Genomic DNA, 43,890 nt, shown 5'->3' with positions numbered 1-43,890 from the left:
TCCTTCATGGCTCACCATTTACAATTTTATGCGGGTGTAGTTTAGTGGTAAAACAAGAGCCTTCCAAGCTCTGGTCGAGAGTTCGATTCTCTTCACCCGCTTTTCAATTATGGGCCTATAGCTCAGCTGGTTAGAGCGCACGCCTGATAAGCGTGAGGTCGATGGTTCGAGTCCATTTAGGCCCACCATAATTGTTCCGCAGTAGCTCAGTGGTAGAGCTATCGGCTGTTAACCGATCGGTCGTAGGTTCGAGTCCTACCTGCGGAGCCATATTATAGAGAAGTACCCAAGTGGCTCAAGGGGCTCCCCTGCTAAGGGAGTAGATCGCGAACGCGGTGCGAGGGTTCGAATCCCTTCTTCTCTGCCAGAACTGGCCCGTTGGTCAAGTGGTTAAGACACCGCCCTTTCACGGCGGTAACACGGGTTCGAATCCCGTACGGGTCATACTAAAAGAGATAGCATAATCTGCTATCTCTTTTTTGTTGTGTAAAAGTGGACTTTGGATAGTCTGCTTTTTTTTATGGATTTCTTGTGGCTTTAGTGCTTGATTGTAATCATTGCAATAAGTTGTAGGAGATTTATATATATATACACTTATTTCTGCAACCTTTTTATTCTCTCATTCGACTATATTAGTAAAGGGAGGAAGAAATAAAAATGGACATAGCCTATCTAGTAAAACAAGCGACAAGAGGAAATGATCAAGCATTTGAACAACTTATTACTTTTGTTCGCCCAAAACTATATCGAACAGCCTATTCTTATGTAAGAAATGAACAAGATGCACTGGATATATACCAAGAAACAATTTATGAAGCATATCTGTCATTAAGAAAGTTAAAAAAGCCGGAGAAATTTCAAAGTTGGATTACTAAAATTCTTGTTTTTAAATCCATTGATTTTGTAAGAAAATCCTCTAGACAATTTGTTGCGAATGATGAAATGTTTTCTAATTTATGTACAGAAGAGAGCATGAATAAATTAGAGCAATCGTTGGATTTAATCGAGGCATTTAATTTCTTAGATCCTACTTACAAAACTATTATTGTATTAAGGTATTATCACGATTTATCTATTATGGAAATTGCTGAGATTCTTAATTCTCCAGAAGGAACGGTAAAATCTCAATTACATCGAGCAAAGCAAGCCTTACGCCCCATTTTAAAGGAGGGATATAGTTATGAATAAAGAAGAATTTAATCACCATATCAATGATATTCCTATACCAGAAGATAGGTTAATTCAAAGAGAAAAAACAGCCATGCTTCGAGCTAAGAAAAATCAATACCGTAGAAAAAATACAATCAAGTATTCTAGTCTTGTTGCTTGTGGAATATGTGTTTCTCTCTTAGGTTCTGGATTCATTTCTCCTACTATGGCAAAGACATTATCGAGTGTTCCAGTTATAGGCTCCATTTATGCACAATTTAATGATATTGCTTCTGATAAAATTGAAAAGGATGAGCTTGCTACACCAATTGAGAGACAAGATAACCATAGTGGTTTAACGATGAATGTGAAAGAGGCTGTTTACGATGGTGGACGTTTAGTGGTCACGGTGGAATACAAAGGAGAAACCCCTATTTCCAAAAGTAATGAAGAGAAAGCTGGATTTAGTTATGTAACCATTAATGGGAAAGAAGTCAGAGCTGCAATTGGTTCTACTTCACAGAAGTCAAAAGGACAAAACACTATTATTGAGCAGCATGAATTTACTTTAGCTAATTACGGTGAATTTGGTGATAAAATTGATGTTTCCGTCCATGGGAAAGATTTATTTGGACAAACAGGAACATGGAACGTAGCATTTCCTCTTACAAAAGTTGAAAGTGAGATTCGTAAATTCACTCCTAATATAAAAACATTAACGAAAGATAATCTGTATGCATTAACAGTAGATCAAGTAATCTTTTCTTCACTTTCAACGAGGATTGATTTGACCTTTGATTATCCAAAAGAAATGGAAGCTAATGATAGCTGGCCAGCACTTGATTATACTGTCACTGATGATAAAGGAAAAATCTACGAAGGAGTCAGCTTGCAAGTTGGTAGCACGGGATTATACGGACACCATGTTGTTTTAGCTCTTCCACCGATGGATAATCCTCCAAAATCGTTAACGATTGAGCCCGCGTATCTTAGTGGTCTAAATGCTACATTAAAAAATGGAGGTGCTGAAGATTTGAAAACGACTGTGTTGCTACAATAATTGAAGAGACTTGTTAGGTCCCCATGTCTATTGACTGTTAATAAGTGATGGTATGTTAATTTGACGTGTATGGAAAAAATATCGCTATCCATCTAAGAGAAATTTGTATCTATATAATCAAAAGACGCTATTCTTTTTGTAGAAGTATACAGAAATGGTGGCGTTTTTATGTTGCTATCATTGTCGATTTTTGTCGGTAAGTCGATATCTTGCAAAAATCGCCGATATAATTTCACTTATCGAAAAACCTTTTCACAATCTAAAGAAAACGCCGCCATTGAGATTGATTTCATACTTGATTTAATAACTTTACACTCTATGTGAAAAAGTTCACAAATAGGTCATAATTTGTGAAGTAATTCACAATGATACGTGCTACAATATGAATGTAAAGAAGTTAAACAACATTAAATTAGTATTTTAATTAATTACTTAAACAATCATAAAAAATAGATGTGAACAATAGAGAGGGGAAATTAACATGAAAAAAGGTATCAATCGTGTAGTATTAGTAGGAACAGGAGCTGTAGGTTGTAGTTACGCTTACTCAATGATTAACCAAGGTGTAGCTGAAGAATTCGTACTTGTAGATGTTAATGAAGCAAAAGCAGAAGGGGAAGCAATGGACTTAAGCCATGCGGTACCATTTTCTCCAGCAGCAACAAAAGTTTGGAGCGGTAGCTATGCAGATTGTAAAGATGCAGATTTAGTTGTTATCACAGCTGGATTACCACAAAAGCCAGGCGAAACTCGCTTAGACTTAGTTGAGAAAAATACAAAGATCTTTAAACAAATCGTTCGCGGTATTATGGATAGCGGATTCGATGGAATCTTCTTAATCGCAACAAACCCAGTTGACATTCTAACTTACGTAACTTGGAAAGAATCTGGTTTACCAAAAGAGCGCGTAATCGGTTCTGGTACTACTTTAGACTCTGCTCGTTTCCGTTACATGTTAGGTGACTACTTAGATGTAGATCCACGTAACGTTCATGCTTACATCGTTGGTGAGCACGGTGACACTGAACTTCCAGTATGGAGCCACGCTACTGTAGGTGTACAAAAACTAGAAACAATTTTAGCTAACAACGAGCAGTACAAACAAGAAGACTTAGATAAAATCTTCGAAAATGTACGCGATGCAGCTTACCATATCATCGAACGTAAAGGCGCAACTTACTACGGAATCGGTATGTCACTACTTCGTGTAACTAAAGCAATCTTAAGCAACGAGAACAGCGTATTAACTGTATCTGCATACCTTGAAGGTCAGTATGGTGAGAAAGATGCTTACGTAGGTGTTCCAGCTGTTATTAACCGCCAAGGTGTACGTGAAATCGTAGAACTTGAGTTAAACGAAGAAGAAAAAGCGAAATTCGCTCATTCTGTAAAAGTATTAAAAGAAACAATGGCACCAGTACTATAATAATTGCTAAATAATTCAGAGGCGGGAAACTGCTTCCTACCTCTGAGTTTTTATCCCGCTTTAATGGGCAGTAAGACCCCCACCTCAAAATTCAGCGAAAGCAAAGAAGTTAGGTGGGGGATCAACTGCCCATAAAAGTCCGATTGGTGAGGGCTAATAATCAGTGGGGGATGAAGAAACCCCCCACTGATTAAAGTTTCACTTTATATAACTTAATATAAATTCCTTTTCCGGTTTCCCTTGTATATCCCCAATATACCCCTTTTGCTGGATCAGGGTCGTTTATAGAAAAGAGCACTCTATTTTATATAGAGTGCTCTTTATTATTATTTTTTAGGAGTTAATCCTAATTTTTTTAAAATATCTACCAGTGTACCGCTTTTTGATTTTTCAACAGGTGTTTGTGATTTAGATGCATCTGGACCTTTCTTCAAGAAGTTCTTTTCAACGAAGCGAATATCTTTTTCGTCGACAATGCCATCTTTATTAAGGTCGCCGTCTTTTATAGATAGTTCTTTTTTACCATAGTTGCTAGCGATAATTTCTGCATCTTTTATATCAATTACTTTATCTCCATTTACATCACCTGCAAGGCTCTCATCAAAGCGTGCATAGTAATATTGGCCAAGTAGCTTACCATCTTTTTCAGTACCTAATTTCGTAGTGAGTCGGCTTGTTAAATGTCCTGGAACTTCTACGTATAAGTTGTAGTCACGTTTATTAACAGGAAGTCCATTTAGTTTAAAGTAACCGTATTTATCGAGTGAACCTTCAAACTTATGACGATAAGAATCAGTTGCATATACTTTTACGCCAAGCTTTGTATAATCAAATTTTTCATCTAAATATCCACGTTCATTTAAGAATGCACCAGGTTTAATATTGCCTTCTACTAGTGAGTTTAAGGACATAACTGAGAATGTTTGATCTTGAAGTACACGCATTCTGTTTGGTTCTGATTGACCTTGTTTCCAGTAAGCAAACACAGCTAAATCTAATTGAGCATTTGCTTCATAAAATTCATCATTTTCTACTTTGAAAGTTACATCAATGAACGGGAAGTCACCATCTAACCCCGCGAAGTTTTTATCATCGATAGCCCCGCCTACTGTAACAGAACCTTCTTCTAATTTCGGTTCATTTACTTTTGCCGTTACACCTTTTTCAGAAAGGAGCTTTTCAAAAGCAGGATTCAATTTTGCATTTGCAAATTTGAAGTTCTTCTCTAGGAACTTCACGTTAAATTCTCCGGCAACAAATTGTTTTACGTGCTTCGCGTTTAATGTCACAGTGAATTCATCATCTTTATATAATTCTTTTTTATCGTAACTAGCTTTCGCATATTGAGCACCTTGCGGGATAAACCAATAGTTATTTACACCGCTCGGGTAGTCAGGACCTGCAGTTGCATAATCGAAAATATATACGCCTGTATTCATTGGGCCTTCCACCTTAAAGGAATCAGGTGTAATGCCCACTTTAAAGTCACCATTTTCCGTAATAGGTAAAAACTTGTGTAAGTATGGAGAATAGTCATAGTACATAACGCCGTTCGCTTCTTGCGTAATGTTTAATCCTTTTCCTCTTAAGTAGTCAACGTTAGAATCATATACATTTCCTTTAATCCATAGTGCTTTTTTACCGTCTTCTACTGTATAGTTTTCTTCATTTAATTCATAAATACCAGGCTGTAATCCGGTTAATTTCACTTCTGGCGGTGTATTATCAATTACGACATAATCACCTTTCACACGTGCTTTTCCGGCTTTATCATAGCCAACAAATTCAATTGTGTAATCACCTTCTGGTAAGTCGATTTTCTCATCCCCAATTGGTTTTGCAGGATCATTTGTAAAAGGATATACTCTGCCGTTAAAGAATGAATCTAAGTAGTAATACACGTCCGTTTTTAGTCCGCTCGTGTTTAATGTTCCGATGAAGCCGAGAGCCTTATTTGTTTTCGAATCTTTCACGATAAGATCTAACGTCTCCAGTTCGCTGTTTAATTGGAATGCCCCGTGCAAATACGATTCACGGTATGGATTGAATTTAGATGTATCAGTTGAGATTGTTTTTCTTGATAATAGTGCATTTTCAATACCAGGTTCTGATACACGAATAGAGAATGGAATTTGATACGTTTCTTCTTTATTTTTCGTATTTGTAATATGGATGTATCCTTCATATCGGCCTTGCTTTGCACCAGCTGGAATATTAATTTTTGCTTCAATTTCATCTGATTTGCCAGCATCAATTGTAATTGTTTCAGCAGTAGAAACTTTTACACCGTTTGCGGTAGCATCGTTAATAGCAGAAGATGCTGGTGTATAAGAAATTTCTGTTTTAAATTCTTTCTTCTCTTGTTTATTGCGGTTTTCAACTTTAATTTTTCGTTTTTGTTCAAGAGATTCCCCGTCTTTTTGATAGTACTTACCGAATGCAATGGATCCAGTTTCTTCAGGTACTTCAATCACTTCATCATTTACAATTGTTTTTGTCGTATCTAACACTTTAAAACTTGTTTCCGTATGAACAGAGTTATAAGCATCTACTCGTCCAGCTCCCACTTCATATACGGAATATTTTTCTTTTAAATCATCAGCTGTGTTCATAAGAGACGCTTTTACATCGAATGGAGAGTATTCTGGATGCTCTTGCAAAATAAGAGCAGCAACACCAGCAATATGTGGAGAAGCCATGGATGTTCCTTGCATACGTTCATAGGAAACATCGTAGTTTTCACCTTCTTGCGGGTCGTTAATATATTCAGGTACTGTTGAAAGTACCGCAACACCAGGTGCTGTAATATCAGGTTTAATATCATCATTTGATGTAACTGGGCCGCGTGAGCTAAAGTCTGCAAGATGATCGCCTTCTGTTTGAATGTAATTGATTTCATCGAAAGTTAAGGATGTTTTGCCTTGTTCAATTTGAGCTTTTAGTTTTTCGCCATCTTCTTTCGTTAGGCGGAATGCTGGAATGTATTTTGTGCTTTCGCCAATGTAGTAAGGAATTTCTCCATCCACATTGTTATAAATAATAACTGTTTTTGCACCAGCTTGTTTCGCATTTGCGATCTTTTCATCAAACGAGATTGTACCACGTGCAACGAGAGCGATTTTTCCTTTTACATCCTTTTTACTAAACTCGTCAGGAGTACCGATTCCGACAGATTCAATAGGTAGAGATTGTCCTTTGAAATCTTCTATTTTATCAGTGAAGTTTTTGCCGAATAAAATTAGGTTAGGGAATTGTAATTGTCCGGCATGACCTGATAGTTTCGGTAAGGAAATAGAGCTATCACTTGCTCCAACTGTAATAGCAAATGGAGAAGCACCTGGTGATCCGAGTGTCGCTGGATTTGGACCAGAGTTCCCAGCAGCAACGACTGTAACAACACCAGAAAGCATCGCGTTATTAACAGCGATAGACGTTGGATCAAGCGGATTATTGCTATCATCACCTAAAGATAAGTTAATGACGTTCATACCGTCAGAAATAGATTTATCGATTGCAGCGATAATACCAGAACTATCTCCGCTTCCGTAAGGACCGAGTACACGATAGTTATATAGTTCAATGTCAGGTGCAACACCTTTTACTGCGGAATCTGATTTGTTTTTCTTTTGAGCAGAAACGATACCTGCTACGTGAGTACCGTGCGCAGTGTAGAAGGAAGAACCACGATTATCAAATTCAGGAGCACCAGATTGTTGCCACTCGGTATAAGTTGTTTCCATCGGATCTGCATCGTTATTAATAAAGTCCCAACCTTTTACGGAGTTTGGGTCTACCTTACTAGAATCTTCACCCGGTTTTGCGCGATAGCCTTTATACACGTCTTTTAAGTCAGGGTGATTGTAATCAATACCTGTATCTAATACACCAACTTTAATTCCTTTTCCAGTAATGCCCTCGCTATGTAACTTATCTACTCCAATTTGCGGAATGCTATCTGTTAGTTTTTGAGGTGCTTTCTGCTCTGCTTGTTTTGGTAAATTTAATTTCACTTCGTAATCTTTCCAAATACGTTTTACAACGCCAATTCGTAACAATTCTTCCACTGTATTTGCAGGTAATGTCAGCGCAACACCATTTATCGCATGCTTATAAGAACGTTTAATTTGTACAGACTGGAAATTCCCTGACTTTACTGATGGGCTAAATTGATAAAGGCGTTTTAATCCTTTTTGGAATTCCTCATGTTCTTGATCAATACGTGCTTTTATATTTTCAGGAGCAGCTTGTAATCCTTTTTCTTTTTGCTTTAATTCATTAATCTTTACTGGAGCCGTTTGAAATTCGACAATGATATTTACTTGTTCGGAACTACTCGTATTAATATCTGGTGAAATAGTAAAACCAGGATTGGCATCTAACGTTTGTAATGCCTGACGTTGTTCTTTAGAAAGTTTTGATAGTAAAGACTGGGCGTTTGAAGAGTCGATTTGATTAATAGGGTTTTCAGCAAGTACATTGAACGGAAGGGCAGTTGAAAATAGAACGCCAGCCGTTACAATTCCGGTAACAAAACGATTTTTCTTTTTCATATATAGGCCTCCGATAATTTATATTTTTAAAATTATTTCTCCACGCCTGGTGTTTGCTCTGCGTGGAATGTCCAGTTTAGCTGTAAGGAATCACCCTGGAATTTATTTTGATCTTGGTCGTTGTCTTCAAAGGAGAAGAGAACGTGTAAGTAATCTGTTTCACCAGATTTAATACCATCTATTAAGTTATGACGTTCTAGAGAAGTAGCTAAATCCTCAGGTTTCATAGTTTTTAATTCTGATAGTTTTGTTTCCCACAAAATTTCATGATCATCGTTTGGATTAGATGGCTTTCCATCATTCACTAAAAATTTGACGATGATGTGATCGCCTAAATCTTCACCATCATTATTTTGTTTTGCATCTGTAACTTCATAGGATGTTTCAAGTGCTACTTTTGCAATATCCAATGTCCCTGTATTTTCAAGCTTGAAGTTTCTTTCGATCAAATCACCTGGTTTTAAATCTTTCACATTAACAATTACACTTGGGTTAATAGAAAGATCTAGTGTACCAGCTTGAAATGAGTTACTAGATGTTTCAGAATCACTGAAATAGGCGAATACACCGCCGAATGTAAGGGATAAGCCAAGTGAAGCTGTGACAACTCCCATTCCAACCTTTTGTTTTAATGACATAAGAAAGCCCCCTAGTTAAATTTTTATAGCGACCGTTCGTAACAAGGATAAATAAGTAAACATAGTAGTCCGCTATGAATTATAATTACGAAAGGTCAATGTTCTTTATTGAGAACAAGTATATGCTTATGAATTTTCCATTTCAATAAAATTATGACAAAAAATGTTGAGAAACATTTTTTTATGACAGATTATTTTGTTGCGATTTTAAGTGATAAATAGCGAGTAAAATAGGATAGATCTAATGAAATAAAGGTTGAGAAATAAATAATAGGATGAAAGACTAGTAGAAAATGAAGCGCTTGCAATGAATATTCGTCAAAATTCGATATTTTACACAGTAAATTTGAATATTTTAAGCGAAATTAAAGAAAAAAACGAATATTTTTTAAAAAATAACAAGGATATTTAAGTTTTTCGCAGAAATGATAAAGAGTAAAAAATTTCTGTCATCTTAGTGAGGTGAACATATTGGATGTAATAAATTGTGAAGAAGTGAAACGAGATGAGTTTCATACAGAAAAGTACTATGACAGTTATAACATCTTTGGGGCACATATTGTGACGGAAGATGGGATGCGAGGTGTACGATTCACAGTATGGGCTCCTCATGCGAGGGCAATGAGTGTTGTTGGAGATTTTAATGAATGGAATTATGAGCAACATAAGATGCTACAAGTGACAGAAGAGGGGATTTGGTCCTTGTTTGTACCGCATATTGAAGAGAATGAGATATACAAGTATGCGATTGAAACGATGGATGGTAACGTGATTTTAAAAGCAGATCCTTACGCAGTATATGCAGAAGTAAGACCGAATACGGCATCTGTAGTTTTTGATATAGAGGGATATGAATGGAATGATAAAAACTGGAGTCGTAAGAAAAAGAAAAAATCGATTTATAAAGAAGCGATGACAGTTTATGAATTACATTTCGGTTCTTGGAAAAAGAAAGAAGATGGCGCTCTGTATTCTTACAGAGAAATGGCTGAGGAGCTCATTCCATATGTGATGGAACATCAATTTACACATATTGAAATTATGCCGCTTGTTGAGCATCCATATGATCGTTCTTGGGGATATCAAGGAACGGGATATTATGCAGCGACAAGTAGATTCGGCACGCCACATGATTTGATGTATTTTGTCGATGAATGTCATAAATATGGAATCGGTGTCATTTTAGATTGGGTGCCGGGGCATTTTTGTAAAGATGCTCACGGTTTATATTTGTTTGATGGGACACCGACTTATGAATATAAAGATATAGATGTACAAGAAAACCTGGTATGGGGAACTGTTAATTTTGATTTAGGGAAGAGGGAAGTACGTAATTTCTTAATTTCAAATGCGTTATTTTGGATGAAGTATTTCCACATTGATGGTTTCAGGGTAGATGCAGTTGCGAACATGCTGTACTGGAATAAAGAAGGACAGGAGCAAAGTAATGAGCACGCTGTTTCATTTTTACGAGAGTTAAATGAAGCGGTGTTTGCAGAAGATGAAGATTTTCTTATGACGGCAGAAGATTCAACAGCTTGGCCACTTGTAACAGCTCCAACGTATGAAGGTGGGCTTGGGTTCAATTACAAATGGAATATGGGTTGGATGAATGATGTGTTGAAGTATATGGAGTGTGCGCCTGAGTACAGGAAGCATATTCATGAGAAAATAACGTTCTCATTACTATATGCTTACTCTGAAAACTTCATATTACCGCTTTCTCATGATGAAGTCGTTCATGGGAAAAAGTCGTTATTAAATAAAATGCCAGGAGATTACTGGGATAAGTTTGCTCAACTTCGTTTATTATATGGATATTTCTTTACTCACCCAGGCAAGAAATTACTCTTTATGGGTGGAGAATTCGGGCAGTTTGATGAGTGGAAAGATCTTGAAGATTTAGATTGGAATTTACATGACTTTGAAATGCATCGTTATATGCATGATTACTTTAAAGAGCTCATAGCATTGTATAAGCGCTCCAAACCACTTTGGCAGCTTGATCATTCACCGGAAGGATTTCAGTGGATAGATGCTAATAATCATGAGCAAAGTATTTTCTCGTTTATCCGCCAAGGGGATAAACAAGAAGATGCGTTAGTTGTCGTATGTAATTTTACGAAAGCAACATATGAAAACTATAAAGTAGGTTTGCCAGATTTCGAGTATTATAACGAGATTTTAAATAGTGACGCTGAGCAATATGGCGGATCGGGGCAAGTGAATAAGAAACGTCTCAAGACGATTCAGGAACCGTATCATAATCAAGCGGCACATGTAGAAATTACAATTCCACCATTTGGCGTATCCATATTACGACCAGTGAAGACGAGAAAGGGGAGCAAAAAACAAGATGGCTCAAAAACAAAAGTGCGTAGCAATGTTACTAGCAGGGGGAAAAGGTAGTCGATTAAGTGCATTAACAAAAAATTTAGCCAAGCCAGCTGTTCCATTTGGTGGTAAATATCGCATTATTGATTTTACGCTAAGTAACTGTGCGAATTCTGGTATTGAAACGGTTGGGATTTTAACGCAATATCAACCACTTGAACTTCATAATTATATCGGAATCGGCAATGCTTGGGATTTAGACCGAGTAAGCGGTGGAGTCACAGTGTTACCTCCTTATGCGGAGTCTTCAGGGGTGAAATGGTACACAGGTACGGCAAGTGCCATTTATCAAAACTTAAACTATTTAAGTCAGTACGAACCAGAGTATGTTCTGATTTTATCAGGCGACCATATTTATAAAATGGATTACAGTAAAATGCTAGATTACCATGTGGAGAAAGAAGCGGACGTTTCGATTTCTGTTATAGAAGTGCCTTGGGACGAAGCGAGTCGTTTCGGTATTATGAATACGAACGAAGAGATGGAGATTGTAGAATTTGAAGAAAAACCGCAATTTCCAAGAAGTAACCTTGCATCAATGGGAATTTATATTTTTAACTGGGCAATTTTGAAAGAGTATTTAGAGATGGATGCAAGAAATCCTGAATCTAGTAATGATTTCGGAAAAGATGTACTTCCGCTTTTATTAGATGAAGGGAAGAAGTTGATGGCGTATCCGTTTGAAGGATATTGGAAAGATGTTGGAACGGTGAAAAGCTTATGGGAAGCGAATATGGATTTACTTCGCGATGAAACATCACTTAATTTAAACGATCGTAATTGGCGTATTTATTCTGTAAATCCAAATGAGCCACCTCAATATATTGCAGAACAGGCAAAAGTAGAAGAATCACTTATTAACGAAGGATGCGTCATTGAAGGGGACGTGAAGCATTCTGTGTTATTCCAAGGGGTGACGGTGGAAGAAGGTAGTATGGTTATTGATTCTGTCGTTATGCCAGGAGTGAAAATTGGTAAAAATGTTGTAATTGAAAGAGCGATTGTTGGATCGGAAATGGTTATTGAAGATGGAACCATTATTCGTCCAGAAAAAAATGTCGACGATGTAGTACTCATTGCTGAAGGGAAATAGAAAAGGGGGATGAAATGAATGGGAGAAAAAATGTTAGGAATTATTAATGCAACGGGAAGTTTTCCTTCCTTAAAGAAAGTAACAGGGCATCGTTCACTAGCGGCGTTACCGTTTGGGGGCCGTTATCGACTCATTGATTTCATGCTTTCAAATATGGTGAATTCTAATATTCATAGTGTAGCGGTTTTTACAAGTCATAAAAACCGTTCACTAATGGACCATGTTGGTTCAGGAAAACAGTGGGATTTAGATAGAAAAAGAGACGGACTGTTCTTATTCCCGCCAAATTGCCAATGTGATCAAGATGAATTTGGTTCTTTTGCACATTTTAGAAGACATATTGATTATTTTTTAAGAGCTAGAGAAGAATACGTTGTTATTACGAATAGCCATCTCGTAACAGCATTAAATTTCCAAGCGGTGTTAGAGCGACATATACATACGGCAGCTGATATTACTGAAGTTTGCCATGAAGGGGTTTCGCTTCAAACATACGTGTTAAAGAAACAATTATTGTTAGATTTATTTGAGACATATAAAGATGTGGAGCAATACAGTTTATTTGATGTAGTGAGAGAAAAGCGCGGAAAATCACTGCACATTGCTACGTATGAGCATACAGGATATGTAGCTATTATTGATTCGATTGAAAGTTATTATAAACATAGCTTAGAAATTTTGCAGCCGGCTATTTGGAAGCAATTATTTAAGAAAGAAGCACCGATCTTTACGAAAGTAAAAGATGAACCACCAACTCGTTACTTGAAGGGTGCAGCCGTAAAAAATACAATGATTGCAAACGGCAGTATTATCGAAGGTGAAGTAGAAAATAGTGTCATTTCCCGTTCTGTTAAAATTGGGAAAGGTTCAATTGTTCGTAATAGCATTATTATGCAAAAGAGCCAAATTGGAGATAACTGTATAATAGACGGTGTTATTATTGATAAAGATGTGAAAATTGGTGATGGTGTTGTGCTAAAAGGAAACGCCGATGAGCCATACGTTATCGAAAAAGGAAGCGTTCAAAACAGTACGATTAATAGTTATTCTTAAAAGAATCAGTGGGGGGGTTTCCTCCACTGATTAAAGCATTCATTCAAATGAAAACTCGAAGGGAGGAAGCTGCAAGGGAAGTAGTATAAGCTTTTCGTGCAGTGGGACAACAAGTGAATATTTTATTTGCAGTATCAGAATGTGTACCATTTGTTAAATCGGGAGGATTAGCTGATGTAGCAGGTGCGCTCCCAAAAGAGCTGAAGAAATTAGGTGTGGACGTTCGCATTATACTCCCGAATTATAGTCTTATTCCGCAAGAATTAAGGGATGGATGTACGTTACATAAAGTAATTAACGTCCCGCTTGGGTGGAGAAATCAATATTGCGGAATTTTAAAAGGTGAGCAAGACGGGATTACGTATTACTTAATAGACAATGAATATTATTTTAAGAGAGATTCTCTATATGGTCATTATGATGACGGAGAGCGTTTTTCTTATTTTTCGAAAGCAGTTTTAGAGTGTATTCCTCATCTTGATTTCGAAGTGGATGTTCTTCATAGCCACGATTGGCATACAGCTATGGTGAATTTCTTACTACGTGAAAAGTATCAAGATAATCCATTATACGAGCATATTAAAACGGTATATACGATTCATAACTTGCAGTTCCAAGGTGTATTTCCTCCTGAAGTGATGTACGACTTGTTAGAACTTGGTGACGAATATTTTCATAGTGAGCAGCTAGAGTTTTATGGAAATGTGAACTTTATGAAGGGTGGAATTATCGCTTCTGATCAAATTACAGCGGTTAGCCCGACATACAAAGAGGAAATTCAATATGAGTTTTTCGGTGAGAAGTTAGATGGATTGTTACGAAAAAATAATGGTAAGCTTAGCGGCATCGTAAATGGAATTGATACGAGTGTATATAATCCGGAAACGGATTCGTATATTACTGCTCAGTATGATGCAGAGTCATTAGAGGAAAAGAATGAAAATAAACGCGCTTTGCAGCGTTATTTTGGTTTGCCAGAAAAAGAAGATACACCAATTATTTCAATGGTAACGAGATTAACGAAGCAAAAAGGTCTTGATTTAGTGCGTACTGTATTCCGCGAAATAATGGAGGAAGATGTACAATGTATTATTTTAGGATCAGGTGATTCGGAATATGAGCAATTCTTTGAGTGGATGGCATACGAGTATCCTGAAAAGGTAAAAGTGTATATCGGATTTAATGAAGAATTAGCTCATCAAGTATATGCGGGAAGTGATTTATTCTTAATGCCATCACTATTTGAACCGTGTGGACTTGGACAACTTATCGCATTAGCGTACGGTACGATTCCGATTGTAAGAGAAACAGGCGGATTAAATGATACGGTACAATCTTATGATGAAGAAACTGGAGAAGGAAATGGTTTCAGTTTCACGAATTTTAATGCACATGACATGTTGCACACAGTTCGTCGTGCAATTGAATTTTATCATGATAAACCGGTATGGGAGCAGCTTGTAAAACAAGCGATGACTGAAGATTATAGCTGGGAGAAATCAGCTCTTGCTTATAAGAAATTGTATAAAAGTCTCATGGAATAACATGTAGGTGGTGAAGAAATGTTTACTCATGTTGAAAGTTTCAAATCAGCTTTTCTAGAAAAGTTAGAGACGATGTATGGTAAAAGTTTCAAAGACTCTACAACTCGTGATCAATACAATACGCTTGGATACATGGTACGTGAGTATATGAATAGTCAATGGATTGCAACGAACGAAAGCTATCGGTCTGGAGAGCGAAAGCAAATGTATTACTTATCCATCGAGTTTTTACTTGGACGTTTGCTTGGAAGTAACATATTAAATTTAGGCATCAGGGATGTATGTGAGCAAGGACTTTCTGAGCTTGGTATTTCGTTGCAACAATTAGAAGAGGTGGAAGCAGATGCAGGTCTTGGAAATGGTGGACTTGGACGATTAGCAGCCTGTTTCCTTGATTCACTTGCATCGTTAAACTTACCAGGTCATGGTTGTGGCATTCGTTACAAACACGGCTTATTTGATCAAAAAATTGTTGATGGTTATCAAGTTGAATTTCCAGAACAGTGGCTTCTTCATGAAAACGTATGGGAAGTAAGAAGACATGATCAAGCTGTAGAAGTAAGTTATTTCGGTAATGTTGAACCGCTATACATTGATGGACGTTTAGAGTTCAGACATACGAATGCAGAAGTGATCATGGCAGTACCATATGACGTTCCCGTAGTAGGTTATGAAACGAGCACTGTAAACACACTTAGACTTTGGAATGCTGAACCAGTGCCTTTCCCGCAAAATTGCAAAGATATTTTGAAATATAAGCGTGAAACAGAGGCGGTATCGGAGTTTTTATATCCAGATGATACGCATGATGAGGGAAAAATACTTCGTTTGAAACAACAGTATTTCCTCGTATCAGCAAGTTTGCAAAATATCGTTCGTCTGCATAGAGAAAGATATGGTGACCTTCGTCAATTGCATGAAAAAATTGCGATTCATATTAATGATACACATCCAGTTTTGGCGATTCCAGAACTGATGCGTATTTTATTAGATGAAGAAAAACTAGCATGGGAAGAAGCTTGGCACATAACGACGCAAACGATTTCTTATACGAATCATACAACGTTATCAGAAGCACTTGAGAAGTGGCCAATTCACATTTTTAAACCGTTATTACCGAGAATTTATATGATTATTGAAGAGATTAATGAGCGTTTCTGTCATGAACTTTGGGAACGTTATCCATATGAATGGCATCGTATTGAAGAGATGGCAATTATTGCGCATGATCTTGTGAAAATGGCTCATTTAGCAATTGTCGGTAGCCATAGCGTTAATGGTGTAGCGAAAATTCATACGGAAATTTTAAAGCAACGTGAAATGCGATTATTTTATGAGTTTTATCCAGATAAGTTTAATAATAAAACGAATGGAATCGCTCATAGGCGCTGGTTAATGAAGGCGAATCCACAGCTGACGAACCTTATTTCAGAGGCGATTGGAACAGAGTGGAAGAAAGAACCGATTAAGCTTCAAGCGCTGCAATTAGTTCAACATGATGCGAGCTTCCAGGAGAAATTTGCAGAGGTAAAACAAGAGCGTAAAGAGATTTTAGCGGAGCGTATTCATAATAAAATGGGGATTACAATTGATCCTAATTCTATTTTTGATGTGCAAGTAAAAAGACTGCATGCTTACAAACGACAATTATTAAACGTTCTTCATATTTTATATTTGTATAACCGTTTGAAAGAGGATGCTAGTTTTACATTTTATCCGCGTACTTTTATCTTTGGAGCGAAAGCATCACCTGGCTATTATTATGCGAAAAAAATTATTAAATTAATTAATGAACTCGCAAGGAAAGTGAATAATGATCCGTACGTAAGCCAATATATGAAAGTTATCTTTCTAGAAAACTATCGAGTGTCTTTAGCTGAAGATATATTCCCAGCTGCGGATGTTAGTGAGCAAATTTCAACTGCGAGTAAAGAAGCATCAGGAACAGGTAATATGAAATTTATGATGAATGGTGCGATCACACTTGGAACGTTAGACGGTGCTAATGTTGAAATAAAAGACAGAGTCGGTGATGATAACTGTTTCATTTTCGGTTTAACGGCGGAAGAGGTTCTTCATTACTATCAAAATGGTGGGTATCGTGCAAGTGATTATTATCACCACAATATGCATATAAAAAAAGTAGTAGATCAGTTAACGAATGGTTTCTTTGCACATTCGGGAGCTGAATTTGAAGCGATTTACGATTCTCTCGTTATTCAAAATGATGAATACTTCGTTCTGCGAGATTTTGGTCCATATGCGGAAAGGCAAGAAGCTGTTGGTAGAGCTTATGAGAACCGAACGAAGTGGCTAGAAATGTCGATTTTAAATATTGCACAATCTGGTCATTTTGCGAGCGATCGAACGATTTTACAGTATAGTAACGAGATTTGGGGTATTGGTAATGCGGTTACACAGTATTAAATGAAAGTCCCTTTTAAAAGAGGAATATAATCGCTTAAAAACCGAGCTTAATCTCATTAAGCTCGGTTTTCCTTTTTTGCCTAAGAAAGAAATGGAATAGCGGTATAGATTATACCTTCTCCACCATATTCTCCTGTCGCAAAGTATGAAAATGTAAAGAAACCTGTAAACGTAAAAATTACAATGAGAAAAAGTGCAAAGATAAATTTTAGCATGTAAGGTCCCCTCATCCAAAAATAACTTCATATATTATTATAGTATAAGGATATTTAATTTCCAATTGTTTACTGGTTAAAAATGAGAAGTCAGACATGTTTTGTATGTTGTCATGGCATGATTATTTGTAATAGATTTTGTGTTTTTTGTAAATGTCATGTTGTGATGAACGTGTGCATATTCCCAGTCTTGGTCATTAAAATGGACATTGCGCGGAGGGAGAAGGGGAACGACATCAAATAAATTAACGAAGCGAAAGCTACTAGCCACTTGTAGTTTATAATAATTCCGAAATGCAATATCGCCCACTTTGGGAGAGGCAAATGTATAAAGACCGTACTGTGCAAATGCGGTGTTGATACGCGCATCGAGTATATGTAGTGTAGCGAGTGCACCACCTAAGCTATGACCGGTTGCAAGAAGTTTTTTATGGGCTGGTAGTGATACGAGCATATCCATAATAGAATCTCGGCAAGATTCATAAATGGAAAGAAAGCCGTTATGGACATTTCCGCTGTTTAAAGCATATGGATATGGTTTTTGGTTAACGAGTGAATCGATAATCCAGTCTGTATCTGTTTGTGTCCCGCGAAAAGCTACAATAATCGTATCCTCAGACTCTAGTATGAATCCGAACCATTCTGTCGTTTGAATGGTTTTTCCTTGAAAGCCTTGTACATATTGAAAACCATCTGGTATTTCGAAAATCCCATTTTGTTTATATTGTTCATACGTTAACTCACAACAAGAAGCTAACAATATGGCAGTATCTTTATCGAAGGATAAAGGAGTACGCATTAAGGAAGCCCTCCTTAAGAAAAGGTATAGTTCAATATATGCAGTGAGGGACTTGATTCATTCTTTGGAGGGAGTTTGAAAATTAAGCTTGAACCTTTATAAATATGAAGAAGAAGCGCGGCCAAATGAGGCTATGGCATTCAAAGTGGTTTATACAGTCAAAAAAAGATAGTTCCTTATGAAGGAGACTATCTCTTTTTTGTTTTATCCCGCTTTAATGGGCAGTAAGACCCCCACTGATTAAAGTTTCACTTTACTCTTTCCCATCTAAAAGACGACCAAGTCCGCCTAAAACGCTGCCTTCACCGCTGTTTTGAGCTGCTGGGCTTGTAAGACGTGCTGCTAAACGGCTAAGTGTTAAGGACTGAATCCAAACCGTTCCAGGACCTTCTAACGTTGCGAAGAATAAACCTTCGCCGCCAAATAGGGCTGTTTTTACTTTTCCAACGAATTGAATATCGTAGTTAACGTCTTTTGTCATGGCAACGAGACAACCTGTATCGATGCGAAGTCTTTCGCCAGGTTTTAATTCACGCTTGTATACAGTTCCGCCTGCATGCATGAAAGCAAGTCCATCACCTTCAAGTTTCTGCATGATGAAACCTTCCCCACCGAAGAAACCAGTTCCGATTTTTTTCGTAAACTCGATTCCGATAGAAACGCCTTTTGCTGCACAAAGAAACGCATCTTTTTGGCAAACTACTTTTCCTTGATATTCTGTTAAATCTACAGGAACAATCTTACCAGGATAAGGAGCAGCAAAAGATACGTGGCGCTTGCCGTGACCTGTATTTGTAAAGACAGTCATAAACATACTTTCACCTGTAACAAGACGTTTACCAGCGCCCATTAATTTACCGAATAGACCACTAGATGGGCCAGAACCATCACCGAAAATGGTTTCCATTTCGATATGATCTTCCATCATCATCATTGCGCCAGCCTCTGCGATAACGCTTTCTTCTGGATCTAATTCAATTTCAACAAACTGCATATCATCGCCATATAATTTATACTCGATTTCATGTGCTTGCATTTTTTCACCTCATCATATGTAGTAATTATATTGTACCGAAATCAAAGAAATTAGAATACTGTAGATTTGTTAATTTTTGAATAAAAATAGAATGAAAATGTAAGGTTATACTAGGATTATAAAAAAAGATGGGTTGAAAGTGTTCTCATTTGACGTTTTTGATATAGCATGATATAGTGAAAGCACTATTGAGCTACATAATGTGGTACGGAAATAAAGCACGTTGTATTAAAGGCTGTAAGCTTGTTATACATTCATGTCCTTTATATCCACCTTTTCATGTGGATTCATAGTTTCATTTTTATTTAGGAGGTACATGACATGCAAACAGGTAAAGTTAAATGGTTTAACGGCGAAAAAGGTTTTGGCTTCATCGAAGTTGAAGGCGGAGAAGACGTATTCGTACATTTCTCAGCTATCCAAGGCGAAGGCTTCAAAACTTTAGAAGAAGGTCAAGAAGTTTCTTTCGAAATCGTTGAAGGAAACCGCGGACCACAAGCAGCTAACGTTACAAAAAACTAATTAGCTAGCGATAAAAAGCATTCCGATTTTCGGAATGCTTTTTTTTATTCTTTGGAACTCGATTCATTTGAGGATAATTCACCCTTAAACGTACGCTCTTCAAAGTCATCAAGCATTTGTTCATATTCTTCATGCTCTTCTGTAGCGAAAACTTGCGGATTCTTTCCATACATATCTGTACCGATAAAGTTTTCGAAATCCTCTACGTAGCCTACATTTTCCTCGCTATTTACATACATGCCATTATAGTTTTTTGAATCTTGTCTTTCTAAATCAGACGGCGTTTCAGACGTTCCGTAATTGGCAACATCTTGCCATGCATCTTCCGCATCGTATTCAACAGAATGATCTTCATCATGCTTGTGGAAAGAAGGAGACAACACTTCTTCTTCAACTGGTCGTGTATTCATATTTAACTTACTTGTCGTGTGCTGGATGCATGTTGTAGCGGTCGGCATTGCTTCTAATCTTTCAAATGGAATTTCTTCGCCAGACACTTCGCAAATGCCGTACGTACCCGCTTCGATTTTTTGCAATGCGTGTTTCGTATCCTCTAGCTGTTTATGCCAAAGTTCAATAAGTCCGAAGTCTTTTTCACGTTCATATAGCTCTGTTGCCATATCAGCTGGATGGTTATCGTAGCTAGATAATTCTCCAACGGAATCACGTTCAGATGCACGATCTTCATTTTCATGTGTTTGTATCGTTTGCTCTAGTTCTTGTTTTTGTTTTTCTAAAACGGATTTAAATTGATTTATTTGTTGTGGAGTTAACATAGTCGTCCACCTTCCTACAATTCAGTTTCTTTACATAGTATGAACGTTGAGAGTAGGAATTATGAGCTGAAATTGGTATACGAAAAAGGAGCCGCGTCAGCAGCTCCTTTCTATAGAAAATATCCAAGCAATAATCCGATTCCCATGAGGAGACCGAAGATTGTATTTGTTTTCGCTGTTGCAATCATTGCAGGTACCATTTCCATTGGAATGCTTTTGCCGATAAAGCCTTTCGTCGCTTTAAATGCTTTCGGTGCACTTAAAAATACGATAAGCATCCATGGTGATACGATGCCCACGATAATTAAAGCAATTGTCCAAATGTAGGAAACGATGAACATAGAAGCAAGTACACCAACGGCTCTTTCACGTCCAACGAGAATTGCTAACGTTTTACGGCCATTTTCTTTATCGCCATCTAAGTCACGAATGTTATTAGCTAATAATATGGCGCCAATTAAAATGGAGTTTGGAATAGATAATAAAATGACTTCTGATGTTACAGTCCCGGTTTGAATAAAGAATGAAATCCCGATAATAATGACACCCATAAATAGTCCGGCTGTTAACTCTCCAAATGGTGTATATGCAATTGGAAGTGGGCCACCTGTATAAAGGTAAGCAACAGCCATACAAACAAGACCGATTGCCGCAAGCCACCAGCTAGAATTCATACAAATATAAACACCTAATAGTATTGCGATGCCGAAAAATCCAAATGCTAAGTTAAGCACCGTTTTTGGCTGAATGCCATCGCGAACGATAGCGCCGCCGATACCAACTGACCCTTCGTGATCAAGTCCTCTTTTATAATCAAAGTATTCATTAAACATGTTTGTTGCTGCTTGAATGAGAAGGCAAGCAAGAAGCATCATAAGGAAAAGAGGGAGATGTATTTGATTTATGCCTCCGACCTGCATTGCATATGCTGTTCCGATGAAAACAGGAACGAAAGCTGCTGTTAATGTATGGGGACGTAGTAAACTCCACCAAATGCGCCAGCCTGTTTGCTTACTTGGCTTTGGCGCCGTAGGAGAGGAATTCGTTTCGACGTTCATTTCCATGTTGAATCCTCCTTTGGTCACATATTGTACACAACTAAGTGTAGAAAAAGCATCATTTAGTGTCAACGTTTATTTTCTAGGAAGAGAAGGTGAATTTCTCAGAATTGCTAAACGTTGACAGGCCTTTCGTTTGAGGTGTATCTTAAAATCAAGCGTAATTATGACTATTTTTCGCCCATAGGGGGGAGACAATTGTGATTCAAACGAAACAAGTAGGCTTGCAAGAAGTTCTTGCTGCAGCTATTAAGCGTGCAACTGATGAAAAAATATTGGTGAGCTTCGTAAAACAAATAGACTGGATGGATCCGCTTCTGTTTTATGCAGCAGGTAAAAGGATTGCATTCGAAAATAGATGTTATTTTGCAGACCCAGCTCAGCATGTAATATTTGCTGGAATTGGCTCTGTTTTCACTATAGCAACTGCTTCTCAAAAACGCTTTCAAACTACTCGTGACGAGTGGGATAAAGTAAAAGAGAAAGCATTTGTACAAAGAGAAAAATACGAATTTGGAACAGGTCCTCTTTTATTTGGTGGATTTTCATTTGATCAAGAAAAAGAGAAAACGGACTTATGGAAAGAATTTGATGATACGACATTTTCACTACCAGCATTTTTATTAACTGTAAAAAATGAAAAAGCATGGTTAACAATGAATACATTCGTTTCAGCAACAGATTGTGCAGAAACTCTTTATAATGAAATTGTTTCTTTAGAAGAGGAAATTTTACGAGAGAGTAAATGTGCACTAGAAGGATCGAAATTAACAGTTACTTCTAAAGTAGAAGTGGATCCGAAAGGCTGGATGAAGGCTATTGAAAAAGTGCAAGATGAAATGAAGCAGGGGAACGTGCAGAAGGTTGTATTAGCGAGGGAGCTAAAAGTAGAAATGAATCATCATATTGATTCTGCTCTCGTTTTAGAAGCACTTCGCATAGGGCAACCGGATTGTTACGTATTTTCTTTTGATTATAAAGGAGCATGCTTCTTAGGAGCGACGCCAGAGAGATTAATTCGCAAAGAAGATGAGAAGTTTACTTCGATGTGTCTTGCTGGTTCAACTGGTCATGGTCAATCTATAGAAGAAAGTAAACGAAATAGTAATGCGCTTCTTCATGATGAAAAGAATTTAGCTGAACACGGTTATGTTGTGAACATGATCAGGTCGGTATTAAATGAGCACTGTGAATCTGTTAATATTCCGGAAAGTCCGGGCTTATTAACAACGAAAAACTTAATTCATTTATATACACCTGTAGAGGCAGAAGGCGCTGCGAGTCTTTTAACAATGGTAGAAGAATTACATCCAACACCAGCTCTTGGCGGGACACCTCGTTTGGAAGCAATGAAACTGATTCGTGATGTTGAATTGTTAGACAGAGGATTATATGGTGCACCGATTGGCTGGATAGATGATGAAGGAAATGGTGAATTTGCGGTTGCGCTTCGCTGCGGATTATTAAATGGCGAGAAAGCATCCTTATTTGCCGGTTGCGGGATTGTAATTGATTCAGTACCGCAACTTGAATATGAAGAAACAAGTTTGAAGTTTAGACCGATGCTCGGTGCTTTGGAGGAATTAATGAAATGAACAATCATATAGAAGCATTATCATATTATTTAGGCGCGTTCGTGGATGAACTGACGCGTCTAAATGTATGTGATGTTGTCATTAGTCCAGGCTCACGGTCAACGCCGATTGCTTTGCTAATGGAACAACATGAAGGAATGAACACATATTTACATGTAGATGAAAGATCAGCAGGATTTTTTGCGCTCGGTATCGCAAAAGCGAAAAAACGTCCTGTTGCATTATTATGTACGTCAGGAACGGCAGCAGCGAACTACTATCCAGCTGTATGTGAAGCTTTTCATTCGCGAGTGCCGCTCATCGTCTTAACAGCAGATAGACCGCATGAATTAAGAGACGTCGGTGCACCACAAGCGATGAATCAATTCAATTTATACGGCACATTTGTGAAGCAATTTACAGAGATGGCACTTCCAGAAGCGAGTGAAGCGATGTATCATTACGCTCGCATGACGACGCAGCGCACGATAGCAAGCGCACTTCTAGCGCCGCAAGGACCTGTCCATCTTAATTTCCCAGTTCGCGAACCGCTTATCCCGGACTTTTCATTAGAAAGTTTATGGGATAAAGGACGCGGGGAATATACAGGAGTAGTTCAGCAAGGGAACGTGATGATGCCGAGTGAATATGTAGATTCTCTTGTAGGGCGCCTTTCACATATGGAAAAGGGGCTTATTATTTGTGGAGATGATAGCCATCCAGAAATCGCAGCGTTTGCAACGCAACTAGCTGAAAAAACGGGATATCCAATATTAGCAGATCCACTTTCTAACATTCGTAGCGGACACCACGATAAAACGATGGTAATCGACTGTTACGACACATTTTTACGAAATGAATTGTTAAAAGAAACGTGGCAGCCAGAAGTTATGATTCGCTTTGGTGGTATGCCTGTTTCGAAAGCATTAACGCAGTTCATTAAAAAACAGACGAAAGCCGTTCATATCGTTGTTGAGGAATCTGGACAATGGAGAGATCCAGCTCTCGTTGCGACAGAAGTGGTTCAAGCGAGTGATATTGCATTTTGCAAGGCACTAATAGAAAAAATGCCAGTTATGAAAAAGAATGATTGGTCCCTAATGTGGCAACATATAAACGAAAAAACGAAGGAAACGCTTCGTGAAATGGAAACATATGATACTGCATTTGAAGGGAAAGTTATTACGGATATCGTCCGTGTATTACCAGAAGGGGCAACGTTATTTGCGAGTAATAGTATGCCAATTCGTGATACAGATTCATTCTTCTTCACATCGGACAAAAATATTCAAGTGATGGCAAACCGTGGCGTGAACGGGATTGACGGAATCATTTCGACAGCTTTAGGAGCGAGCATTATCTGCGATCCGCTCGTATTAGTGATCGGTGATTTATCATTTTATCACGATTTAAATGGACTGTTAGCCGCAAAATTACATGAATTAAACATAACGATTGTCGTTGTAAATAATGACGGTGGCGGTATTTTCTCATTCTTACCACAATATGAGAAAAAGGAACATTTCGAATCATTATTTGGAACGCCAATTGGGCTTGATTACGAGCATGTTGTCAAAATGTATGGCGGTTCATTTAGCCGTGTAAATGGTTGGGAGCAATTCCGAGAAGAGGTACAAAAAGGAACTACGGCGGCAGGTTTACACGTTGTAGAAATTTGTACGAACCGTGATGAAAACTTAACATTGCACCGCAAATTATGGGCAAAAACGCAGGACGTAATTACTACATCGTTGCAAGGTGAATCAAAATGAACGTAACGCTGCAAGGTGTATCGTATGAATATGAAGTAGTTGGAAGCGGGGAACCACTTCTACTTCTTCATGGTTTTACGGGAAGCATGGAAACGTGGCGTTCTTTCGTTCCTTCTTGGGGCGAGCAATTTCAAGTCATTTTAGTAGACATTGTTGGGCACGGAAAAACGGAAAGTCCTGAAGATGTAATGCATTATGATATTCGAAATGTAGCATTGCAAATGAAAGAACTACTAGATTACCTTCATATTGAAAAAGCGCACATACTTGGCTATTCAATGGGCGGTAGACTGGCGATTACGATGGCATGTCTCTATCCAGAGTATGTACATTCTCTTTTATTAGAAAATTGTACAGCTGGGCTTGAAAGTGAAGAGGCGAGAAAAGAACGCTGCGAAAAAGATGAGCGACTTGCCAATAAAATTGAGCGAGAAGGCATCAATAGTTTTGTAATGATGTGGGAAAGTATTCCGCTGTTTGAAACGCAAAAACGTTTAGCACAAACCGTACAAGAAGCAGTGCGAAAAGAACGACTTGCTAACAATCCAAAAGGACTTGCAAACAGCTTGCGCGGCATGGGAACAGGGGCTCAGCCTTCATGGTGGAACGATCTGCAAAACTTAAAAATGCCTGTTCTTTTAATGAACGGGGAGCATGATGAAAAATTCTTTCGCATATTAAAAAACATCGAAAAAAGCGCCCATGACGCGAAATTTGTCAAAATTGATGGTGCTGGCCATGCAATTCATGTGGAACAACCGGAAAAGTTTGATACAATAGTAAAGGGATTTCTAAAAACTATGCAGTGATGCTTTTTCATCTAAGAAGGAAGCTACACTTATAGAGGAGATCAGAAATATACAAGGAGGTAGTTGTAATGGCTATTGAATGGGTAAAAGAAGGCAATTACGAAGATATTATTTATTCAACATACAATGGTATCGCAAAGATTTCGATTAACCGTCCTGAAGTACATAACGCATTCCGTCCTAAAACGGTAATGGAGTTAATCAACGCTTTTGCACACGCTCGTGATGATGCAAATGTTGGCGTTATCATTTTAACAGGTGAAGGTGGACGTGCATTCTGTTCTGGCGGCGACCAAAAAGTTCGCGGTCATGGTGGATATGTAGGTGACGACCAAATCCCTCGTTTAAACGTATTAGACTTACAACGTCTAATTCGCGCAATTCCTAAACCAGTTATCGCAATGGTAGCAGGTTATGCAATCGGTGGTGGACACGTACTTCATATCGTATGTGACTTAACAATCGCTGCAGACAACGCTGTATTCGGACAAACAGGTCCTAAAGTAGGAAGCTTTGACGGTGGATACGGAGCTGGTTACTTAGCTCGTATGGTAGGCCACAAGAAAGCTCGCGAAATTTGGTACCTATGCCGTCAATACAGTGCACAGGAAGCGCTTGATATGGGCTTAGTAAACACAGTAGTACCATTAGAAGCGCTTGAAGCAGAAACAGTACAATGGGCACAAGAAATCTTAGCAAACAGCCCAATGGCACTTCGTTTCCTAAAAGCTGCATTCAACGCAGACACAGACGGTCTAGCTGGTATTCAACAACTAGCTGGAGATGCAACGTTATTGTACTACACAACTGACGAAGCAAAAGAAGGTCGTGACGCGTTCAAAGAAAAACGCAGTCCGGACTTCGGTCAATTCCCTCGTTTCCCGTGATCAAAAGCGGAAGCAGCTCGTTCAGAATGTGAGGGGGATGGAGCTTCTGACGTAGAGGCGCTTTTTGCCTCATAGGAAGAAGCGAAGCCACCGAACATTCTAGCTGCTGTAGCTAGATGTGATCAAAAGCGGAAGCAGCTCGCCTACAAAGTGAGACGCAACCGGATGATCAAACCGGAAACAAAACAACTAAGAGACTTGATGTCATATCAAGTCTCTTTCTTTCATGAAAGGAGAATGAATGATGGAGACGATGCCAAATTGGTTAAAGCAACGTGCATTTTTAACACCAGACCGCACTGCAATTGAAATAGAGGATGAAAAGGTTACTTTTATGCAGCTGCATGAAAAAGTAGTATCTGTTTGTGAACACCTCACACATGTAGGAGTGAAGCGTGGGCAAAAGGTGGCTGTTCTGATGAAAAATGGTATGGAGATGATTACAGTTATTCACGCCCTATCTTACGTAGGTGCAGTAGCTGTACTTTTAAATACACGTCTTTCAAGAGAAGAGCTACTTTGGCAAATGGATGATGCTGAAGTTGCATGCTTAGTGACAGATCAAAATTTTGAGACTAAAGATGTTCCTGTATATTCATTCGCCGAAGTGATGAATGGACCGAAGGCGGAAGCCTCTATACAAGAAGAATTCTCTTTAGAAGAAGCGATGACAATTATTTATACGTCAGGGACGACAGGAAAACCGAAAGGCGTTATTTTAACGTACGGCAATCACTGGGCAAGCGCGGTTGGCTCTTCGTTTAATTTAGGGCTTCGTGATGATGATTGCTGGTTAGCTTGTATGCCGATGTTCCATGTTGGCGGGTTATCTCTTTTAATGAAAAATATTATGTACGGCATGCGCGTTTTACTCGTTCCGAAATATGATGCTGACTTTATTCATAAAGCACTTCAAACGAGAGGCGTAACGATTATTTCTGTCGTTTCTAAAATGTTAACTGATCTATTAGAAAGACTTGGAGAAGAGACATATCCATCTTCTTTACGATGCATGTTACTTGGCGGAGGACCAGCGCCGAAACCGTTACTCGAAACATGTGTAGAAAAAGGAATTCCTGTGTATCAAACGTACGGTATGACAGAAACGTCGTCGCAAATTTGTACGTTATCAGCAGATTACATGTTAACGAAAGTAGGATCAGCCGGGAAACCACTATTTCAGTGTCAACTTCGTATTGAAAAAGATGGCGTAGTAGTAGCGCCGTTTGCGGAAGGCGAGATCGTAGTAAAAGGACCAAACGTAACAGGCGGTTATTTTAACCGTGAAGATGCGACGCGCGAAACCATTCAAAACGGATGGCTTCATACTGGTGACCTCGGTTATTTAGACGAAGAAGGATTTTTATACGTATTAGATCGCCGTAGTGATTTAATTATTTCTGGTGGGGAAAATATATATCCGGCTCAAATTGAAGAAGTGTTACTTTCTCATCCGATGGTAGCGGAAGCCGGTGTTGTCGGCATGACTGACGATAAATGGGGACAAGTACCCGCTGCTTTTGTTGTAAAAAGCGGAGAGGTAACAGAAGAGGAAATTCTTCATTTTTGCGAGGAGAAATTAGCGAAATATAAAGTCCCGAAAAAAGCATGTTTCTTAGAGGAATTACCACGAAACGCTTCGAAAAAATTGTTAAGACGAGAGTTAAGACAATTAGTGGAGGAGATGTAAGTGGAAATAAAAAAAGCGACACTTCATATAACGGAAATGCCACTCGTAATCCCGTTTGCTGCAAGTTACGGAACGTATGAGAAGCGTGAGAGCATCGTGATTGAATTAGAAGATACGGACGGGTACATTGGATTTGGCGAGGTCGTTGCGTTTTCTGAACCGTGGTATACGGAAGAAACAGTGAAGACAGCGCTGCATGTATTACAAGATTTTTTATTACCTGATTTATTAAAGGCGGAAATTTCTCATCCGAATGAAGTGCCAGGTTTGTTCCAGCATATAAAAAGAAACCGAATGGCAAAGGCCGGAATTGAAGGAGCTGTTTGGGATTTATATGCGAAGCGTGAACAGAAATCGCTAGCGACGTTACTTGGTGGAACTAAGACTGAAATTGAAGTTGGTGTTGTGGTTGGTATCAATACAATTCCAGTTATGTTAAAACAAATCGAGAAGTATGCGGAAGAAGGGTACGAGCGTTTTAAAGTGAAAATAAAGCCAGAGCATGATTACGAATTATTGAAAGAAATTCGTAAAGAGTTCCCGCACATCCCGTTAATGGCTGATGCAAATTCTGCCTATACATTAGCGGATACGGAGAAGTTGAAACGACTAGATGAATTTCAATTGATGATGATTGAACAGCCGTTAGCCGATTACGATTTTCTCGACCATGCACAGTTGCAAAAGAAAATAGAAACACCAATTTGTTTAGACGAAAGCATCCATAGTTTAGAAGACGCGCGCGTTGCGATTATGCTTGGCAGCTGCCGCATCGTTAATATTAAACCAGGGCGAGTGGGTGGATTAACAGAATCTATTCACATCCATAATTATTGCATGGAGCATAATATTCCGGTTTGGTGCGGGGGTATGGTAGAGATGGGGATTTCACGAGCGCAAAATGTTACGCTTGCTTCATTGCCGAATTTTACAATTCCAGGTGATATATCTGCCTCTAGTAGGCACTGGGAGAAGGATATTATTTCACCGGAAGTGATGCTTGAGGGCGGAAAGGTGATTGTACCGCAAAGCGTTGACGCTGAGCATGAAGTAGACCGCGGAAGGTTGACGGAAATCACGAAGCAGCGAATTGTTTTGGAGCGGTAGGTCGAGTCTTTAAAATAGCGGGCGAATTTCGTCGTTAATTGTCGGTAAGTCGATATATTAAAAAATCGTTGATATATTTCAAGTTGTGTTCTATATATTTGGAAAATCGTCGATATCATTTTATTTACTAAGGTTACTCCCGCAAGTAACCTTTTCGTATTGTACAAATTGGATAGACTAGTTTACAATCGAGCGTATATAAGGGGGAGTAATATGAAGCGCATTTCAATTTTAATAGCGGATGATGAGGCAGAAATTGCTGATTTAATTGAGATACATTTAGAAAAAGAAGGTTACCACGTCGTGAAAGCAGCTGATGGAGAAGAGGCAATTCATGTTATTGAAACGCAGCCAATCGACTTAGTGGTTTTAGATATTATGATGCCGAAAATGGATGGTTATGAAGTGACGCGCCAAATTCGCGCGAAGCATCATATGCCAATCATTTTCTTAAGTGCGAAAACATCTGATTTTGATAAGGTGACAGGTCTTGTATTAGGTGCAGATGATTATATGACGAAACCTTTTACACCGATTGAATTAGTTGCGCGTGTAAATGCACAATTACGCCGATTTCTTACGTTAAATCAGCCGAAAGTAGCGGAGAATAAATCTGCTTTAGAGGTAGGTGGGGTCGTTATTGATCCAGAGCGAAGAACAGTAAATGTGTACGGAGAACAAGTTGAATTAACACCGAAAGAGTTTGATATTTTATATTTATTAGCGAGCCATCCGAAGAAAGTGTACAATGTAGAAAATATTTTTCAGCAAGTATGGGCGGATGATTATTTTGAAGGCGGAAATACAGTTATGGTACATATTCGTACATTGCGGAAAAAACTTGGGGAAGATAAAAGAAAGAATAAGTTAATAAAAACAGTGTGGGGAGTAGGGTATACTTTCAATGGTTAAAAAGATGAGAAGCTTTCGCTCGAAGATGGTTATGCTATTTGCGTTAAGTATGATATTTGCTGGTGGCGTAACGTATATCATTTATGAAGGATTACGGATTTATTATAAATTAGTCGTTCGTTTTGAGGATCCGTTAGCTCAATTTCGTTCCATGGTAAGACAAATTGGGGATGTTAATTTCTTTTTAATTATTTTCATCCCTCTATCCATTATGTTTTTCTTCTTCCTTACTAGACCTTATGTAAAATATTTTGATGAGATTTCAAGCGGGATTCATCATTTGGCGAACGGAAATTTTTCAAATGAAGTGCGCGTGTCATCAAATGATGAGTTTGGATATATCGCACGTGAAATAAATGTAGCGAGTGAAAAATTAAAGGAAGCAGTAGAACGAGGCGACTTTGCGGAAAGTAGTAAAGATCAACTCATTGTTAACTTAGCTCACGATTTGAGAACGCCGTTAACGTCTGTTTTAGGTTACTTAGATTTAATTCTTAAAGATGAGAATTTGACGAAGGAACAAATTAAACACTTTTCCACAATTGCTTTTACGAAATCGGAAAGGCTGGAAAGTTTAATTGATGAGTTATTTGAAATCACAAGAATGAATTATGGGATGCTGAAGCTGGAAAAAAGATCGATTGATATAGGTGAATTGCTTATTCAGTTAGATGAAGAATTATATCCGTTATTAGAAAAGAAGGAATTAGAAGCGAGATTGAATATCACGCCGCAGTTACCTATTAACGGTGACGGGAAGTTATTAGCGAGGGTATTTGAAAATCTTTTAACGAATGCGATTCGCTACGGGTATGATGGAAAGTTTGTTGATGTGAACGGGTACATTGAAGGTGAAGAGGTAGTCGTACAAATTATTAATTACGGAGACAGCATTCCAGAAGAAGATTTACCGTATCTTTTTGATATGTTTTATACAGGTGATAAGGCAAGATCAGAGCAGCAAGGTGGTACAGGCCTTGGGCTATTTATTGCGAAAAATATTGTTGAGCAGCATGATGGAAAGATTTCTGCTGAAAGTAATGTGATTAGAACGATATTTGAAGTGAGATTGCCAAAAGAAGAGAGCGAAGTAATTTAATAAAAATTTAAACTTTACCCCACTTTTTATTTTAATAGTTTTTTCTATTCTATACGTAAGTTACGTTAAGGAGGAACTAGAAATGAAAAAGTGGGTATTTATTTCTTTTTTTATAGCATGCACAATCTGTGTAGGCGTTTATATATCACCATTATTTCAAAAAGAGATCGATGTTAAAATTGCCGACAAAGATAATACAGTAAGAGCTGCGAATACGGAAAACATAGAGGTTACAAAAGAAGAAATTTATAAGGGGGATCTGTTATTAGTTAATAAAGATTACCCAGTTAAAAAAGATAGCATTAGGTCTGATATTATAAATGTAAATCACAATAGTGAATTAGTAAGAGGTTACGTCATATTTGATAGAAATCTTCGCTTATCAAAGGGTGTTGTGGAAAGTTTTTTGAACGTTGTCGATGCAGCTGGAAAAGATGGAGTACAGCATTTCTTAATGAGTAGTGGGTATCGAGATTTTCAAGAGCAAAGTAAATTATATAAAGAAATGGGATCTGACTATGCACTTCCAGCAGGATACAGTGAACATAATTTAGGGTTATCACTCGACGTTGGATCTACGCAAAAGAAAATGGAGAGAGCCCCTGAAGGAAAGTGGATTGAAGAGAACGTATGGAAGCATGGCTTTGTTTTACGTTATCCGAAAAATAAAAGTCATATTACAGGTATTCAATATGAGCCGTGGCATATACGTTATGTCGGCTTACCTCATAGTGCGATTATGCAAAAGGAGAAAATTACATTAGAGGAATACTTAGACTTCTTAAAAGAGAAAAAAGAAATCACAACCGATGTGGAAGGTAAGAAATATACGGTTTCTTATTATAAAGTTTCCGGGAACAGGAAAGTGAATGTTCCAGCGAATAAGCAGTATGAAATTTCGGGGAATAATATGGATGGGGTTATTGTGACGGTACAGGAATAGATAATTTTGATTCTCCCATTAAAGTCCGATTGGTGAGGGCTAATAATCAGTGGGGATGAAGAAAACCCCACTGATTAAAGTTTCACTTTATATGATGAGGATTGTAATGAACACATTTTCAATGGTGTTCATTACGGGTAAAAAAGGTCGGAGCTTCATCAACATTCTTCAGCCATATATACTCTTGACTATGTAAGCTATCCTTCATCCAGACATCGCCTTTATATACATTTGTTTTCTTGCGAAGCCAAGTAAGATAAGGGCCAATAACTTGAGGTTCTTCATCACGTTCATTCTGTTTTGGGAACGAGATTTGTTTCTGTTCTTCTGTTTTTATATTGATCATATAAAGTGTTGTAAACATCGCCGGAACAGGGCCTTCTTTCCATGCCTTGTTTTCTTTCGCACGGGCTACAACCACTTTGTTTGGTGAAAACCATTCTAAATCAAGGTCTACATAACCGACAGGTGTGTAGACCTTTTGTTGTTTTGCTATTACCATGTCTGCAACTGTAAATTTTTTATTTTCTACAAAAAATCTTCCTTCTCCTGAAATATAGGCCAGTTGATTGGCTGATGGAGCCCACTTCATCCAGTCTTTGAACCATAGCATGTTACCAATCGTTCGAAAGTGTTTCCCTTTTGATGAGATAACACATAATGTATTGCTATCCATTGCTAAGGAGGCAGTAGGACTAGCCAAAAAGCTAATCCACTTTCCATCAGAACTCCACTTGAAATAGTTAGCGTTAATCGCAAATAAATCAGTTTCATTTGTTTGAATCGTATAAAAAGGCTTTATTTTATCTTTAGCAAGATTTGCATCGACTGGTATTTTATAAAGTGGAATTGTGCCCCATCCGGTCGGACGCAAGCAGGATTGTGAGGAGACGATAAATTCCTTTCCGTTCGGGAACCATTCGAAATCACTAACCCCAAGTGATACATTTTCAAAACCTTGTGGGCGACCGTTTTTAATTTTTGTAACGTTTAATAAACCTTGATCAGTGTAAGCCAATTGATTTTTATTTGGTGACCACTTAAAGTCAGATGTTACGACTCTTACATAAGGCTGATAGTTTATTTTCTCTTTCGTATCATAAATGAATAAGTTAGATTCTTTACCCGCTTCATCACTATCAATATAGCCAATAAACCTACCGTCATAAGACCATTTTGGAGAATACACATATCGATTTTTTGTGATTTGTATTTCTTGATTTCCTGTCTTTATCCATAGCTGATGGTCCCGGATAAATGCAGCCGTGAGTGATGGAGGGGCTGCGCTAACCGTTGTTGGTACATACAAAGTGATTAAAATTATAAATAATAAAATTCGAAATCCCAAGAATATCCCTCCTACTTATAGGGTGTCCGAATATGTAATGGAAACTCATATTCTAATATAAAATTAAACATTATAACGTTATATTTACTTCTCCCTTTTTTTATGTTACGCTAAACGTGTGAAAGTGATATAAAAATGAAATTTTAATGTAAGCGTATTCTTATGGCTTCTTATAGAAAAGGGTGGAAATACAATGACAGAACGATTCGTACTACGTAATGTGAAACGTGTGAACGGGGAAGAGATTGACATTGTAATTGAAAATAATAAAATCGCACAGGTGACGAAAGCTGGTGCTGGTGAGGGTGGAAAGGTTCTTGATTACTCTGGTACTTACGTATCGAGTGGCTGGATTGATTTACACGTTCACGCTTTTCCAGAGTTTAATCCGTATGGCGATGAGGTAGATGAAATTGGCGTTAAGCAAGGGGTAACGACAATTGTTGATGCGGGTAGCTGCGGAGCTGATCGTATTGCAGATTTAGTACAAAGTAGAGAACAGGCAAAAACGAATTTATTTGCCTTTTTAAACATTTCTCGCATCGGTTTGAAACGAATTGATGAATTGTCCAATATGGAATGGATAGATAAAGAGAAAGTAATAGAAGCAGTAGAAAAGTATAAAGATGTAATCGTTGGGTTAAAGGCGAGAATGAGTAAAAGTGTCGTTTGTGATAGTGGAATTGAACCGCTTCATGTTGCGCGCTCGTTATCTCGTGAAACATCATTACCGATTATGGTACATATCGGTTCAGCCCCTCCTCGCATTGAGGAAGTTGTACCTCTTTTAGAAAAAGATGATGTGATTACACATTACTTAAACGGGAAGGAAAATAATTTATTTGATGAAGAAGGCAAACCGCTACCTGTGTTACTAGATGCAGTGAAGCGCGGTGTTCATTTAGATGTTGGGCATGGTAATGCTAGTTTTTCTTTTAAAGTAGCAGAAGCGGCGAAGCGTCACAATATTGCTTTTAATACAATTAGTACAGATATTTACCGGAAGAATCGTATACACGGTCCAGTATATAGTATGGCTCACGTTCTTTCGAAATTCCTTTACTTAGGTTATCCGCTAGAAGAAGTAATTGATGCGGTGACGAAACATGCGGCAGAGTGGCTGAAAAAACCAGAGCTTGGCCGTATTCAAGAAGGCGATATTGCAAACTTAACTTTATTTACGGTGAAAGATGAGAAGGTTACGTTAATTGATTCAGAAGGGGATCAGCGCGTTGCTGAAAGAAGAATTGATACGAAAGGGGTTGTAATCAATGGGTCATTCATTGAATGCTAAGTACGGATTAAAAAGAGTGATTAATGCGAGCGGTAGAATGAGTATTTTAGGTGTATCCGCTCCGACAAATACAGTTATGGATGCGATGAAACATGGTGGACAAAATTATGTGGAAATTGCAGATTTAGTAGATAAAGCAGGAGACCATATTGCGAGAATTCTAGATTCAGAGGCAGCAGTTGTTGTAAATTCAGCATCGAGCGGAATTGCACTTTCTATCGCTGGTATCGTTACAGAAGGAAATCGCCGTAAAAGTGAAAGACTTCATCAAGAGGTCATCACGAAAAACGAAGTGATTATGTTAAAAGGTCATAACGTTCAATACGGTGCTCCTGTTGAAACGATGATTTATTTAGGCGGCGGTAAACTTGTAGAAGTTGGTTACGCAAATGAAGGGAAAGCAGAGCATATTGAAGATGCGATTGGTGAAAATACAGCGGCGATTCTGTATGTGAAATCCCATCATGCTGTGCAAAAAAATATGATTTCTGTTGAAGAAGCATGGGAAGTTGCGCAGCGAAATAACATCCCGCTTATTGTCGATGCGGCAGCTGAAGAAGACATTCAAAAATATGTGAAGTATGCAGACCTTGCCATTTATAGCGGATCAAAGGCAATTGAAGGACCTACTTCTGGTATTGTTGGCGGGAAACGAAAATATATTGAGTGGCTGAAAGTGCAATTACATTGCATCGGAAGAAGTATGAAAGTTGGGAAAGAAACAACTTTTGGCTTACTTCAAGCGCTTGATGAGTACGGAGTAAAAGAAGATAAGAGTGAGCAAGAAAAAGAGTTATTACAAGTACTTATGCCGCTGAAAGAATTAAACGGTGTAAATGTAACAATCATTCAAGATGAAGCAGGAAGAGCAATCTTTAGAGCACGTATTCACATTAACGAGAAAGAGTTAAATAAATCAGCAAAAGACGTTGTAACAGCATTACGCGAAGGGGAAATTGCCATTTACACACGTGATTACGGTGTAAGACAAGGATTCTTTGATATTGATCCACGTCCACTTCAAGGTGATGACATACATGTAATTGAAGAAAAAATGAGAGAAATTGTAGGGGGAAACTAAAATGACAAACATTCAAAAACGTTTTTATAAAGGCCGTGTAGCATTAAATGTATTAGCGAACAATACCCGAAATGCGAAAGATATTTTTGAAGCAGCAGAAGGTTATGTAGTAGTAGGCGTGTTATCAAAAGACTATCCAACAGTAGAGGAAGCAGTTACAGCGATGAAAGCATACGGAAAAGAAATTGATGACGCGGTATCAATCGGACTAGGAGCAGGAGATAATCGCCAAGCAGCAGTTGTAGCTGAAATTGCGAAGCATTATCCTGGTAGTCATATTAACCAAGTGTTCCCTTCAGTTGGAGCGACACGTGCAAATCTTGGCGGAAAAGATAGCTGGATTAATAGTTTAGTATCACCAACAGGAAAGGTAGGGTACGTAAATATTTCTACTGGTCCAATTAGTGCAGCTGGAGAAGAAAAAGCAATCGTTCCAATTAAAACAGCGATCGCACTTGTACGTGATATGGGCGGAAATTCATTGAAATACTTCCCAATGAAAGGTTTAGCTCATGAAGAAGAATATCGCGCAGTTGCGAAAGCATGTGCGGAAGAAGGATTTGCCTTAGAACCAACGGGCGGAATTGATAAAGAAAACTTCGAAACAATTGTACGCATTGCGCTTGAAGCAAACGTAGAGCAAGTTATCCCGCACGTGTACTCTTCTATTATTGATAAAGAAACTGGTAATACGAAAACAGAAGATGTTCGTGAATTATTAGCGGTAGTGAAGAAGTTAGTTGATCAATATGCGTAAGAAAATTGCAGCATTCGGCGAAGTAATGATGCGTCTGCAAGTACCAGGACATGAATTGTTATCGCAAGCAAATACGTTAAAATACTCATTTTCTGGTACAGGTGTGAACGTTGCAGCAGCACTTTCTCATCTCGGGCATGAAGGTTTTCTTATTTCAACTTTACCGGAAAACTCGGTTGGGGATGCTGCGATATCACATATTCAAAAGTTAGGCATTCGGGCGCCGTTTATTTCAAGAGCTGGTAAATATGTCGGCATGTACTTTTTAGAAAATGGATTTGGTGCACGTGCAAGCCGCGTTACATATTCAAATCGATTAGAAAGTAGCTTCAATACGGCATGTGAAGAGATGTACCAGTTTGAAGAAATCGCCAAGGAAATTGATATCGTTCATTTTTGCGGGATTACACTTGCAATGAATGATACGGTGCGCCATCATATGAAATCTTTAGCGAAAGCAGTTAAAGAAAACGGAGGCACTGTCGTTTTTGATTGCAATTATCGTCCATCACTTTGGGGAGAAGATGGATATGAGCAGGCGAAGCCGCATTATGAAGAAATGCTAGCTCTTGCTGATATCGTTATGATGAATGAAAAAGATGCAATGTTCGTTCTTGGAATGCAAACAGAAGAGAGGGAGCGAGAGGCGCAACTTGTTGATCTTATTCCGAAAGTGGCTGAAACATATCATATAGCTACAATTGCTGGTACACATCGCTCTATTAATAGCGATAATACACACTCGCTTCGAGGGTTTATATGTAAAGATGGTGCGTTCACTTTTGCAAAAACACTTACGTTTTCTGTATATGATAGAATAGGTGCTGGAGATGCTTATACGAGCGGGATTATTCATGGCGAGATAGAAGAGTTTGCACCAGAGAAAGCTGTTTCATTTGCGTCAGCAGCTGGAATGCTTGCACATACAATCGTCGGTGATACGCCAATGTCATCAGAGAAGGATATACTTCGGGCAATGACGGCATCAGTAGGTGATGTAGAAAGGTAGTGGGTGTAACGGTGAACGTAACGAGAAAAAAAGGACCATTATATTTACAAATAAAAAATATTATTCGTGATCGAATATTGCATGGTGTATATGCGATTCATACGAATATTCCTTCCGAACCGCAGTTAGAAGAAGAGTTCAAAGTAAGTAAAATTACAGTGCGTAATGCGATTAAAGAACTTGCTCAAGAAGGATATTTGGAAAAGAAAAGCGGTAAAGGAACGAAAGTCATCCGTAATACTTCTGCGACAAAGTTGTCAAAGGGTAAGAAATTTACAGAAGTGTTAGTGGAAGAAGGGTATAAAGTACAAAAGAAATTGCTAAAAGCAGAAATCGTTCATAATGAAGAAGGAACAGTGCCGTTTCGATTATTCGGTAAGGAGAGTTTCCGTATCGAACGTTTATATGCTTTAAATGATGCACCGTATATTCATTATACGCACTATTTCTCAGCACACATGGCAAGTACAGATTTATCGGACTTTGACTTGCAATCGCTTTACGATTTAGTGGAAGACCGAGGTATACATTTAGAAAACTTCAGAGATGAATTCGCTGTTGGACTTGCGCCTAGCTTCGTTGCAGAAGCGTTAGGTGAAAAAGAGGGGACAGCGCTATTAAAACGTATGCGCTATTCTTACGATGAAGTTGGCGAAGTAATTGAATATAGCGAAGGCTACTACAATACAGAAATGCAGCATTATGTAGTGAATTATGACGTATAAAAAGAGGGGATTGTCCCTCTTTTTTTATAAAGTAAAACATGAATTGGATGCATCCCACACCAATCGGATGTTTACTGTCCATAAATATGAGGGAAAAGTAAGGAGAATGCGAGATGGATATATATTTATTAATCGTCACGTTACTTGCGATCGCAATTGTTATTTTAGGGGTATCATGGTGGAAATGGCATGCATTTATTAGTTTAACAGTTGCGAGTTTATTTTTAGCTATCATGTCTGGACTGAATTTAACGAAGATAGTGACGGCCTATGAAACTGGTGTTGGTAGTGTACTAGGGCATTTAGTTGGTATTTTAGCTCTCGGAACCATTTTAGGGAAAATGATGTCCGATTCAGGGGCCGGCATGCAAGTGGCAGACTTCTTTATTCGATTTTTCGGTGTGAAGAAACTACCTTGGGCTATGTTATTTGCAGGATTTGTTATAGGGATTCCGGTATTTTTCGAAGTGGGGATCGTCATTTTATTACCACTTGTTATTTCAATTCGAAAAACGACGAAGCAAAATATATTATTAATTGCGTTACCTGTTATCGCTGGATTATCTATTGTTCACGGGCTCGTGCCACCACATCCAGGGGCGATGACAGCAATCGGTATTTATAACGCGAACTTAGGAAAGGTACTTTTATATTCATTAATTATCGCGTTACCAACAGCCATTATCGCAGGACCGATATTTGCAAAGTGGGTACATAAGAGAGTTATACCTGAAAATGAACCAGAGCTCGTTCGAGTTACGACTGTATCAACTGATTTACCAAGTCGTAAGGTTTCATTCTTTATTATTTTATTACCAGTTGTATTAATGATTTTATCAGTAGTTGCACCATATATTTCATTACCGAAAAAGATAACTGAATTTTTTGTGTTTATAGGGAGTCCAGTAATTGCTTTACTTATTTCATGTTTCGCAGCGTTCTATTTACTTGGAATAAGACAAGGAATTAATAAAAAGGTGATTAAAAAGTTAACGGATGAAAGTTTATTACCGGTTGGTTCCATTATTTTAATTATCGGTGCAGGCGGTGGGTTTAAACAAATATTAATTGAAAGCGGCGTTGGAACGGCGATTGCACAAATGGCAGAACATATATCGTTATCGCCGATCGTCTTAGCTTTCATGGTAGCTGGATTAATTCGAATTGCAACAGGTTCAGCGACAGTAGCATTAACGACAGCAGCAGGAATTGTTTCACCAGTTATTCAGCATATGTCAGGTGTAAATTTAGAACTGCTCGTTATTGCAACGGGTGCAGGATCATTAATGTTTTCTCACGTAAATGATGCAGGATTCTGGCTTGTAAAAGAGTATTTAGGATTAACGGTGAAGGAAACGTTTAAGACGTGGACGGTGCTCGAGACATTGTTATCATTTATTGCATTTGGCTTTGCGCTTTTATTAAATACTTTTATTTAGAAGATACCTTAATTGGTATCTTTTTTTGATGAAGCCCATTTCCGAAAACAAGCCCGTTTTTAGGTGAGCCAAGCTTCCTATTCGCCCTGAAAACATACTATAAATGGAATCCCCTCATTTAGAGCAAGGTGAACTTGTTATGAATGATACTAAAGGAGGAATATAGTAATGAGCGAAAAGTGTGAACACAGACATGATGATTGTAACCGCAGACATGGGTGCGGCGGCGGTTTTGCGCTTCTAATCGTATTGTTTATTTTATTAATTATCATTGGTGCTAGCTGCTTCGGCGGAGGCGGAGGCGGTTGTGGTTATGGTGGTTACGGCGGTTATGCTGGCGGCTATGGTGGATATTGCTGCTAATTATTAAAAACTATTGAAAATAGCCTTGTGCATACTGCACAAGGCTATTTTATTCATACTTTAATATGCTGTGATAATTTATTAATGTACAGAGAACGGATTAAGAAGAAGAAAATGATCTCGATAATCCCGAAAAAGGTAAGTATAATCAATAACTCTTTTAGTAACGAGAAAGAAAACATGCTTTGTAAAAACTTAACCGCAAATAATGTGTGAACACCAGCAACGATATACGGGACGAAAAATAAAATCCCTAGTTGAATCGTTGCAGAACGAAACATTTCTGATTCAGTTAATCCAAGCTTTGTAATCGTAATATACTTTTGCCTTTCGGTTGTTAAGTCATTATACATACGGAAGTATAAAACACTAGCCGCACCGATAAAGAAAATAAAGCCAAGAAATGCCCAAATAAAGAAGTGAGCAATTGCATTATCTTTACTGTTAATGAGTTCATCAGTAGCAGTGTGAATATAAAATGGCTTGAAAAAATTTTCTTCACCCTTATGTGCTTCATATAAGTTATTTGCATCTTGATCTAATATGTTTAATATATTTTTTGTCGGGATAATTGCATTTTCCCAATTTTCCACGAAGTAGTTATAAATAGTAATTGTTTCAATATGAGGAATCATATTTTCAATTGCATTATCTTGCATAACAATGAGATGAGGTAATGCAAAGGAGGGTTCGATTCCTTTATTAATAAATCCTTTAATATGAAATTCCTTTTTATTAGAGCCAAGTGTAATTGTATTTTGTTTAGCAAATGGGTTTGATACAAGATTTAATAGTTCTGGCGCATAGCGAGAAATAATGTAAACTTGTGTAGAATCAAGAGTAACTGCTGGTCTATTTAATTGTTTGGCAATCGCGTTATAATCACTCATTTTCATTAGCGCAATGTCTTCTTTTAATGCTGTATCTTTTAATACTGTAAATTTATATTTTTTGTAATCGAAATTGTTATTTGTAAGCTCCGTTTCAATTGTAGTAATATGCTTTTGTTCAAGGGAATTGTCACCTTCTGATGTATAAGTGAAGGGAACGGGATATCGTTCTAGTACTGATGCTTTCGTATTATTATTAGCGGCAAATAACCCGATAATAATAGTAAATGCAAGTGCAGATAGCATAGAAACAATAAAGAGTACGTTAATATTACTACGGGTACGAGCAACTAAGTCTGAAATCCATAACATATTTATTTGTTTTAAATAAAACTTTCTGCGCTTCTTTAAAATATGGATGAAAAGAAGGAATGTTTGTGAAAAGAATAAATATGTCCCGACTATTACAAGTGGCAAAATAGATAACATAATAAAGAAGACAGATCCATTTTGTACATTTTCTTCTGTTACGTAGCCTTGTGGATAACCGGCGATGTAATAGCATAGCCCTAAACAAATTAAAGCGAATAAAGAGATGAGTATAGATGGCCTTTTTTCAGCTTTCATTTTTTTGTTACCTTTAATGAGCTGCGCTGTTTTACGAGTACGAATGAACATTGGCGTAAACGTAGAAACGATTAAAAATAAAATGATAAACGTTACAGTTGTAACGATGATCGCTTCTGTCGGCCAATATAAATAGAGACCTTTTGCACCTGTTAATTTCGAAGTGACTAATAAGAAAAAGTTAGAAAATACAAGACCACCTTGTATCCCGATAAAAATAGATAATATCCCGATTATCATGTTTTCTGTAAATAACAGTCTTTTTAATTGTTTCTGTGAGATTCCAAGAATAGTGAGTATCCCGAATTGCTGCTTCCGTACATTTAAAAATGTTCCAACTGAATATAAGAGAAAGAAGAACGAGAACATAACGATCACAAGCTGTGCCGTACTAGCTAAGTTCATTAGCGGATCACGTTCTTGAAAGCTTTGTGTATTTTGTAAGCGCGGATGGTACGCATATACAGTAAATGAAAAGAAAACCATGATAGAAAATGCACTACTTACAAAATAAGCGAAATATGCTTTAGAATTACGCGAGACATTTTTAAATGCAAATTGCCAAAATGTCATCCACGTCTTCCTCCTAATAATGCTAAAACATCTAATATTTCTTGATAAAACTTCTCGCGATATAGCCCGCGGTGTAGTTCATTGTAAAGCTCGCCATCTTTAATGAAAATGACGCGGTTACAATAACTTGCTGCGAATGGATCGTGTGTAACCATTAAAATTGTTGCATCTTCTTCTTTATTCAATTTCGTAAATAGCTCCATTACGTCAATTGCTGCTTTTGAATCTAAGTTTCCTGTTGGTTCATCAGCAAGTAGAAGTGACGGATGATGAATAACAGCACGTGCTACTGCGGTACGCTGTGCTTGTCCTCCAGAAACTTCAAAAATACGTTTGTCCAAAATATGATCAATGCCAAGCTTTTTTGAAATGTTATCAAGCTTTTCGTCCATTTCTTTTAATGGAACATTATCTAATGTTAAAGGTAGTACAATATTTTCACCGATTGTTAGTGTGTCTAGTAGGTTAAAGTTTTGGAAAACAAATCCTAACTCTTGTCGGCGGAAAATAGCTAGTTTCTCTCTACGAAATGTGTGCGGTTTTTTGCCGTTAATCACGACATCACCAGAAGTAGGAGAATCAATTGTAGAGATAACGTTTAAAAATGTAGATTTCCCACTACCAGATGGTCCCATGATAGCTACAAATTCACCTTTATCTACATGTAAATTTATATTTTTTAAAGCGGTATGAGGGACTTTTCCTTCATACACTTTTGAGACGTTTTTTATGTGTAAAACTTCTTCCATAGTAATCACCTTTCTATTCTTTAAAACTTAATGTGTTGTGATAATTTTTGCATATAAAAGGAACGAATTAAAAGGAAAAATAAAATTTCAACTGTTCCAAAAATCATAAGTACGACTGTAATCTCAGCGAAGAACGAGAGATGTAAAACTTCTTGCAGCATCTTTGTCGCAAACATCGTATGAATCGATGCCATAATGTATGGAACAAAGAACAGAATCGCGAGTTGAATTGTAGCAGATCGTTTCATCTCAGCTTCTGTTAAACCGATTTTTGTAATCGTTACATACTTTTCTTGCTCGTTTGTTAAATCGGTATACATCCTGAAATAAAGAACACTGCCAGCACCAATAAAGAAAATAACACCTAAGAAAGTACCAATTAAGAAGAATGAAGCGACATTTTGTTTTGTTGTGTATAGAGAATCGCTTGCTTCACTTGCATGGAAAGGCTTGTGATCTGCTTGAATGTTGTTCGCATCGGTATTCATTTTGTCTATGAATGACGAGCCGATGTTATTAGCCTTTTCCCAGTCTTTAACTTTAAAGCTATATACACTCATCT

At 37.9% G+C, this 43,890-nt stretch carries 35 protein-coding genes, 5 tRNA genes and 1 pseudogene; 30 read left to right on the top strand and 11 right to left on the bottom strand.

Annotated features, from left to right (window positions below; genetic code table 11):
• The first annotated feature begins 30 nt into the window (after positions 1–30).
• The 8 genes from MR113_RS17210 (at position 31) to MR113_RS17175 (ending at position 3,635) form a co-directional block, all read left to right on the top strand.
• A tRNA-Gly gene (locus MR113_RS17210) sits at positions 31–101 on the top strand.
• 10 nt (positions 102–111) lie between these two features.
• A tRNA-Ile gene (locus tag MR113_RS17205) sits at positions 112–188 on the top strand.
• Between the two features lie 7 nt (positions 189–195).
• A tRNA-Asn gene (locus MR113_RS17200) sits at positions 196–270 on the top strand.
• A gap of 6 nt (positions 271–276) precedes the next feature.
• A tRNA-Ser gene (locus MR113_RS17195) sits at positions 277–367 on the top strand.
• A gap of 5 nt (positions 368–372) precedes the next feature.
• Positions 373–444: transfer RNA gene (locus MR113_RS17190), tRNA-Glu, on the top strand.
• A 213-nt stretch (positions 445–657) separates the two neighbouring features.
• Entirely contained in the window at positions 658–1,188 is a 531-nt protein-coding gene (locus MR113_RS17185; RefSeq protein ID WP_242255740.1) for a sigma-70 family RNA polymerase sigma factor, read from the top strand.
• Positions 1,181–2,209: a DUF4179 domain-containing protein gene (locus MR113_RS17180; protein ID WP_242255736.1), complete on the top strand. Its 1,029-nt coding sequence runs from the start codon at positions 1,181–1,183 to the stop codon at positions 2,207–2,209. The genes MR113_RS17185 and MR113_RS17180 overlap by 8 nt, the downstream gene beginning before the upstream one ends.
• A gap of 481 nt (positions 2,210–2,690) precedes the next feature.
• The gene (locus tag MR113_RS17175; RefSeq protein WP_000715331.1) at positions 2,691–3,635 is read left to right on the top strand and encodes an L-lactate dehydrogenase; all 945 of its coding nucleotides are present in this window, start codon (positions 2,691–2,693) and stop codon (positions 3,633–3,635) included.
• Between the two features lie 326 nt (positions 3,636–3,961).
• Here the strand turns inward: MR113_RS17175 and MR113_RS17170 are convergent, their stop codons facing one another.
• Entirely contained in the window at positions 3,962–8,185 is a 4,224-nt protein-coding gene (locus MR113_RS17170) for a S8 family serine peptidase (RefSeq protein ID WP_242255734.1), read from the bottom strand.
• A gap of 32 nt (positions 8,186–8,217) precedes the next feature.
• Positions 8,218–8,823 (bottom strand): CalY family protein, encoded by a 606-nt coding sequence (locus MR113_RS17165; RefSeq protein ID WP_242255732.1) that lies wholly within the window; start codon positions 8,821–8,823, stop codon positions 8,218–8,220.
• A gap of 471 nt (positions 8,824–9,294) precedes the next feature.
• Between MR113_RS17165 and glgB the strand changes: the two genes are divergently transcribed.
• From glgB to glgP, 5 genes are all read left to right on the top strand, one after another.
• On the top strand, positions 9,295–11,232 hold the full coding sequence (gene glgB, locus MR113_RS17160; protein ID WP_242255730.1) for a 1,4-alpha-glucan branching protein GlgB: 1,938 nt from the start codon (positions 9,295–9,297) through the stop codon (positions 11,230–11,232).
• Positions 11,180–12,310: a glucose-1-phosphate adenylyltransferase gene (glgC, locus tag MR113_RS17155; protein ID WP_242255728.1), complete on the top strand. Its 1,131-nt coding sequence runs from the start codon at positions 11,180–11,182 to the stop codon at positions 12,308–12,310. The genes glgB and glgC overlap by 53 nt, the downstream gene beginning before the upstream one ends.
• 18 nt (positions 12,311–12,328) lie before the next feature.
• A complete protein-coding gene (gene glgD, locus MR113_RS17150) occupies positions 12,329–13,363 on the top strand; it encodes a glucose-1-phosphate adenylyltransferase subunit GlgD (RefSeq protein ID WP_242255726.1) in 1,035 nt (344 codons plus the stop codon).
• 113 nt (positions 13,364–13,476) lie between these two features.
• Positions 13,477–14,907, top strand: coding sequence for a glycogen synthase GlgA (gene glgA, locus MR113_RS17145; protein ID WP_242255724.1), 1,431 nt, complete (start codon positions 13,477–13,479; stop codon positions 14,905–14,907).
• Between the two features lie 18 nt (positions 14,908–14,925).
• Positions 14,926–17,334 (top strand): glycogen phosphorylase, encoded by a 2,409-nt coding sequence (gene glgP, locus MR113_RS17140; protein WP_242255723.1) that lies wholly within the window; start codon positions 14,926–14,928, stop codon positions 17,332–17,334.
• Between the two features lie 80 nt (positions 17,335–17,414).
• Here the strand turns inward: glgP and MR113_RS28365 are convergent, their stop codons facing one another.
• The 3 genes from MR113_RS28365 to MR113_RS17130 form a co-directional block, all read right to left on the bottom strand.
• Positions 17,415–17,549: a hypothetical protein gene (locus MR113_RS28365; RefSeq protein WP_270731505.1), complete on the bottom strand. Its 135-nt coding sequence runs from the start codon at positions 17,547–17,549 to the stop codon at positions 17,415–17,417.
• A 76-nt stretch (positions 17,550–17,625) separates the two neighbouring features.
• Positions 17,626–18,348, bottom strand: a complete 723-nt coding sequence (locus tag MR113_RS17135) for a lipase family protein (RefSeq protein WP_001260119.1) — start codon at positions 18,346–18,348, stop codon at positions 17,626–17,628.
• A 253-nt stretch (positions 18,349–18,601) separates the two neighbouring features.
• The gene (locus MR113_RS17130) at positions 18,602–19,384 is read right to left on the bottom strand and encodes a TIGR00266 family protein (RefSeq protein WP_242255721.1); all 783 of its coding nucleotides are present in this window, start codon (positions 19,382–19,384) and stop codon (positions 18,602–18,604) included.
• Between the two features lie 321 nt (positions 19,385–19,705).
• Between MR113_RS17130 and cspD the strand changes: the two genes are divergently transcribed.
• Positions 19,706–19,906: a cold-shock protein CspD gene (gene cspD / locus MR113_RS17125; protein WP_001193053.1), complete on the top strand. Its 201-nt coding sequence runs from the start codon at positions 19,706–19,708 to the stop codon at positions 19,904–19,906.
• A 44-nt stretch (positions 19,907–19,950) separates the two neighbouring features.
• Here the strand turns inward: cspD and MR113_RS17120 are convergent, their stop codons facing one another.
• Together MR113_RS17120 and MR113_RS17115 are read right to left on the bottom strand one after the other, a co-directional pair.
• The gene (locus tag MR113_RS17120; RefSeq protein ID WP_000957370.1) at positions 19,951–20,682 is read right to left on the bottom strand and encodes a yteA family sporulation protein; all 732 of its coding nucleotides are present in this window, start codon (positions 20,680–20,682) and stop codon (positions 19,951–19,953) included.
• Between the two features lie 110 nt (positions 20,683–20,792).
• A complete protein-coding gene (locus tag MR113_RS17115) occupies positions 20,793–21,746 on the bottom strand; it encodes a 1,4-dihydroxy-2-naphthoate polyprenyltransferase (protein ID WP_242255719.1) in 954 nt (317 codons plus the stop codon).
• A gap of 194 nt (positions 21,747–21,940) precedes the next feature.
• Here MR113_RS17115 and MR113_RS17110 point away from each other — a divergent pair, with 194 nt between their 5' ends.
• The 9 genes from MR113_RS17110 to MR113_RS17070 all read left to right on the top strand — a co-directional run bounded on the left by MR113_RS17110 (position 21,941) and on the right by MR113_RS17070 (position 32,533).
• Positions 21,941–23,335: an isochorismate synthase gene (locus MR113_RS17110; RefSeq protein ID WP_242255717.1), complete on the top strand. Its 1,395-nt coding sequence runs from the start codon at positions 21,941–21,943 to the stop codon at positions 23,333–23,335.
• The gene (menD, locus tag MR113_RS17105; protein ID WP_242255714.1) at positions 23,332–25,086 is read left to right on the top strand and encodes a 2-succinyl-5-enolpyruvyl-6-hydroxy-3-cyclohexene-1-carboxylic-acid synthase; all 1,755 of its coding nucleotides are present in this window, start codon (positions 23,332–23,334) and stop codon (positions 25,084–25,086) included. Before MR113_RS17110 ends, menD begins: the two co-directional genes overlap by 4 nt.
• Complete coding sequence (gene menH / locus MR113_RS17100) at positions 25,083–25,895, top strand: 2-succinyl-6-hydroxy-2,4-cyclohexadiene-1-carboxylate synthase (RefSeq protein WP_242255712.1); 813 nt, start codon at positions 25,083–25,085, stop codon at positions 25,893–25,895. The genes menD and menH overlap by 4 nt, the downstream gene beginning before the upstream one ends.
• A gap of 68 nt (positions 25,896–25,963) precedes the next feature.
• The gene (gene menB / locus MR113_RS17095) at positions 25,964–26,782 is read left to right on the top strand and encodes a 1,4-dihydroxy-2-naphthoyl-CoA synthase (protein WP_242255710.1); all 819 of its coding nucleotides are present in this window, start codon (positions 25,964–25,966) and stop codon (positions 26,780–26,782) included.
• 244 nt (positions 26,783–27,026) lie between these two features.
• On the top strand, positions 27,027–28,472 hold the full coding sequence (locus MR113_RS17090) for an o-succinylbenzoate--CoA ligase (protein ID WP_242255708.1): 1,446 nt from the start codon (positions 27,027–27,029) through the stop codon (positions 28,470–28,472).
• A complete protein-coding gene (gene menC / locus MR113_RS17085) occupies positions 28,473–29,579 on the top strand; it encodes an o-succinylbenzoate synthase (protein WP_242255706.1) in 1,107 nt (368 codons plus the stop codon).
• A 213-nt stretch (positions 29,580–29,792) separates the two neighbouring features.
• Entirely contained in the window at positions 29,793–30,491 is a 699-nt protein-coding gene (locus MR113_RS17080; RefSeq protein ID WP_048529658.1) for a response regulator transcription factor, read from the top strand.
• The gene (locus MR113_RS17075) at positions 30,484–31,590 is read left to right on the top strand and encodes a HAMP domain-containing sensor histidine kinase (RefSeq protein ID WP_242255704.1); all 1,107 of its coding nucleotides are present in this window, start codon (positions 30,484–30,486) and stop codon (positions 31,588–31,590) included. The genes MR113_RS17080 and MR113_RS17075 overlap by 8 nt, the downstream gene beginning before the upstream one ends.
• 82 nt (positions 31,591–31,672) lie before the next feature.
• The gene (locus MR113_RS17070) at positions 31,673–32,533 is read left to right on the top strand and encodes a M15 family metallopeptidase (RefSeq protein ID WP_242255702.1); all 861 of its coding nucleotides are present in this window, start codon (positions 31,673–31,675) and stop codon (positions 32,531–32,533) included.
• Between the two features lie 118 nt (positions 32,534–32,651).
• On the opposite strand, the gene MR113_RS17065 is transcribed toward MR113_RS17070, so the two are convergent.
• Positions 32,652–33,881 carry a translocation protein TolB gene (locus tag MR113_RS17065; RefSeq protein ID WP_242255700.1) on the bottom strand — a complete coding sequence of 410 codons (1,230 nt, stop codon included), beginning with the start codon at positions 33,879–33,881 and terminating at the stop codon, positions 32,652–32,654.
• Between the two features lie 193 nt (positions 33,882–34,074).
• On the opposite strand from MR113_RS17065, the gene MR113_RS17060 reads away from it, so the two are divergent.
• The 7 genes from MR113_RS17060 (at position 34,075) to MR113_RS17030 (ending at position 40,549) form a co-directional block, all read left to right on the top strand.
• On the top strand, positions 34,075–35,175 hold the full coding sequence (locus MR113_RS17060; RefSeq protein ID WP_242255698.1) for an amidohydrolase/deacetylase family metallohydrolase: 1,101 nt from the start codon (positions 34,075–34,077) through the stop codon (positions 35,173–35,175).
• Positions 35,153–36,256 carry a DgaE family pyridoxal phosphate-dependent ammonia lyase gene (locus MR113_RS17055; protein WP_242255696.1) on the top strand — a complete coding sequence of 368 codons (1,104 nt, stop codon included), beginning with the start codon at positions 35,153–35,155 and terminating at the stop codon, positions 36,254–36,256. The genes MR113_RS17060 and MR113_RS17055 overlap by 23 nt, the downstream gene beginning before the upstream one ends.
• A 1-nt stretch (position 36,257) precedes the next feature.
• Complete coding sequence (gene dagF / locus MR113_RS17050) at positions 36,258–37,013, top strand: 2-dehydro-3-deoxy-phosphogluconate aldolase (protein WP_002191030.1); 756 nt, start codon at positions 36,258–36,260, stop codon at positions 37,011–37,013.
• Positions 37,006–38,022, top strand: a complete 1,017-nt coding sequence (locus tag MR113_RS17045) for a sugar kinase (protein ID WP_242255694.1) — start codon at positions 37,006–37,008, stop codon at positions 38,020–38,022. Before dagF ends, MR113_RS17045 begins: the two co-directional genes overlap by 8 nt.
• Positions 38,022–38,747, top strand: coding sequence for a GntR family transcriptional regulator (locus tag MR113_RS17040; protein ID WP_242255692.1), 726 nt, complete (start codon positions 38,022–38,024; stop codon positions 38,745–38,747). Before MR113_RS17045 ends, MR113_RS17040 begins: the two co-directional genes overlap by 1 nt.
• 113 nt (positions 38,748–38,860) lie before the next feature.
• Complete coding sequence (gene gntP, locus MR113_RS17035; RefSeq protein ID WP_063259501.1) at positions 38,861–40,186, top strand: gluconate permease GntP; 1,326 nt, start codon at positions 38,861–38,863, stop codon at positions 40,184–40,186.
• Positions 40,187–40,354: 168 nt separating this feature from the next.
• Positions 40,355–40,549 (top strand): YjcZ family sporulation protein, encoded by a 195-nt coding sequence (locus MR113_RS17030; protein ID WP_242255691.1) that lies wholly within the window; start codon positions 40,355–40,357, stop codon positions 40,547–40,549.
• 53 nt (positions 40,550–40,602) lie between these two features.
• Here MR113_RS17030 and MR113_RS17025 read toward each other — a convergent pair whose 3' ends face one another.
• The 3 genes and pseudogenes from MR113_RS17025 to MR113_RS17015 form a co-directional block, all read right to left on the bottom strand.
• Positions 40,603–42,579: an FtsX-like permease family protein gene (locus tag MR113_RS17025; RefSeq protein WP_242255690.1), complete on the bottom strand. Its 1,977-nt coding sequence runs from the start codon at positions 42,577–42,579 to the stop codon at positions 40,603–40,605.
• Entirely contained in the window at positions 42,576–43,328 is a 753-nt protein-coding gene (locus tag MR113_RS17020; protein ID WP_000393250.1) for an ABC transporter ATP-binding protein, read from the bottom strand. Before MR113_RS17020 ends, MR113_RS17025 begins: the two co-directional genes overlap by 4 nt.
• Positions 43,329–43,348: 20 nt before the next feature.
• Positions 43,349–43,890 (bottom strand): annotated as a pseudogene (locus tag MR113_RS17015) (ABC transporter permease); the annotation flags it as partial.

The sequence above is a fragment of the Bacillus cereus group sp. BfR-BA-01379 genome, from assembly GCF_022663605.1.
GTDB classification, from domain to species: Bacteria; Bacillota; Bacilli; order Bacillales; family Bacillaceae_G; genus Bacillus_A; species Bacillus_A mobilis.
The sequence above is the reverse complement of the archived record's forward strand: the minus strand, read 5'-3'. Positions and strand labels throughout refer to the sequence as shown.

Excerpts from the sequence above, each read along its gene's own strand:
- MR113_RS17185 (WP_242255740.1), top strand. The coding sequence starts at position 658 with ATGGACATAGCCTATCTAGTAAAACAAGCGACAAGAGGAAATGATCAA.
- MR113_RS17180 (WP_242255736.1), top strand. The coding sequence starts at position 1,181 with ATGAATAAAGAAGAATTTAATCACCATATCAATGATATTCCTATACCA.
- MR113_RS17175 (WP_000715331.1), top strand. The coding sequence starts at position 2,691 with ATGAAAAAAGGTATCAATCGTGTAGTATTAGTAGGAACAGGAGCTGTA.
- MR113_RS17170 (WP_242255734.1), bottom strand. The coding sequence starts at position 8,185 with ATGAAAAAGAAAAATCGTTTTGTTACCGGAATTGTAACGGCTGGCGTT.
- MR113_RS17165 (WP_242255732.1), bottom strand. The coding sequence starts at position 8,823 with ATGTCATTAAAACAAAAGGTTGGAATGGGAGTTGTCACAGCTTCACTT.
- glgC (WP_242255728.1), top strand. The coding sequence starts at position 11,180 with ATGGCTCAAAAACAAAAGTGCGTAGCAATGTTACTAGCAGGGGGAAAA.
- glgD (WP_242255726.1), top strand. The coding sequence starts at position 12,329 with ATGGGAGAAAAAATGTTAGGAATTATTAATGCAACGGGAAGTTTTCCT.
- glgP (WP_242255723.1), top strand. The coding sequence starts at position 14,926 with ATGTTTACTCATGTTGAAAGTTTCAAATCAGCTTTTCTAGAAAAGTTA.
- MR113_RS28365 (WP_270731505.1), bottom strand. The coding sequence starts at position 17,549 with ATGCTAAAATTTATCTTTGCACTTTTTCTCATTGTAATTTTTACGTTT.
- MR113_RS17135 (WP_001260119.1), bottom strand. The coding sequence starts at position 18,348 with ATGCGTACTCCTTTATCCTTCGATAAAGATACTGCCATATTGTTAGCT.
- MR113_RS17130 (WP_242255721.1), bottom strand. The coding sequence starts at position 19,384 with ATGCAAGCACATGAAATCGAGTATAAATTATATGGCGATGATATGCAG.
- cspD (WP_001193053.1), top strand. The coding sequence starts at position 19,706 with ATGCAAACAGGTAAAGTTAAATGGTTTAACGGCGAAAAAGGTTTTGGC.
- MR113_RS17120 (WP_000957370.1), bottom strand. The coding sequence starts at position 20,682 with ATGTTAACTCCACAACAAATAAATCAATTTAAATCCGTTTTAGAAAAA.
- MR113_RS17115 (WP_242255719.1), bottom strand. The coding sequence starts at position 21,746 with ATGGAAATGAACGTCGAAACGAATTCCTCTCCTACGGCGCCAAAGCCA.
- menD (WP_242255714.1), top strand. The coding sequence starts at position 23,332 with ATGAACAATCATATAGAAGCATTATCATATTATTTAGGCGCGTTCGTG.
- menH (WP_242255712.1), top strand. The coding sequence starts at position 25,083 with ATGAACGTAACGCTGCAAGGTGTATCGTATGAATATGAAGTAGTTGGA.
- menB (WP_242255710.1), top strand. The coding sequence starts at position 25,964 with ATGGCTATTGAATGGGTAAAAGAAGGCAATTACGAAGATATTATTTAT.
- MR113_RS17090 (WP_242255708.1), top strand. The coding sequence starts at position 27,027 with ATGGAGACGATGCCAAATTGGTTAAAGCAACGTGCATTTTTAACACCA.
- MR113_RS17080 (WP_048529658.1), top strand. The coding sequence starts at position 29,793 with ATGAAGCGCATTTCAATTTTAATAGCGGATGATGAGGCAGAAATTGCT.
- MR113_RS17075 (WP_242255704.1), top strand. The coding sequence starts at position 30,484 with ATGGTTAAAAAGATGAGAAGCTTTCGCTCGAAGATGGTTATGCTATTT.
- MR113_RS17070 (WP_242255702.1), top strand. The coding sequence starts at position 31,673 with ATGAAAAAGTGGGTATTTATTTCTTTTTTTATAGCATGCACAATCTGT.
- MR113_RS17060 (WP_242255698.1), top strand. The coding sequence starts at position 34,075 with ATGACAGAACGATTCGTACTACGTAATGTGAAACGTGTGAACGGGGAA.
- MR113_RS17055 (WP_242255696.1), top strand. The coding sequence starts at position 35,153 with ATGGGTCATTCATTGAATGCTAAGTACGGATTAAAAAGAGTGATTAAT.
- dagF (WP_002191030.1), top strand. The coding sequence starts at position 36,258 with ATGACAAACATTCAAAAACGTTTTTATAAAGGCCGTGTAGCATTAAAT.
- MR113_RS17045 (WP_242255694.1), top strand. The coding sequence starts at position 37,006 with ATGCGTAAGAAAATTGCAGCATTCGGCGAAGTAATGATGCGTCTGCAA.
- gntP (WP_063259501.1), top strand. The coding sequence starts at position 38,861 with ATGGATATATATTTATTAATCGTCACGTTACTTGCGATCGCAATTGTT.
- MR113_RS17030 (WP_242255691.1), top strand. The coding sequence starts at position 40,355 with ATGAGCGAAAAGTGTGAACACAGACATGATGATTGTAACCGCAGACAT.
- MR113_RS17025 (WP_242255690.1), bottom strand. The coding sequence starts at position 42,579 with ATGACATTTTGGCAATTTGCATTTAAAAATGTCTCGCGTAATTCTAAA.
- MR113_RS17020 (WP_000393250.1), bottom strand. The coding sequence starts at position 43,328 with ATGGAAGAAGTTTTACACATAAAAAACGTCTCAAAAGTGTATGAAGGA.